Below are 57,671 nucleotides of genomic sequence, written 5' to 3'. Positions count from 1 at the left end.
TCTGTGGGCGGCTGGTGCAGTATTCCAGCTCGAAATCCAGCGGTTCATTGCCGCCGTTGGCCGGCCCCAGCATGTAGACCTGACGCTGGCCGCAGCCTTCCAGCGCGATTGAATACAGCTCGCCGTGGGCGGTGGTTTCAATGTCCAGCGAGACTATTTTCAGCGTCGGGCGGTAGTCCGGCGCAGGTTTCATCTGGCCGTCGAGCAGCGGACCGCTGCCATTGGGCCGGCCGCTGAACCACACCGGCGCGGTGATAAAACGCTCCATCAGGTAGCGTTCCGGCGGGCGAATATCGGCTTCGTAGACATTGACGCCGCCGTCTTTCAGCAGCTTTTCCAGTTTGATCAATTGACGATGCTGGCGGCAATACAGCCCCAGAACCGGGCGATGATGGAAATCGGTCAACGGCAGGGTTTTCAGCTCCAGTTGCCGCTCTTCACGCAGCAACAGCTCAGCGCGCTGGCGTTGTTCGGCTGGGATAAAGGCTATGGAGGTCTGCGGTGGCAGGCGAAGTTGCTGCGGCCCGCGGTCGGTCGCCAGCCAGAACTCCACCTCGGTACCTGCGGGCGTATCGCGCCAGTGGCGGGTGAGCAGAAAACCCTGTTGGAGTGACATCACGCGGTTCCTGAGAGGCTAAACTGAAAGGCTATAGGCATAAGTTACAGTATGGGTTTTTATACAGTGATTGTCCATTGTCGGGCGGTTTTGCCAAAAACGCATACAATTCATCGGTTGACTCACCCCCGGCCGCACCGGACAATCCCACGCCCACGCGCTTTTGATTACGAGTAGAGGTATATGGAAGCCTATCTGCAGCATTTGATCACCCAGTCATTGGCTTTCACTCTGATGGTCGTCATGTTTGTCGCGTTTCTGGAATCTCTGGCTCTGGTTGGGTTGCTGTTGCCCGGCACGGTAATGATGGCCAGCATTGGTGCGCTGATCGGCAGCGGCCAGGTGGATTTCTATTACGCCTGGGGGGCGGGGATCCTCGGTTGCCTGCTGGGGGATTGGATCTCGTACTTTATCGGCCGCGCCTTCAAGGGGCCGCTGCATCGTTGGTCATTTCTGAAAAAGAACAAGGCGATGCTGGACAAGACCGAGCATGCGCTGCATCAACACAGTATGGCGACCATTCTGATTGGCCGTTTTGTCGGCCCGACGCGCCCGCTGGTGCCGATGGTCGCCGGGATGCTCGACCTGCCGCCATACAAATTCGCCCTGCCTAACATTATCGGCTGCATCACCTGGCCGCCGGTTTATTTCTTCCCCGGTATTCTGGCCGGCGTGGCGATAGACATTCCCGCCAGCGCCAGCAGCGCGTTATTCAAATGGCTGCTGTTTGCGGTGGTGGTGCTGATTTGGCTGGCCGCCTGGTTGAGCTGGCGTTGGTGGCGTGAAGGCAAGCGCAGCGCCGATCGGCTGAGCAACTGGCTGTCGCCGGTGCGGTTGCGGATGGCCTGCGTGCTGAGTTGGATACTGGCGCTCGGGACCTTTTACTATTTATCCCAACAACCGTTGATGCCGGTGTATCGGCATCTGCTGTGGAAGGTGTTGGCCGGCTGATATCCCCGTTGTCTTTCAAGTGGCAGCGTTGTTGGCTGCGTCCCTAAACCCCAGTTACTTACCTAAGTAAGCGCTTGGGGATTCAGGCTCTTGCCGCCTGGCTGTCACGTGAAATCCATAGGGGATAGGGTTTGGTGCTCTGCCACCTTACTGGAAGAAGGCTTCCAGCTGTTCAAACACCCGCATGTCTTCGTTGTGGCGTTTCACCTGCAGCACATCCTCAAGTTTTTCTACCTGGCTGATCATTTGCACCAGCCGTTGATCGTCCGCCACCAATAGCCAGATGCGGCTCTGTTTGCCGTCTTTCAACGGCATGCACAGGATGCCCTCCACGTTGAAGGCGCGGCGGGCAAACAGGCCGCACACGTGCGACATCACGCCGGGATGGTTGCGGACCGCCAGCTCAAGGATCACCTGTGGATTATTGTGTTGTTCTGACATGGCTTATTCTCCAATCATGTCGATGTTGGCGGCACCCGGCGGTACCATCGGGAAGACTTTTTCATTGATATCGATCAGCGCGTGGATCAGGCACGGGCCAGGGCGTTGGATCGCCTCGGCCAGCGCGGCCTGCGGATCTTCTGCGGCGTTCAGATCGCAGGTATCCAGCCCGAAACCGGCGGCAATCTTGATAAAATCGGTGCGTTTCGGGTAGGCGGCGGCAAAGATGCGTTGCTGATAGAACAGGGTTTGCTGCTGATGCACCAGCCCCAGCGCCTGATTGTTCATCAGGATAATTTTCACGTCCAAATCGTGCTCGACGGCGGTGGCCATTTCCTGAATGTTCATCATCAGGCTGCCGTCACCGGAGAAGCACAGCACCTTGCGCTGCGGTTCAGCCAGCGCCGCGCCGATAGCCGCCGGCAGGCCAAAGCCCATGGTGCCCAGGCCGCCGGAGGTCAGCCACTGGCGTGGCCGACTGAGCGGATAGGCTTGCGCCACCCACATCTGATGCTGGCCCACGTCGGTGGTGATGATGGCGCTTTCATCCACGCAGCGCGCGGCGGCCAGCACCAGCCCGTAGTGGCTCAGCGGATCTTCGGCGTTCGGCATGCTGAACGGGAACTCGCGTTTCAGGCCGTCGACGGTGTCCAGCCACTCGCTGCGCGGTTGCGCTTCAATTTGCGGCAACAATTGTTGCAGCACCTGGCCTACGTCGGCATGAATGGCAATATTCGCCTGCTTCACCTTGCCCAGTTCGGCGCGGTCGATATCCACGTGAATGATGCTGGCGTTGGGGCAGAACTGTTCGGTTTTGCCAATCGCCCGATCGTCAAAGCGTGCGCCCAATACGATCAGCAGATCGGCTTCCTGCAGAATAAAGTTGGTGCTGCGGGCCGCATGCATTCCCAGCATGCCCAGTGACAGCGGGTGCTGCACCGGCATGGCGCCCAGCGCCATCAGCGTCATGGTGGTCGGCAGGTTGGCGCGTTCGGCCAGCTCAATTGCCTGTTGGTAGGCGTTGGCGCAGATAATGCCGCCCCCCAGATACAACACCGGGCGCTTGGCCTGGTTGATCATCGCGGCGGCTTGCGCCACTGCGGCGGCTTCGAAGACCGGCGCAGCGTCTGGCACTGCGACGGGCGGCAGTTCATCCAGGCTGATAACCGCAGTTTGTACGTCTTTCGGCACGTCGATCCATACCGGGCCGGGGCGGCCGGATTCGGCAATGCGGAACGCGTCGCAGATCACCTGCGGCAGTTCGCGGATATCGCGTACCAGATGGTTGTGTTTGGTAATGGGAATCGAGATGCCGTAGGTATCCACTTCCTGGAAGGCATCGGTACCAATCATTGAGGAAGGCACCTGGCCGGTGATGCACACCAGCGGGATGGAATCGAGTTTGGCGTCGGCGATGGCGGTGACCAGGTTGGTCGCCCCCGGCCCGCTGGAAGCGATGCAAACTGCCGCCTTGCCGTTGGCGCGCGCCATGCCCTGCGCCATAAAGCCCGCGCCCTGTTCGTGGCGCGCCAGCACGTGGTGAATGCGGGTGCTTTGGCTCAGCGCGTCATACAACGGCAGTGCCGCGCCGCCGGGAATGCCGGCTACGGTGGTGATGCCCTGGCGCTCCAGCAAATGAACGATCAGTTCTGCGCCGGTGAAGCGCTGGCCTTGATGTGACGTGCCCGAAATTGCCATGTTCCTATCCTTTCTCAGGGCCGGTTCGCTTTTCTGGGCAGGGGGCTAAAACAAGAAACCCCGCCCGGTTTGCGCCGGCGGGGTTTGGGAATCGATGCGTTGATTCGGACCCTACGGCGCATTGCCGACGACCACTACCACACGCACGACGACCATCACCGCGGCTGGTAGCGCGGTAACTAGTAGGGTCGAAGTCAGCGAGGATGCGATCACAGGGAACCTTATCATCAGTAATAAAAGTCAGGTTTTTATAAAACCACAGGCGAAAAATTCGCACAACAGGTTTATTCACCCAGCATAAAAAACGCGCTGCGGATCACGGTTTGTGCGAAATGCCCAGCACCCGAGCTTCCGGTGCGCTGCCGTCCAACAGCGCCTGCGTGGGGCCGTCGTAATAAATCCGCCCGTCGACCACCAACAGGGTGCGCGGCGCGATGCGTGCGGCGTCATCCAGGTTGTGCGACACCATCAGCAGCGTCAGGTTGCGTTGGTCGCAAACCTCTTGCAACAGTTGCAGCATCTCGTTGCGCAGAGCGGGGTCGAGCGCCGAGAAAGGCTCGTCGAGCAGCAGGATGGGCCGCTGGCGGATCAGGCAGCGGGCCAGGGCCGCACGCTGGCGCTGGCCGCCGGAAAGCTGTGACGGCAGGCGCTGAAGATGTTCTTCCAACCCCACCTGGCGGGCGATCTGCGCCAACTGTTGTTTTTGGTCCGCGTTCAGCCGCAGCCCGGGGTCGAGGCCCAAGCCGATATTCTGCGCTACCCTCAGGTGGGCGAACAGGTTGTTTTCCTGAAACAGCATCGAGACCGGCCTTTTGGCCGGCGGCGTGCCGGTGTGGTCGCAGCCGTTCAGCAGCAGCCTGCCGCTGGCGGCCGGCAGGAAACCGGCGATCAGGCTGAGCAGGGTGCTTTTACCCGCGCCACTGGGGCCGAGCACCGCGACACGTTCGCCCGGCCGGATACGCAGGTCAAAGCGCATCGGCAGGTGTTCATACAGATAGGTCAGTTTTTCAAGCGTCAGCATGGCGGCCCGGTAAGCGTTCGATCAGGGTAAACAGCAGGAAGCACAGCAGCAGCAGCAACAGTGCGGTGACCGCGCCGTCATTGCTGCGATAGGCGCCGATCTGCTGGTACAGGTAAAAAGGCAGGGTGCGGAACTGCTCGTTGCCAAACAGGGCCACCACGCCGAAATCGCCGATCGACAGTACGCAGGCGAAAGCCAGCGCCTGCGCCAGCGGGCGGCGCAGCGCTTTCAGCTCGATCCAGCGCAGCCGTTGCCAGCCGTGCATATCCAGCGACAGGCACAGCGGGTTGTAACGCTCGGCCAGGTCTCGCATCGGGTTTTCCAGCACCTTCAGGGCGTAGGGTACCGCCATCAGCGCATTGGTGAGGATCACCAAAGCATAGGGAGACTGCGGCAACCCGACAGTATCGCTCAACAACAGGAAGAAACCGGTGGCCAGCACGATCCCCGGCATCGCCAGAATCACCATGCCGCTCAGTTCAAGCGTTTGGCCCCAGCGTAGCCGCTGTTGCAGCTTCAGTTCACGGCTGCTCCACAGCAACATCATGGTCAACACCACGCACAACGCGCCGGCACCGAGCGCGATACGCAGTGACGTGAACAGCGCTTGCCACAGCACCTGCTGTTGCAGGACGCTGATCATCGTCTGATTGGCGCCATCGGCAATCACCGCCAGCAGCGGGGGCAGCAACAGCAGCAGGGCGGCGGCGATCAGCAGAAAATCGCTGGCGCGACGCCACAGGCTGTCTTCGGGATTGCGCCAAATGTGGGCCTGGGTGCTGCCGACCGGCAGCGCCTGGCTCAGTCGCTGGCTGAGCACTACCAGCCCCAGACAGCACGCCAACTGGATCAGCGCCAGCAGGGCGGCGCGGCTGAGATCGTAGTCATAGCTGAGCGCCTGGTAGATCGCCAGTTCTATGGTGGTGGCCTGCGGCCCGCCGCCCAGTGACAACACGGTGGCGAAGCTGGCGAAACAGAGCATGAAGATCAGCGCGCCGCTCGGCAGGATCTGGCGGCGCAGCGCCGGCCACTCGACGAAGCGGAACTGTTGCCAGCCGTTCATGCCGAGTTGGGCCGCCAGTTGGCGCTGTTCGACCGGAATGTTTTCCAACGCCTGCAGCAGCAGGCGGGCGGCCAGCGGCAGATTGAAGAACATATGCGCCAGCAGGATGCCCTGCAGACCATAGGGGGAAAAACTGTAGTTGATGCCGAGCCAGCCGCACAGCAATGCCAGCCAGCCCTGTCGGCCATACACGCTGAGCAGGCCGAACACCGCCACCAATACCGGCAACACCAGCGTCATGGCGCACAGCCGCAGCAGCAACAGCCGGCCTGGAAAGCGGCGGCGATACAGCGCGCGGGCCAGCGCTATGGCGGGTAGCACCGAGATCAGTGCGGACAGCAACGCCTGCCAGAAGGTAAAGCGGACTACGTGCCACAGGTAGCTATCCTGCCACAGGCCACGCCAATCGCTTTCCGGTGCGTGCCGCCACAGCGAGCCCATCGCCAGCGCGGCGACGGCCAGGATCAGGCCGGCGGCCAGCAGCCCCGGCCAGAGCCAGTGCGGGATCAGCGGCTGACGGCGGTTTGCCATGCCCGGATCCAGTTACCGCGTTGTTTGGCGACCTCTTCGGCGCTGTATTGCAGCGCGGTCTGGGGGACGGTCATTTGATCAAAGCCTGCCGGCAGTTGAGTCTTGATCACCGGGTACATCCAGTTACCGGTTGGAATGGCGTTCTGGAACGCCGGGGTCACCATAAATTGCATGAAGCGTTCCGCCAGCTCAGGCTGCTTGCCGGCCTTGAGCTTGCCCGCCACTTCCACCTGCAAATAATGGCCTTCGCTGAAGTTGGCCGCGGCGTAGCTGTCTTTCTTCTCTTCGATCAGATGATAAGCCGGGGAGGTGGTGTAGCTGAGCACCAGATCGCCTTCGCCTTTCAGGAACAGGCCGTAGGCTTCACTCCAGCCTTTGGTGACGGTGACGGTTTTCTTCGCCAGTTTCTGCCAGGCTTCCGGCGCTTTATCGCCAAACACTTTCTGCATCCACAGCAGCAGACCCAGGCCTGGGGTGCTGGTGCGCGGATCTTCGTAGATCACCTTCCAGTTCTGATCGCCGTTGACCAGTTCTTGCAGGCTCTTTGGTGGGTTCTTCAGCTTTTCTTTGTTGTAAACGAAGGCAAAGTAGCCGTAGTCATAAGGCACGAAGGTTTTATCCTGCCAGCCGCCAGGCACGTTCAGTTTGGCGCCGTCAACGCGGCTAGGCGCGAATAAGCCGGTTTGTTGCGCGGCCTGCAGCAGGTTGTTGTCCAGCCCCAGCACCACGTCGGCGGCGCTGTTTTTCCCTTCCATGCGCAAGCGGTTAAGCAGCGAAACGCCATCTTCCAGCGCGACGAATTTCAGCTCGCAGTTGCAGTCTGCTTCGAACGCTTTTTTTACCGCCGGGCCGGGGCCCCAGTCGGCAGCGAAGGAATCATAGGTGTAGACCGTCAACGTGGGCTTGGCAAACACCGGTAAGGTGCACAACAACAGTAATAAGGGCAGGCTTTTTTTGACCACTTTGCACTCCTGAAAGATAAGGGGGCAAAGGTATCTGAGGGCGAGGTGATTAAACCGGGTCGCTATGCTCAAATCCCTCCGCCGGTATTGACCGGATCAGGTTCGACGGGTTTGTTCTCAGCAAAACCTGCACGCCGCGTTTTCATCGCACCGCCGTTTCGCACCCCGTTGAGACGGCGCTATTGTAGAGACTAACGGGCGTCGGCGAAAGGCGCTTATGCTTCCGGCGGCGCAAACCAGGCGGATTTAAAATCAAACCAGCCAAGGGTATTCATTCGTACGCCGCGCATGCTGCGTTGGCCATGCAGTTGCAGCCAGTGATGAAACAGCGGGTGTAACTGGTGACCCTTGACCAACCGTTGGCAAAAATCCGCCAGCGGCAAGGCATTGGCGCGCCACAGCGCGGCATCTGCGGCGAGATCTTCATTCATGCAGTGCTGCATCAGCGGCAGTTCATACAGGGTGGCGAACAGCGAAAACTCCAGCGGCAGGTAGAAGTTGGCGCTGCCCAGCCACAGATCGCTGGTCGCTTCCCCTTGATGCCAGGCGTCGTAGCTCACCACCTGCACGTTAAGCCGCACCCCGTGCAGTGCCAGCAGTGGTTCAATTGCCTGCTGAATGGCGTGGAACTCCGAGTGTTCACTGTAGTAGGTCAGCGTCAACTCGGTCAGCCCGGCCGGCTTGGGTTGTTGCGCCAGCGCACGATTGTGATGCCAGCGCGGCAGGATGCCATAGGCCGGTGACCAATAGCGTTGATAAACCGGCCCGGCGTTGCTCAGCAGCGAGATGGGATTAATCAGCTCGCACAGCCAACTGCGAATGGCCGGATCGGCCGCCAAAGGAGAGCGTTGATCGAACAGCAGGAAATAGCAGCCTTCCTCCAGCCGGCTTTCCAGTTCGTTGTTGCCGGTGTCATCCGCCTGCAGTTGCACGCCGGAATGCACCAGCTCTTCGGTAAGCTCCGGCAACACCCAGATATTCACCTCATCAATCAGTGCCCGGTAGCCGAAGTAGTCATCGAAGGCGTGGATTTTCATCTGGCTGCGGTGGTTGCGCACCACGCTGTACGGCCCGGTGCCCACAGGATGGCGCGAGAATTCCGGCATACTTTGCCACTCGCGCGGCAGGATCATGGCAGGCACGCTGCCCAGCAGCCAGGGCAACCAGTAATCGGGGCTGTGCAGGCGCACGTCAATCACGAAAGGCGTCGGTGAGGTCACGCTCTCGATATGCGAAAACAGCGGCTGAGGGATCAGACGAGTGAGGGAGCTAATCACATCGTCCATTTCCAGCTCGCGTCCGTGATGAAAATGTATCGCCGGGCGCAGATAAAAACGCCAGTGCAAGGGCGTCAGCGGCTGCCAGTGATGAGACAGGTCCGACTCCAGTTCCCCGTTTTCCTCGTTTATCCGCGTCAGGCCGCTGAAAATCTGTCGGGCCAGGTGAATTTCCGAACGGCGCAGCGCCGAGCCGGGCAGCAGGTTATACAACTGGCGATAGTAGAGTACGCGCAGGATGTGTTTACCTTGCCGAAAGCTGCGCCCAAGCTGGGACAGCAGCATTTGCCGCACCACGTTTTTATCGCCGACCAGTTGCACCAGTTGATCGATGCGATCCTGCTCCAGCAGCTCTTCTGCTCGCTGCTGCTGCAGCGCCAGGCCGGTGTAGTGGAAGGTGAGGCGCGAACGCTTGCCGCGCCCCGATTCCGCTTGCCAGGTCAGCCACCCTTGTTGTTGCATGGCGCCGAGCAATGAACGCACGTGACGGCGCGAGCAAGTGAGCACTTCGGCCAACTCTTGCAGCGTGGTGTCGGTGGTCTCGCCGTGGCAGCGCTGCCACAGGCGAATGAACTGCTGTTGCAAACGTGAGGTAGACATAAAAGAGGAACGCTCCGGCATCAACTCATCAATTTATCTTTCCCCATATTACGCCGATAATTTTCCTCAATGAAAGGGGGAGGGCGAATGATGAAAGCTTTCTTGTCAAAACAGTTCTATCAGCGCTACTTCAGCGCGGTGTGCCGCCAGCACGCCGACTGGCTGGGCCTGGTGCCGGAACAGGCCCGGCTGGAGATGTTGGCCCACCTGACACAGTGGGATATCAAGGATATGACGGACAAGCAATATCGCGAGCATCTCTGAGTTTGCGGCGGCAAAAAAGTTTCTGAGTAATGGTGTTGTTCACCAGCCAGTGGGGTCATACCCACTGGTTTTTTTATCGTCGGCAACGGCATTATCCTTGCAATTTCCCCACCTTAACCTAAGGTTTGCTCTTCTGCTTTAGGGCCAGGGACGAAGATATGAAACGACTGTACTGGTTGCCGCGCCGCTTTAATCCCATCTTTGCCGCATTCCTGCTGATTGCTTTTCTTTCCGGGATCGCCGGGGCGCTGTTGGCGCCGACGCTGAGCCTGTTCCTCACCACCGAAGTCAAGGTACGGCCGCTGTGGGTGGGGTTGTTCTACACCGTCAACGCCATTGCCGGCATCGCCGTCAGTTTTCTGCTGGCCAAGCGTTCGGATACGCGCGGTGACCGGCGCACGCTGATCCTGGTGTGTTGCCTGATGGCGGTCGGCAACTGCCTGTTGTTTGCCTTCAACCGCGACTACCTGACGCTGATCACCGCCGGGGTGCTGATGTCGGCGATTGCCAATACCGCCATGCCGCAGATTTTCGCGCTGGCGCGGGAATATGCCGACAGCTCGGCGCGTGAAGTGGTGATGTTCAGTTCGGTCATGCGTGCGCAACTGTCGCTGGCGTGGGTGATTGGCCCACCTCTGGCGTTCACGTTGGCGTTGAACTACGGCTTTACCTGGATGTTTATCATCGCCGCCGCCACCTTCGCGATCTGCGCCTTGCTGGTGTGGTTTACCTTGCCTTCAGTGCCGCGCACCCAGTCGGCGCAACAGGGCGATGAGCCGGACGGCGCGTCTTCGGCCCCGATAGCGCCCGCTGGCGACTGGCGAAACCCCGATGTGCGGCGGCTGTTTATCGCCTCTATGTTGATGTGGACTTGCAATACCCTGTACATCATCGATATGCCGCTGTATATCACCGCCGATCTGGGCCTGCCGGAGAGTCTTGCGGGGTTGTTGATGGGCACGGCTGCCGGGCTTGAGATCCCGGCGATGCTGCTGGCCGGTTATTACGTCAAACGTTTCGGCAAGCGCAATATGATGCTGTTTGCCGTGGCGGCCGGCATCCTGTTTTATGCCGGGTTGGTGGTATTTAAATTCAAGCTGGCGCTGATGGTGTTGCAACTGTTCAACGCCATATTTATCGGCATCATCGCCGGTATCGGCATGCTCTATTTCCAGGATCTGATGCCCGGGCGGCCCGGTGCGGCGACTACCTTGTTTACCAACAGCATTTCTACCGGGGTGATCCTGGCCGGCGTATTGCAAGGCGTGCTGGTGGAAAACCTGGGGCACTATGCGGTTTATTGGCTGGCGACAGCCCTGGCGGTGATGGCGCTGTGGATCAGCGCCCGCGTGCGAGAAGTGTAAACACTAACGTCATTAACATTGATGCATGTCATTGAGAACATTACGCCAGAACCCCAAGCTAAACGGACCCGGAGCGCGATTGCGGCGCTCTTGCCCATCTTGCTGCTGAGATGCCGATCCGTTTAGACCATTTGGGTATGCCATGGACAAACTAACACCGCTCAAACCCGTCCCCTCTCTGTGTGCCGTTGCCGCCGCTTCGCTTATTTGGTTTGTCATCCCGGTTCCAGCAGGGGTTGCGCCCAATGCCTGGCACCTGCTGGCGCTGTTTATCGGCACTATCATCGCCATCATCGGCAAGGCGATGCCGATTGGCGCCGTTTCTGTGGTGGCCATCGCGCTGGTGGCGATCACCGGCGTGACTAATCCCGGCAAGCCGGGGGCGGCGCTGGAGGATGCGCTCAGCGGTTTTTCCAATCAGTTGATTTGGCTGATTGGCTTCTCGATCATGATCTCCTTTAGCCTCAACAAAACCGGGTTGGGCTCGCGGATCGGTTACTATTTTATCTCCCTGTTCGGCAAAAAGACGCTGGGTATCGCCTACGCGCTGACGCTGGCGGAACTCACTTTGGCGCCGGTTACCCCGAGCAATACCGCCCGTGGCGGCGGGATTATTCATCCGATAATGAAGTCGATCGCCGATAGCTTCGGATCCCGGCCGGAGTTGAACAGTTCCGGCAAGATTGGCCGTTATCTGGCACTGGTGAATTACAATATCAACCCGGTGAGCTCGGCGATGTTTATTACCGCCACCGCGTCTAACCCTCTGATCGTCAGCCTGATCGCCAAAGGCACCGGCGGCAGCCTGGAACTGTCATGGTCGATGTGGGCGCTCGCCGCATTGGTGCCGGGGCTCTGTTCGTTGGTGGCGATACCGCTGGTGCTTTATCTGTTGTACCCACCGGAAATCAAAAGCACGCCGGACGCACCGCGTTTTGCGCGGGAAAAACTCACTGCGTTGGGGCCGGTGACGCTGCCGGAGAAAATCACTTTAGGGGTGTTTGCCCTGTTGTTGGTGCTGTGGGCCGGCATTCCGGCGATGATCTTTGGCCCGGCGTTGTTGGTAAATCCGACCACGGCGGCGTTGATCGGCCTGGCAGTGCTGCTGGCGACCGGCGTGCTGAGCTGGGAGGACGTGCTCAAGCACAAAGGAGCCTGGGATACGGTGGTGTGGTTTTCCGCGCTGGTGATGATGGCCAGCTTCCTCGGCAAGCTAGGGCTGATTGACTGGCTGTCGCACTCTGTCGGCAGTGGCATCGACCATATGGGCATGAGCTGGGTGGGCGGCGCCATCTTGCTGACCGCCATCTACCTCTATTCGCATTATTTTTTCGCCAGCGCTACTGCCCACGTTACCGCGATGTTTGCCGCCTTCCTGGCTGCAGGAATGACATTGGGCGCACCGCCGGCGCTGCTGGGGTTGATTCTGGCGTTCGCCTCTTCACTGATGATGTCGCTGACCCATTACGGCACCGGCACCGCACCTATAGTTTTCGGTTCCGGTTATGTGACGCTGGGGGAATGGTGGAAAACCGGCTTTGTGGTGAGCGTGATTAACCTGCTGATCTGGATCCTGATCGGTGGGGCGTGGTGGAAGTGGCTGGGTTACTGGTGAGGAAAAAACTCACCCGCCGGATGGCGGGTGAAAGCGTTAATTCAGAAACGCCGGCTGTTGCGCCTCGTAGCAGGAGATGTCCGCTTCGTGTTGCAGCGTGAGGCCGATACTGTCCAACCCGTGGATCATGCAGTGGCGGCGGAAGCCGTCGATCTCGAACGGATAGCTTTTGCCACCGGCATTCACCGTCTGATTTTCCAGATCCACCACAAACTCGGTACCTTCGTTTTCGGCCACCAGCTTGAACAGCGTATCCACGTCCTGTTCGCTCAGCGTTACCGGCAGCAGCTGGTTGTTGAACGAGTTACCGTAAAAAATATCGGCGAAGCTTGGCGCTATCACCACTTTGAAGCCGTAGTCGGTCAGCGCCCAGGGCGCATGCTCGCGTGAGGATCCGCAGCCGAAGTTCTCACGCGCCAACAGAATGCTGGCTCCTTTGTAGCGCGGCTTGTTCAGCACGAACTCCGGGTTCGGTTGCTGGCCGGCATCGTCCAAAAAGCGCCAGTCGTTGAACAGGTGCTGGCCGAAACCCGTGCGGGTAACTTTCTGCAAAAACTGTTTTGGAATAATGGCGTCGGTGTCGACGTTGGCCGCATCCAAAGGCACCACTAAACCGGTATGTTGAGTAAATTTAGCCACGGTAGTGCCCCTTAGTGAATATCACGGATATCGGCGAAATGGCCGGCAACGGCGGCGGCGGCGGCCATCGCCGGGCTGACCAGGTGGGTGCGCCCACCGCGGCCCTGACGCCCTTCGAAGTTACGGTTGCTGGTGGATGCGCAGCGTTCGCCCGGGTTCAGGCGATCGTTGTTCATCGCCAGGCACATGGAACAGCCCGGCAAACGCCATTCAAAACCGGCTTCAATAAAAATCTTGTCCAGGCCTTCGGCTTCCGCCTGCGCTTTTACCGGGCCGGAACCCGGCACCACGATGGCCTGAACGCCGCTGGCGACTTTGCGCCCTTTGGCAATTGCCGCCGCCGCACGCAGATCTTCAATGCGCGAGTTGGTACAGGAACCGATAAACACTTTGTCGATCGGCACTTCCGTCAGCTTGATGCCCGGCTTCAGATCCATATAGGCCAACGCCTTTTCGGCCGAGGCGCGTTCGACCGGATCGCTAAAGGACTCCGGCGCCGGGATCGCCTGGTTGACGGCGATCACCTGTCCTGGGTTGGTGCCCCAGGTCACCTGCGGCGCGATGTCTTCGGCGCGCAGGGTTACCACGGCGTCGAATTTGGCATCGTCGTCGGATTTCAGCGTGCGCCAATAAGCGACACCTTGTTCCCAGTTTTCGCCGGTAGGGGCAAATTGGCGGCCTTTCAGATAGTCAAAGGTGGTGTCGTCCGGTGCGACCAGGCCCGCTTTGGCGCCCATTTCGATCGCCATGTTGCACAGCGTCATGCGGCCTTCCATGCTCAGCGCTTCAATCGCCTTGCCACAGAATTCCACCACGTGGCCGGTACCGCCGGCACTGCCGGTTTTACCGATCACCGCCAACACGATGTCCTTGGCGGTGATGCCTTCCGCGGCGACGCCGGTCACTTCAATTTTCATGGTCTTGGCGCGGCCCTGTTTCAGGGTCTGGGTCGCCAGCACGTGCTCCACTTCCGAGGTACCGATACCAAACGCCAACGAACCGAAGGCGCCATGGGTGGCGGTGTGGGAGTCGCCACAGACGATGGTCATCCCCGGCAGCGTCATGCCCTGCTCTGGGCCGATAACGTGCACGATGCCCTGGAACGGGTGGTTCAGGTCGTACAGCGAAACGCCGAACTCAGCGCAGTTCTTGATCAGTTCCTGCATCTGAATGCGGGCCATCTCGCCGCTGGCGTTAATGTCTTTGGTCTGGGTGGACACGTTGTGGTCCATGGTGGCAAAGGTCTTGCCCGGCTGGCGCACTTTGCGGCCCATGGCGCGCAGGCCGTCGAACGCCTGCGGAGACGTGACTTCGTGCACCAGGTGGCGATCGATATACAACAGCGGCGTTTCGTTCGGCGCTTCGTACACCACGTGGGCATCATATAATTTCTGATATAAGGTTTTCGACATGTTATGCCCCCTGAGCTATAAAGCGGGCGATAACGTCACCCATTTCATCGGTGCTGATGGCCTTGCCCTCACCGGCCAGGTCGGCGGTGCGGTAACCTTGTTCCAGCGCCTGGTTGATGGCGCGTTCAATGGCGTCGGCCGCCTCGGAGGCGCCCAGGCTGTAACGCAGCAACAGGGTCGCGGACAGGATCTGGGCGATCGGGTTGGCGATGCCTTTACCCGCGATATCCGGCGCAGAACCGCCCGCAGGCTCATACAGGCCAAAGCCCTGTTCGTTCAGGCTGGCGGAAGGCAGCATGCCCATGGAACCGGTGATCATCGCGCATTCGTCGGACAAGATATCGCCGAACAGGTTGGAGCACAGCAACACGTCGAACTGCGACGGATCTTTAATCAGCTGCATGGTGGCGTTGTCGATGTACATGTGCGACAGCGACACGTCCGGATAGTCTTTGGCAACCTGGCTCACCACTTCGCGCCACAGAATGGAGCTTTGCAGTACGTTGGCCTTATCGATAGAGGTAACCTTGTTACGGCGCTTGCGGGCGGACTCAAAGGCGATGCGCGCGATGCGTTCGATCTCGAAGCGGTGATACACCTCGGTATCAAAGGCGCGTTCCTGCATGCCCTGGCCTTCACGGCCTTTCGGTTGACCGAAGTAGATACCGCCGGTCAGCTCACGCACGCACAAGATGTCAAAACCACGGGCGGCGATGTCGGCACGCAGCGGGCAGAATTCTTCCAACCCTTGGTACAGGCGGGCCGGTCGCAGGTTGCTGAACAGTTTGAAGTGCTTGCGTAACGGCAGCAATGCACCGCGCTCAGGCTGTTCTGCCGGTGGCAGGTGTTCCCATTTCGGACCACCCACCGAGCCGAACAGGATCGCATCGGCTTGCTCGCACCCACTGAGGGTGGCCTGCGGCAGCGGGCTGCCGTGGCGATCGATGGCAATGCCACCGACGTCGTATTCGCTGGTGGTGATGCGGATATCAAAGCGTTGACGCACTGCGTCCAGCACCTTGTGCGCCTGAGCCATTACTTCCGGGCCGATTCCGTCTCCGGGCAAGACGGCAATATGGTAAGTCTTCGTCATGTTCACACCGTTTCCTGATTATTTTGATGTTTGCTTTGCTGCAGACGCTGTTTTTCTTTTTCTACCTGCTGGGAGCGCCAAATATTGTTCAATACGTGAACCATCGCCTTGGCGGAGGATTCCACGATGTCGGTCGCCAGACCCACGCCATGGAAGCGGCGGCCGTTGTAGGACACCACGATATCAACCTGGCCCAGTGCGTCGCGGCCCTGGCCTTTGGCGGTCAACTGATACTTCACTAATTCGATCGGGTAATCGGTAATGCGATTGATGGCCTGATAAACCGCGTCGACCGGGCCGTTGCCGGTTGCCGCTTCGGCTTTTTCTTCATCGCCGCAGATCAGTTTCACCGAGGCGGTGGCCATAATGTTGGTGCCGGACTGCACGCTGAAATAGCCCAGGCTGAAATGCTCCGGCTCTTCCTGCTGCTTATTAATGAAGGCTAAAGCCTCCAGATCGTAATCGAACACCTGGCCTTTCTTGTCGGCCAGCTTCAGGAAAGCGGTGTACAGAGTGTCCAGGTTGTAGTCCTGTTCCTTATAGCCCATCTCTTCCATGCGGTGTTTTACCGCAGCGCGGCCGGAACGGGAGGTCAGGTTCAACTGCACGTCTTTCAGACCTATGGTCTGCGGGGACATGATTTCGTAATTTTCGCGGTTCTTCAGCACACCGTCCTGATGAATGCCGGAGGAGTGGGCGAAGGCGTTGGAACCCACGATAGCTTTGTTGGCCGGAATTGGCATGTTGCACAGCTGGCTGACCAATTGGCTGGTGCGGAAGATTTCCTGATGATTAATGTTGGTGTGCACGTTCATGATGTCCTGGCGCACTTTGATCGCCATGATCACTTCTTCCAGCGAGGTGTTGCCGGCGCGTTCGCCGATACCGTTCAACGTACCTTCTACCTGGCGCGCACCTGCCTGTACGGCGGCGATGGAGTTACCTACCGCCATGCCCAGATCGTCGTGACAGTGGACCGAAATAATGGCTTTATCAATGTTCGGGACGCGGTCATACAGCGTGGTGATGATGCCGCCGAACTGGTTCGGCGTGGTATAGCCGACGGTGTCCGGGATATTGATGGTGGTGGCACCGGCGTTGATGGCGGCTTCCACGACACGGCACAGATTATCGATCGGCGTCCGGCCGGCGTCTTCGCAAGAGAACTCCACATCGTCAGTGTAGTTGCGGGCGCGTTTCACCGAGCGTACCGCCATCTCCAGCACTTCATCGAACGAGCGCTTCAATTTGGATTCGATGTGCAGGGTCGATGTGGCCAGGAAGACGTGAATGCGGAAGGCCTCGGCGACGCGCAGCGCTTCTGCGGCGACGTCGATATCGTTATCTACGCAGCGGGCCAGGCCACAGACGCGGCTGTTTTTGATCTGACGGGCGATGGTCTGCACCGATTCAAAATCACCCGGAGAGGATACCGGGAAACCGACTTCCATTACGTCGACGCCCATTCTCTCCAGTGCCATGGCTATCTGAATCTTCTCTTTTACGCTCAGACTGGCTTGCAGCGCTTGTTCACCATCACGCAGCGTGGTATCGAAAATAATGACTTGTTGGCTCATCAGGGCGTTCCTTATCGTGTTTATTTCACGCTAAGCGGGTAAAAAAAAACCCGCGCAGTAGCGCGGGTTTGTTATGAGTGAGGGACTGAATCAGCTCTGAACTCTGTCCACCAGCATACCGCGCAAAGAAGATGCGTTAAGTAGTAGGCTTAGTAGACGGTGAGTACGGATCATGAGGGTTCAGCTTCTCTTAAATTGTGTCGTTCCTAATTTGATACGTTATTGGCCTGGCGATGTCAACACCTGATTGAATAAAGGGGCAATCAGGTGTCAGTGAATTGGACAAAGATGCCAGTAGAGGATAATCCGGTGAAAACGTATTTGGTTAGCGTAAAAAAAGGTAGGGTTTTGCGCGCTGCTTAGCATAAATTAATCGAACATAGGCTGCAGCAATTGCTTCTGTATCTTATTGCGTTAAAATTTATCGTGAAACGGTAAAGATATCTGACCGTCGGAGGAAGAAGGAGGGGTATCTTCCTGGTAAATGATTCCATTCTAAAATATATGATTTATTTATCAGTTGAAAGAAAGATAATAAATTAATCCATTTTACATAAGCAAATATCTGTTTTAGACGGTTAGTGATATGTTTTTATAGTATGGCTTAAAGTTGAAACTTCGTTGCTTAATAGTATTGAGTATTTTGATACCTATTTAGTAGTAGTGTCTTGGTGCCCTTTTCCCCGTTGCGGCGAAATTCTCTGATATGCACCCCATATGCGGCTTGCGCCACGGCAGTATAACGATGGTTTCTATCGGTCGATTGAAGGAATAACTGATTTTATCTTGTGGGAATAACACAGTGTGGTTTCACATTGTTTGTCCTGCACAGGGATAGGATTATCTACACAGGATTTAGTGGAGTGATATATGGCTGAATATGATTCAGAAGTTGCCATGGTAAAAGAGCCTGCGGACATTCATTTACGCAGTGTCGATCTTAATTTACTGACTGTTTTTGACGCGGTGATGCAAATGCAGAATATTACGCGGGCTGCTACTTCTTTGGGGATGTCGCAACCGGCGGTGAGCAATGCCGTTGCCCGCCTGAAGATGATGTTCAATGATGAGCTGTTTGTACGCAGCGGGCGGGGGATACAGCCCACCCTGCGGGCCCGGCAGTTGTTTGGGCCGGTGCGTCAGGCACTGCAATTGGTGCAAAATGAGCTGCCTGGTTCGGAGTTTGAACCGCTTACCAGCTCGCGGGTTTTCTCGCTGTCTCTCTGCAGCCCGCTTGATTTGCGATTGGGAGCCAAGATAATCAACCATGTCAAACTGATTGCCCCCCAGCTTAATTTGCAAATAAAGTCATACATTAACAATAATATTGAGCATCAGCTACGCTATCAGGACGTTGAGTTTGTTATTGGCTACAGCCGGTTTGAATCGACGGAGTTTCGCAGTGTGGCGTTGTTCGACGATGAACTGGTGCTGGCAGTGGCGCAGGCGCACCCGAGAATGACTGCCAGTCTTACGCCCGAGCAAGTTTTATCTGAGCAACATGCTGTGGTCTCTCTGGAAAGTTATGGGGCTTTCAGCAAGCCTTATTATATAGACGAGGCCATGCAGCGTGCCGTTACTCAGCAGTGTACCGATTTATATAGTGTATTAAACCTGGTTTCCCAGACGGAAATGGTGGCCATCGCTCCTGCATGGTTGGTGCAGCAACAAGCTGCATCACTGAAAATAAAAGCGGTTCCTTTATGCACGGCAAGCAACAAAGCGACCTGCTATCTTTCCTGGCATGAGTCTTCCGAGCGCGATAAAGGGCATCAATGGATGAAATCCGTTCTGACTGAGGCCGGCAATCCAGGGTAAATTCAGGCTGTGCTTTTCCTAAAGAAAGACAACATTTCCGTGAGAGTGTTATTCTCATGTTTAAAAGCTAGGAACTATCTTGCTTTTTATTAAGATGTTTCTTGGTTTTAGACGAGGAAATAACTTTTTTATAGCTGGCGTGTCTATTTATGAAAAATAAATAACATGAATTTATATTCTGTATTTATTATTTTTGTTGGTGTTTTAAACTGATTTGAAGCGACGGCCCGCAGGGGCCGCGTTTTGTTGCCGGTATAGAATCTTTTCACTGCCGCTTTGTCCAATCTGAAGGATGACGAAGTTAAGCTGAGTTTTAGCTCACACTTCTACGCTGAAATCTCTTTTCCCACTGACTGAGAGTAGGTAGACTGCGCGAAAAAAAGTAAACACGTGTAAGCTGAGACGCAGGGTGAAATGTTCTGCTCAAGGTTAACTGTTTGATTCATTTCAGGCTTAGAGCGCTATGATCAATAATTTGCTGCAATACCATCTGACTCATCGTATACAGCACCAGGTTTCCCACCGTGCCGATCGCACAGCTTTTCGCCAATGGTCTCCTGATGGCGAGACACAACTAACCTGGGGGCAGGCCGATACCCAAATTAACCGCATCGCCAGCGCATTGCTGGCGCTGGGGGCGGAAGTGCAAGAACGCATCGCGATTTTTGCCAATAATTGCATGGCGTGGTCGCTGGCGGATTTGGCTATTCTGCAATTGCGGGCGGTGAGCGTACCGCTTTACGCCACCAATACGCCGGCTCAGGCAGCATTTATCATTAATGATGCGGATATCCGCATTCTCTTCGTCGGCGAGCAGGCGCAGTTGGATGCGGCCATTGCGCTGCGTGGCGTATGCCCGCAGTTGAGACATATCATCGTGTTTGACGACGCTACCGATCTGCGCGGGTGCGATATTGCTCAACGCCTGAGCGCCTTTGAGCGCGGGGCTGATGTTGAGGCCTTCAAGCCTCAACATCTGCAGCGCATTGCGGAATGCGATTTGCGGGATCTGTTCACCCTGATCTATACCTCCGGCACCACCGGCGAGCCAAAGGGAGTTATGCTGGATTACCGTAATTTGGCCGCGCAACTTTATCTGCATGATGAACGGCTAACGGTGAACGAAGAGGATGTCTCCCTCAGCTTCCTGCCGATATCACACGTATTTGAGCGCATCTGGAGCTTCTTCATCATGCACAGCGGCGCACAGAACGTGTATCTGCCGAATACTGACTGGGTGCGTGAAGCCATGACGGCGGTACGCCCGACGTTGATGTGCGCGGTACCCCGTTTCTACGAAAAAATCTTTAGCGCGGTGCATGAAAAGGTAGCGCGTGCGCCCTGGTTGCGTCGTGCGCTGTTCCATTGGGCAATCGTCTGTGGCGAACGCAAGTTCCTGCAGGAGCGCGCCGGTAAGCCATTGGGCAAGTTGTTCAGCCTTTCTCACCGTTGGGCCGACAAGCTGGTCTTGAGCAAGCTGCGCGGCATCCTCGGCGGAAGGGTGCGTTTCTTGCCGGCGGCAGGTGCCAAACTTGACGACAATGTCATTCTGTTTTTCCAGGCGATGGGCGTCAACATCAAATATGGTTACGGCATGACCGAGACTTGCGCTACCGTTTCCTGCTGGGAAGAGGGCAATTTCCGCTTTGGATCCATCGGCAAACCCTTGCCGGGGGTTGAAGTACGTATTGCCGAGGAGAATGAGATTCAGGTTCGCGGCCCCATTGTGATGCGTGGCTATTTCAATAAGCCGCTGGAAACCGCCGCTTCTTTTACCGGGGACGGTTGGCTGAAAACCGGTGACGCCGGTGCGATTGACGAGGCCGGTAACCTGTTTATTACCGAACGCCTGAAGGATTTGATGAAAACCTCCGGCGGCAAATACATTGCCCCTCAGATGCTCGAAGGCACGCTGGCTCAGGATCGCTTTATCGAGCAGGTGGCGATCATCGCCGATGCGCGTAAATTCGTTTCGGCCTTGATAGTCCCCAGCTTTGAGTCGCTGGAAGAGTATGCGAAATCCATCAATCTGAAATATCAGGATCGGCTGGAGCTGCTGCGCAATAGCCACATTATAGAGATGTTCGAGAACCGTCTGCGCGACATGCAAAAAGAGCTGGCGCGCTTTGAGCAGGTGAAGAGGTTTACCCTGTTGCCGGCGGCCTTTTCGATGGAGTTGGGTGAACTTACCCCAACGCTGAAGCTGCGCCGGAAGGTGATTCTACAGCGCTACCAGCATGAAATTGACTCGATGTACCAGGATCAGGCTTAAAGATGCCGCCGGGCAGTGTGACCAGCTAAAAAAACAGCATAATTCTTGCCTGATATAGTTCTGTAATTCCCTACCTGCTCGAAACAATGCCTAGCCTGATCCGCCAGCGGCTAGTGCATTGTTTTTGTAAACCCCCGATCCCCAGCTGCATGGCAATAACCATTCTATTGTTAAGCCCTTTTGCCGTTTGCCTGCCCAATATTCTGACGTTATGTTAATCAGTTAGAATCAATCCACAAAAATTTTGGGGCATTACCCCACAACAGGCGCTACGTTCCGGCGCCAGACAAGAATAAGTAAGCCTGGAGGCAAACCCATGGAGATGTTGTCAGGAGCCGAGATGGTCGTCCGATCGTTGATCGATCAGGGCGTTAAGCATGTATTCGGATATCCGGGCGGGGCGGTACTTGATATTTACGACGCCCTGCATACGGTCGGAGGAATCGATCACATATTGGTGCGTCATGAGCAGGGCGCAGTGCATATGGCCGATGGCTATGCGCGCGCAACCGGTGAGGTAGGTGTGGTGCTGGTGACTTCCGGCCCTGGCGCGACCAATGCGATTACCGGCATTGCGACCGCCTATATGGACTCCATCCCGATGGTGGTGCTCTCCGGCCAGGTTCCAAGCTCGCTGATTGGCTACGACGCTTTCCAGGAGTGCGACATGGTCGGGATTTCGCGTCCGGTGGTGAAGCACAGTTTCCTGGTGAAGCGTACCGAAGATATTCCCGGCATCCTGAAAAAAGCCTTTTACCTGGCTTCAACCGGCCGCCCGGGCCCGGTCGTGATCGACCTGCCGAAAGATATCGTCGGCCCGGCGGTCAGAATGCCTTACGCCTACCCGCAGGAAGTGAGCATGCGCTCATACAACCCAACGGTGCAGGGCCACCGCGGGCAGATAAAGCGCGCGCTGCAAACCATTTTGTCGGCCAAAAAGCCGGTCATGTACGTTGGCGGCGGGGCGATTAACTCGGCCTGCGACGCAGAACTGCTGGAACTGGCCGAGAAGTTGAATCTGCCGGTGACCTGCACCCTGATGGGGCTGGGCGCGTTCCCCGGTACGCACCGCCAGAGCGTTGGCATGCTCGGTATGCACGGCACTTACGAAGCCAACAAAACCATGCACCATTCCGATGTGATCTTTGCCGTCGGCGTGCGTTTTGACGATCGCACTACCAACAACCTGGCAAAATACTGCCCGGACGCCACCGTACTGCATATCGATATTGATCCCACCTCAATCTCCAAGACGGTCGACGCCGATATTCCGATCGTGGGCGACGCCAAACAGGTGCTGACCCAGATGCTGGAACTGTTGGCGCAGGACGACAAGGCGCAGGACTTCGATGCGCTGCGCGACTGGTGGCAGTCCATTGAGCAATGGCGCGCGCGCGATTGCCTGAGCTATGACAAAAACAGCGGTACCATCAAGCCGCAGGCAGTGATCGAAACCCTGCATCGTTTGACCAAAGGCGACGCTTACGTCACCTCCGATGTGGGTCAGCACCAGATGTTCGCTGCGCTCTACTACCCGTTCGACAAACCGCGTCGCTGGATCAACTCCGGCGGCTTGGGCACCATGGGCTTCGGCCTGCCGGCTGCGTTGGGCGTGAAGCTGGCGTTGCCTGATGAGACCGTCGTATGTGTGACCGGCGACGGCAGTATCCAGATGAACATTCAGGAACTTTCTACCGCGTTGCAGTACAACCTGCCGGTGATCGTGGTGAACCTCAACAACCGCTATCTGGGCATGGTGAAGCAGTGGCAGGACATGATCTACTCCGGCCGGCATTCGCAGTCTTATATGGATTCCCTGCCTGATTTCGTCAAACTGGCGGAGGCTTACGGTCACGTTGGCATCGCCATTCGCACGCCGGATGAGCTGGAAAGCAAACTGGCTCAGGCATTGGCCGAGAAAGAACGACTGGTGTTTGTCGATGTCACCGTCGATGAGACCGAACATGTTTACCCAATGCAGATCCGCGGCGGAAGCATGGACGAAATGTGGTTAAGCAAAACGGAGAGGACCTGATCATGCGGCGTATTTTATCTGTATTGCTGGAAAACGAATCCGGTGCGTTGTCGCGTGTGGTGGGGCTGTTCTCCCAGCGTGGTTACAACATTGAAAGCCTGACGGTGGCGCCGACCGACGATCCCACGCTGTCACGTATGACCATCCAAACCGTCGGCGATGAGAAAGTGCTGGAGCAGATCGAAAAGCAACTGCATAAGCTGGTGGACGTGCTGCGCGTCAGTGAACTGGTGCAGGGGGCGCATGTTGAACGCGAAATCATGCTGGTGAAGCTGCAGGCCAGCGGTTATGGTCGTGAAGAGGTAAAACGCTGCGCCGATATTTTCCGTGGGCAGATTGTTGATGTCACGGCGACGCTTTACACCGTTCAACTGGCCGGCACCAGCGACAAGCTGGATGCTTTCCTCAATGCGGTACGTGAAGTGGCTGAAATTGTCGAAGTGGCACGTTCCGGCGTCGTCGGCGTGTCGCGCGGCGATAAAATCATGCGCTGAGGCGTGATATTGGCATAATCTGAGGGCGCGGCATGGCTGCGCCTTTTGTTTTTCGGTGTTTTTTTGTCTGTTTGCTGGCACCTTTCGGCAAAAGCGGTTGCTAGGCAGTGTTTTCTGCTGTTAGATCGCAGAGGCTGGATTGAATAACCGCACGGGATGCGATGGTTAATCCGAGCATAGCTTTCACTTCTATTTTCAGCGTCATTAAGGGGTTAACGTGAAACTGGATGAAATCGCGCGTCTCGCGGGCGTTTCGCGCACTACGGCCAGTTATGTCATCAACGGCAAAGCGAAGCAGTATCGTGTCAGCGATAAAACCGTCGAAAAAGTGATGGCCGTGGTCAGGGAGCATAACTATCACCCGAATGCCGTCGCGGCAGGGTTACGCGCCGGACGTACGCGTTCTATCGGCCTGGTGATACCGGATCTGGAAAACACCAGCTACACCCGTATCGCCAACTACCTGGAGCGTCAGGCACGTCAGCGCGGTTACCAGCTATTGATTGCCTGTTCGGAAGATCAGCCGGATAACGAAATGCGCTGTATTGAACACCTGCTGCAACGCCAGGTCGACGCCATTATCGTCTCCACTGCCTTACCGCCGGAACATCCGTTCTATCAGCGCTGGGCCAAGGATCCTTTGCCGATTATCGCTCTGGACCGGGCACTGGATCGCGAGCATTTCATCAGCGTAGTGGGGGCCGACCAAGAGGATTCCTTCGCGCTGGCGCAGGAACTTCGCACTTTTCCGGCGGAGTCAGTGCTGTATCTGGGCGCGTTGCCGGAGCTTTCCGTCAGTTTCCTGCGTGAGCAGGGATTTCGCCAGGCGTGGGAAGGCGATGAACGGCCTGTCGATTACCTGTACGCCAACAGTTATGAACGCGAGGCTGCCGGCGTACTCTTTGCTGAATGGTTGAAAACTCATCCGATGCCGCAGGCGCTTTTCACCACCTCGTTCTCTCTGTTGCAGGGGGTCATGGATGTGACGTTGAAACAGCGCGGCCGCTTGCCGACCGATCTGGCGATCGCCACCTTCGGCGATCACGAACTGCTGGATTTTCTTGAGTGCCCGGTACTGGCGGTAGCGCAGCGCCACCGTGATGTAGCTGAACGGGTGCTGGAACTGGTGCTGGCCAGCCTGGATGAGCCGCGCAAGCCTAAACCGGGTCTGACGCGCATTCGTCGCAATCTGTTCCGCCGCGGTAGTCTGAGCCGCAAATAAATACTGCAGGCAGGATGGCTACGTTGCTTCCTGCCTCTACGCTTTACACATAACCGGTTACCCGAAACAGCTTTCTGCAGTATTCAAGAAAGTAGCCATAGGCTACGCCCATCGCCATCGATACCACTGCATTCCCGGCCACCGCAGTCATGATTTGCTGCCCGTCTGCACCTACGCTCCACAATATGGCAGCATACACTGGCGATTGAAAACTGACATAGGCCAGCAAATCGGCGAGGTTGCGCAGTAGCCATTGCCTGTGCTGAAAGCGTTTCGCGAGACGAATAAACAGGTCGCGATAGCATCCATAGGGCCAGGCGATCAGGATATTTACCGGGATCGACACCAGGCGGGAGGAAAGTGATTGGTGAAAACTCATGCCCGAAACCAGGATTTCTATCGCCATACCGGCGATGAAACAGTACACCACCAGCGCAAAAGTATCGGCGGCGGCGCTGCGCCAATAAGAGACAGGCGAAAGCATGGTGTAATCTCCGTAACTGCTGGTTGATACTCTGTTAATTTTAATGATGGCAGTTGTTAATTCTTGGTTTTGCTATTTTTTATAGTTTACTCCTCTATGTTTATTTCCTTGGATAGCTGAATATTTTTATTTATAGCTGTTGGCTGATTTTTATCCTGAGAGAGGGCGGTAGAATCTGGCGCGAAAGGATTAAAACGGGGTGTTTTTGGTTTTTTTTATTTAAAACATATGGTTACGATTATTTCCATTATAAGAGGCATTTTCACAGCAAAAATTGTGGGAATAAATGATGTAAGGAAATGAAACCATAATTGTAAACAGGTATTTTGAGAATAATCTTACCAAACTGATTTAAATCGAAAATAGCTAGCCTCGTAATATCCGAGTGATTTATTTTTTCATCGGGCTTATCACTGGCGCTTTAATTGAAGTAAAATAGCGCCGGCCTGAAGTGCAATAACCGTTGAGCGTTATTAACTCAATGGCTTATGACGTATTTCGTCAACGGCGGGAGTTAACGCCGGGCCTTGGCCGGTGCGGGTCGCGGCGGGTTACAGGATTGTGATTGCCGAGCTAAAAAATGAGACATCGATTGCAGAAGGAAGTAATGAGTTAATTAATCGCCAATTTGTCAGGTTTTTAATCACCCTCTTTCCGCTCAGAAAATTATCCCCGTTTATCATGATGTTAATTTTAAGTCATCGAATAAATAGCGTTCCTTTCGCGAGTCAGCTCCCAAAATGACGGGAGAAATATTGCCAAAGCGCCGGTGCTCTGGCTTGACAAGGTTTTCATACCCTCCGTAAACTCCCTTATGTGGGAATTTGTGGTGTAAAGTGGTGAAAACGGTCATGAAGGGGTAGCTCAGGAATGTTCCGTGGGGCAACGATGGTTAATCTCGACAGCAAAGGGCGGCTTGCCGTACCCACCCGTTATCGGGATTTGCTGAACGAGCAATCGCAAGGCCAAATGGTCTGTACCATTGACCTCCATCAGTCCTGCCTGCTGCTTTACCCTTTGCCCGAATGGGAAATTATTGAACAAAAATTATCCCGTCTGTCGAGTATGAATCCCGCAGAGCGCCGCGTTCAGCGCTTATTGTTGGGGCATGCCAGTGAGTGTCAGATGGATAGCGCCGGTCGGTTGTTGCTAGCTACTACGCTACGTCAACACGCCGGGCTTACAAAAGAAGTGATGCTGGTCGGGCAGTTCAACAAGTTTGAACTGTGGGATGAACAGACCTGGTATCAACAAGTCAAGGATGATATTGACGCAGAACAGTCGACTCAGGAACCGTTGTCTGAGCGGCTACAGGACTTGTCGCTATAAGCATGTTGGAAAACTATAAACACACCACCGTACTGTTGGATGAGGCGGTTAATGGCCTCAATATTCGCAGTAACGGCATATATATCGACGGTACTTTTGGTCGCGGTGGCCATTCTCGTCTGATTCTGTCCCAACTGGGGCCGGAAGGACGTTTGTTGGCAATTGACCGCGATCCACAGGCGATTGCAGCCGCCAAGTCTATTGAAGATCCTCGTTTTACCATCGTACACGGCCCATTTTCAGATTTGTCACACTATGTGCGGGAACGCGAATTGGTGGGGCAGATTGATGGCGTCTTACTCGATCTGGGCGTTTCTTCGCCGCAGTTGGATGACGCAGAACGCGGTTTCTCCTTCATGCGTGACGGCCCACTGGATATGCGCATGGACCCATCAAGCGGCCAGTCAGCCTCTGAATGGCTGCTGAAAGCGGAAGCGGAAGATATTGCCTGGGTGCTGAAAACCTTCGGCGAGGAGCGTTTCGCCAAGCGCATTGCCCGCGCGATCGTGGAAAGAAACCGTGTCGAGCCGATGACGCGGACCAAAGAGCTGGCCGATCTGATCGCCAATGCCAGTCCGTTCCGGGAAAAACACAAGCACCCGGCAACGCGCAGTTTCCAGGCGATTCGCATCTACATCAACAGTGAGCTGGAAGAGATTGAGCGTGCGCTGGACGGCGCGCTGGAAGTGCTGGCCCCGCAGGGCCGCCTGTCGATCATCAGCTTCCACTCGTTGGAAGATCGCATCGTTAAACGCTTTATGCGTCACCACAGTCGTGGCGCCCAGGTGCCGGCAGGTTTGCCGCTGACGGAAGAGCAACTGCGCAGTATGGGCGGGCGCACGCTGAAAGCGCTGGGCAAGATGATGCCTTCGCAAGATGAAGTGGCGGAAAACCCACGTGCGCGCAGTTCAGTACTGCGCATTGCCGAGAGGATGCCTGCGTGATTGGCAATGAACGCCACGGTTTGGTTGGGGTGATTGGCGGCGATCTGCTGCGTAACGCCAAGATCCCATTGATTTTACTGGTCGCTTCACTGATTTCTGCGATTTTTGTGGTGACTACCGCACACCGTACCCGCCTGCTGACCGCTGAACGCGAGCAGTTGGTGCTTGAGCGGGATGCTCTGGATATTGAATGGCGCAACCTGATTTTGGAGGAGAACGCCCTCGGCGACCATAGCCGGGTCGAGCGTATCGCCACCGAGAAACTGCAGATGCAACATGTTGATCCATCGCAGGAAAATATCATCGTTAAACAATGAATAGTTTAACTGAAACCATGACACGGAGAAGAAAGGGAACGCATGAAAGCAGCACGCCCCGGTAAGTTGAAACGCCCGGAAAATCAGGCCAGCTTTGTAAGCTGGCGTTTTGCGTTGCTGTGCGGCTGTATTTTGCTGGCGCTGGTGGGATTGATGCTGCGCGTGGCCTATCTGCAGGTCATCAATCCGGACCGCCTGGTGAAAGAAGGTGACATGCGTTCGTTGCGTGTTCAAGAGGTGCCCACCTCACGCGGCATGATCAGCGACCGCGCCGGCAGACCCTTGGCGGTGAGCGTACCGGTCAACGCCATTTGGGCGGACCCTAAAGAGCTTAACGAGCGTGGTGGCATTACGCTGGACAGCCGTTGGAAGGCGTTGTCCGACGCATTGAATATCCCTCTGGATCAGCTTTCTACCCGTGTTAACGCCAACCCGAAAGGGCGCTTTGTTTACCTGGCACGTCAGGTGAACCCGGCGGTAGGCGATTACATTCGCAAGCTCAAGCTACCGGGGATTTACCTGCGTCAGGAGTCGCGTCGTTACTATCCGGCCGGCCAGGTCACCTCGCACATTATCGGCGTGACCAACATTGACGGCCAGGGCATCGAAGGCGTCGAGAAGAGCTTCGACCGCTGGCTGACCGGGCAACCGGGTGAACGAACCGTGCGTAAAGACCGCTATGGCCGGGTGATCGAGGATATCTCCTCGGTCGACAGCCAGGCGGCGCATAACCTGGTGTTGAGCGTCGATGAGCGCCTGCAGGCGCTGGTGTATCGCGAACTGAACAACGCAGTGGCGTTCAACAAGGCTGAATCCGGCACGGCGGTGTTGATCGACGTGAACACCGGCGAAGTGCTGGCGATGGCCAACAGCCCGTCCTACAACCCGAATAATATGGCCGGTACGCCGAAAGACACCATGCGTAACCGCGCCATTACCGATATTTTTGAGCCCGGCTCCACCGTGAAACCAATGGTGGTGATGACAGCGCTACATAACGGTGTGGTAAAAGAAAACAGCGTGCTGAACACCGTTCCTTTCCGCATTCAGGGCCACGAAATTAAAGACGTGGCGCGCTATGCGGAGCTGTCGGTTACCGGGATCTTGCAGAAGTCGAGTAACGTTGGCGTTACCAAGCTGGCGTTAGCGATGCCGTCCTCGGCGTTAGTAGATACTTACTCTCGTTTTGGACTGGGAAAAGCGACCAATTTGGGGCTGGTCGGAGAAAGCAGTGGCATATACCCAAAAAAACAACGGTGGTCTGACATAGAGAGGGCCACCTTCTCTTTCGGCTACGGGCTAATGGTAACTCCGTTACAGTTGGCGCGAGTCTACGCAACGATCGGCAGCCTGGGCGTGTATCGCCCATTGTCGATCACCAAGGTTGACCCTCCGGTTGCCGGCGAACGCATCTTCCCTGAGCCTTTGGTGCGCACCGTGGTGCACATGATGGAAAGCGTGGCCCTGCCGGGCGGCGGCGGCGTGAAAGCCGCCATCAAGGGTTACCGCATCGCTATTAAAACCGGTACCGCCAAAAAGGTCGGCCCGGATGGCAAATACGTCAACCGATATCTCGCTTATACCGCCGGCGTCGCGCCGGCCAGTAACCCCCGTTTCGCTCTGGTGGTGGTGATTAACGATCCACAGGGTGGGAAGTACTATGGCGGTGCAATTTCCGCACCGGTGTTCGGCGCCATCATGGGCGGCGTATTGCGCACCATGAACGTCGAACCGGACGCGTTGCCCACCGCTGATAAAAGCGAATTAGTGATTAATAAAAAAGAGGGTTCAGGTGGCAGATCGTAATTTGCGCGATTTACTCGCTCCATGGGTGCCGACGGCGCCCGGGCGCGCGCTGCGGGAAATGACATTAGACAGCCGTATTGCGGCTGCCGGGGATCTGTTTGTCGCCGTTGTTGGCCATCAGACGGATGGACGCCGCTATATTCCGCAGGCTATCGCGCAGGGTGTCGCCGCAGTGATTGCCGAAGCTGAAGGCCAGGCCGAAGACGGCACCATCACGGAAATGCACGGTGTGCCGGTGATTTATCTAAGCCAGCTTAACCAGCGCCTGTCCGCCCTGGCCGGGCGTTTTTACCACCAACCGGCAGAGCGTCTGCGTCTGGTGGGTGTGACCGGCACCAACGGCAAAACCACCACCACGCAACTGCTGGCGCAATGGAGCCAACTGTTGGGTGAAACCAGCGCAGTGATGGGCACCGTCGGTAACGGTTTGCTGGGCCAGGTGTGCCCGACTGAGAATACCACCGGTTCTGCGGTGGATGTTCAACACATATTAAACGAGCTGGTCGATCGGGGCGCAACCTTCGCCGCGATGGAAGTCTCTTCCCACGGGCTGGTGCAAAACCGCGTGGCGGCGCTGCCGTTTGCCGCTGCGGTGTTCACCAACCTGAGCCGTGATCACCTGGATTACCACGGTGATATGGCCAATTACGAGGCGGCCAAGTGGTCGCTGTTTGCCGGCCACGAAGTGGGGCAGGCGATCATCAACGCCGATGACGAAGTGGGGCAGCGCTGGCTGAGCAAATTGCCGGATGCGGTGGCGGTCACCATGCAGGATAACCTGCAACCGGGTTGCCATGGCCGCTGGTTGAAAACCACCGCGGTCAGCTATCACGATAATGGCGCCACCGTCCGCTTCAGCTCAAGCTGGGGCGACGGCGAAATTGAAAGCCGCCTGATGGGCGCCTTCAACGTCAGCAACCTGTTGCTGGCGCTGGCTACATTGCTGTCACTGGGCTATCCGCTGGACAAACTGGTAGAAACCGGCAATCGGCTGCAACCTGTGTGTGGCCGTATGGAAGTGTTCAACGCGCCAGGCAAACCGACGGTAGTGGTGGATTACGCCCACACCCCGGACGCGCTGGAAAAAGCGTTGGAAGCGGCGCGACTGCACTGCCTGGGGCAGTTGTGGTGCGTGTTTGGTTGCGGCGGCGATCGTGACAAAGGCAAGCGCCCGTTGATGGGCGGTATCGCCGAACAGTTCGCCGATCGTGTAGTGGTCACCGACGATAACCCGCGCACCGAAGAGCCGCAGGCGATCATCGCCGATATCCTGGCCGGGCTGCTGGATGCCGGGCGTGCACTGGTGATCCACGGCCGTGCCGAAGCGGTAACCAGCGCGATTATGCAGGCTAAAGAACAAGATGTGGTGCTGGTGGCGGGTAAAGGTCACGAGGACTACCAAGTGGTGGGCAACCGACGCCTGGATTACTCCGATCGCACCACCGTCGCACGTCTGCTGGGGGTAATAGCATGATTCCTGTCTCCCTTCAGGCACTGGCCGATGTATTGAGCGCTGAGTTGATCGGCGCCGATTGCCAAATTATTGAGGTGACGACAGATACCCGTCAGGTAACCGCAGGTTGCCTGTTTGTGGCGCTGAAGGGCGAGCGTTTTGATGCTCACTCCTTCGCTGCCGATGCTGTAGCCGCAGGTGCCGGGGCGTTGCTGGTAAGTAAGCGCTTATTGGTGGATGTTCCGCAACTGGTGGTGAAAGACACGCGTCTGGCGCTGGGGCAACTGGCTGCCTGGGTGCGCCAGCAAGTGCCGGCCCGCGTCGTGGCCTTAACCGGTTCATCGGGCAAGACCTCGGTAAAAGAAATGGCCGCTGCTATTTTGCGCGAATGCGGTGAAGTGCTGTATACCGCAGGTAACTTCAATAACGACATCGGCGTGCCGCTGACGCTGCTGCGTTTGCAGCCGCAGCATGATTTTGCCGTGATTGAGCTGGGCGCCAACCATATTGGCGAGATTGCCTATACCACGGCATTGACGCGGCCACAGACTGCTTTGGTGAATAACCTGGCGGCAGCCCACCTGGAAGGCTTTGGCTCTTTGGCCGGCGTCGCCCAGGCGAAAGGTGAAATTTTTGCCGGCTTGCCGGCTGACGGCGTGGCAATCATCAACGCCGACAATAATGACTGGCCACACTGGCAGAGCATGCTGAACGATAAAACCGTTTGGCGCTTCTCGCCGCAGGCGGCGGAAGGTGTGGATTTCTTCGCCAGCGACGTGCTGGTGAACGCCAGGGGCACGCAATTTACGCTGCACAGTCCGTTCGGCACTACGGCGGTAGCGCTACCGCTGCCGGGCCGTCATAACGTGGCCAATGCGCTGGCCGCTGCGGCGCTCGCTATGTCGGTTGGCGCATCGCTCGAAGCCGTGCGTCAGGGGCTGAAACAGTTGCAAGGGGTGCCGGGGCGTTTGTTCCCGATTGCGCTTGCCGAAGACAAACTGCTGCTCGATGACAGCTATAACGCCAACGTCGGATCGATGACCGCTGCGGCGCAGGTGCTGGCGGACATGCCGGGCTACCGCGTAATGGTGGTTGGCGATATGGCCGAGTTGGGGGTGGATGCCGAAGAATGCCACCGTCAGGTGGGCGAAGCTGCCCGGTTGGCCGGCGTCGATAAAGTGATAGGCATCGGTCCGTTAAGCCAGGCGCTGTGTGTAGCCTCCGGTAACGGCGAACATTTTCAGGACAAGGCAGCAGTGATCGCGCGCGTGGCGGAATTACTGTCGGAACATGCGGTAATTACCGTGTTAATCAAGGGTTCACGTAGTGCCGCAATGGAGCAGGTAGTACGCGCGTTACAGGAGAAAGCACCATGTTAGTTTGGCTGGCCGAGCATTTGGTCAAATATTATTCCGGCTTCAACGTCTTCTCCTATCTGACGTTCAGGGCCATTGTCAGCCTGCTGACCGCGCTGTTTCTCTCCTTATGGATGGGCCCGCGGGTGATTAAACGCCTGCAGGAGATGTCCTTCGGCCAGGTCGTGCGCAACGATGGCCCGGAGTCGCATTTCAGCAAACGCGGTACGCCGACCATGGGCGGCATCATGATCCTGACCTCCATCACCATTTCGGTGCTGATGTGGGCTTATCCGTCCAACCCTTACGTGTGGGGCGTGCTGTTCGTGCTGGTGGGCTACGGCATCGTCGGCTTTGTCGATGACTACCGCAAAGTGGTGCGTAAAGACACCAAGGGGCTGATTGCCCGCTGGAAATACTTCTGGCAGTCGGTGATTGCGCTGATTTTCGCCTTCGCCATGTATGCCGTAGGAAAAGACACGCCAGCCACCGAGCTGGTTGTGCCGTTCTTTAAGGACATCATGCCGCAGCTCGGCCTGCTGTATGTGCTGTTGGCGTACTTTGTGGTTGTCGGCACCAGCAATGCGGTCAACCTGACCGACGGGCTGGATGGCCTGGCGATCATGCCAACGGTGTTCGTGGCGGCGGGCTTTGCGCTGGTGGCATGGGCGACCGGTAACATGAATTTCGCCAACTACCTGCACATTCCTTATCTGCGTCATGCGGGTGAGCTGGTGATCGTCTGTACCGCCATCGTCGGCGCCGGTCTGGGCTTTTTGTGGTTCAACACCTACCCGGCACAGGTTTTTATGGGCGATGTTGGCTCACTGGCGTTGGGCGGCGCGCTGGGCACTATCGCGGTGCTGCTGCGTCAAGAGTTCCTGTTATTGATTATGGGTGGCGTGTTTGTGGTTGAGACGCTGTCGGTGATCTTGCAGGTGGGATCGTTCAAGCTGCGCGGGCAACGTATTTTCCGCATGGCGCCGATTCACCACCATTATGAATTGAAGGGCTGGCCGGAACCGCGCGTGATCGTGCGCTTCTGGATTATTTCGCTGATGCTGGTGCTGATTGGCCTGGCGACGCTGAAGGTACGGTAATTATGGCGGATTATCAGGGTAAAAAAGTGGTCATCATCGGGTTAGGTCTCACCGGCCTGTCCTGTGTTGATTTCTTTATGGCGCGTGGCGTAACGCCGCGCGTTATGGATACCCGCATTTCGCCGCCGGGGCTGGACAAGCTGCCTGAAAGCGTTGAACGGCATTTGGGCGATTTGAATCTGGACTGGTTGCTGGCGGCGGATTTGATCGTTGCCAGCCCGGGCATGGCGCTGGCTCACCCGGCGTTGAGCGCTGCGGCGGATGCGGGGGTGGAGATCGTCGGCGACGTCGAGCTGTTCTGCCGCGAAGCCCAGGCCCCGATCGTAGCGATCACCGGCTCTAACGGTAAAAGTACCGTCACCACTTTGATGGGCGAGATGGCGAAAGCGGCCGGTTGGGCGGTGGGCGTGGGCGGTAACATTGGCCTGCCTGCGCTGAGCCTGCTGCGCCAGGAATGCCAGCTGTACGTGCTGGAACTGTCAAGCTTCCAACTGGAAACCACTTTTAGCCTGAAAGCGGCGGCGGCGACCATCCTGAACGTGACGGAAGATCATATGGACCGCTATCCGTTTGGCCTGCAGCAGTATCGCGCCGCCAAACTGCGCGTCTATGAAAATGCCGCCCTGTGCGTGGTTAACGCGGATGACGCGCTGACCATGCCGGTACGCGGCGCAGACCAGCGCTGTATCAGCTTCGGTGCCGACGTGGGCGACTACCACCTCAACCGCCAGCAGGGCGAAACCTGGCTGCGCGTGCGCGGTGAGAAAATCCTGAATACCCGCGAGATGAAGCTGACTGGCCGTCACAACTACACCAATGCGCTGGCGGCGTTGGCGCTGGCCGATGCGGTGAATATCCCGCGCGCCTCCAGCCTGAAAGCGCTCACCACTTTTACCGGCTTGGCGCACCGTTTCCAACTGGCCTGGGAACATAACGGCGTACGTTGGATTAACGATTCGAAAGCCACCAATGTCGGCAGCACCGAAGCGGCGTTGAATGGCCTGCAGGTGGACGGCACCTTGCACCTGCTGTTGGGCGGCGACGGCAAGTCTGCCGATTTCTCTCCGTTGGGGCGCTATCTGCAGGGCGATAACGTCCGCCTGTATTGCTTCGGCCGCGATGGCGAACAACTGGCAGAGCTGCGGCCGGAGGTCGCCACGCTGACCGACACGATGGAACAGGCGATGCAAAAGATCGCCGGCCGGGTACAGCCTGGCGATATGGTGCTGCTGTCACCGGCATGCGCCAGCCTGGATCAGTTCCGTAACTTTGAAGTGCGTGGCGACGAGTTTGCCCGCCTGGCACAGGAGCTTGGCGGATGAAACTACGGGTGCCGACGTTCGGGTTGACCGAAAGACTGAAAGACTGGGTGATGGGATCGCGTGAGAACGATTCCGTGAATATGGTGCTGTACGACCGTACCCTGCTGTGGCTGACCTTCGGGTTGGCCATTATCGGTTTTGTCATGGTGACCTCGGCGTCAATGCCGATTGGTCAGCGTCTGGCGGACGATCCTTTCCTGTTTGCCAAGCGTGACGCGCTGTATCTCGGGCTGGCCTTTGGTCTGTCGATGGTGACGCTGCGCATTCCGATGGAAGTCTGGCAGCGCTACAGCAATGTGATGCTGCTGTTGTCGATTGTGATGCTGTTGATCGTACTGGTGGTCGGCAGCTCGGTAAACGGCGCATCGCGCTGGATCGCGCTGGGGCCGTTGCGTATTCAGCCGGCGGAGCTGTCCAAACTGTCGCTGTTCTGCTATCTGGCGAGTTATCTGGTGCGCAAGGTAGAAGAAGTGCGTACCAACTTTTGGGGCTTCTGCAAGCCGATGGGCGTAATGGTCGTGCTGGCGGTACTGCTGCTGGCGCAACCGGACCTCGGTACCGTGGTGGTGTTGTTTATCACTACTCTGGCAATGCTGTTCCTGGCCGGTGCCAAAATGTGGCAGTTCCTGGCGATTATCGGCTCCGGCGCATTCGCGGTGGTGCTGTTGATCATTGCCGAACCTTACCGTATGCGCCGCGTGACGTCGTTCTGGAACCCCTGGGCCGATCCGTTCGGCAGCGGCTACCAGTTGACCCAGTCGCTGATGGCGTTTGGCCGCGGTGAATTCTGGGGGCAGGGGCTGGGGAACTCGGTACAGAAACTCGAGTATTTACCTGAAGCTCATACCGACTTTATCTTCTCGATTTTAGGCGAAGAACTCGGCTATATCGGTGTGGTTTTCGCATTGTTAATGGTATTCTTCGTCGCTTTTCGCGCTATGTCGATTGGCCGCCGCGCGCTGGAGATCGATCAGCGCTTTTCCGGCTTTCTGGCCTGCTCGATCGGCGTCTGGTTCAGCTTCCAGGCACTGGTCAATGTCGGTGCCGCAGCCGGCATGCTGCCGACCAAAGGGCTGACGCTGCCGCTGATAAGTTACGGCGGTTCAAGCTTGCTGATTATGTCGACGGCGATCGTGCTGTTACTGCGTATTGATTATGAAACGCGTCTGGCGAAAGCCCAGGCGTTTGTGAAGAGGTAAGGGATGAGCGGGAAACCTAAGCGTTTAATGGTGATGGCAGGCGGTACCGGCGGACACGTGTTCCCGGGGCTGGCGGTCGCGCATCATCTGATGGCGCAGGGCTGGCAGGTGCGCTGGCTCGGAACCGCAGACCGAATGGAAGCCGATCTGGTGCCAAAGCACGGGATCGAGATTGATTTCATCCGTATTTCCGGCCTGCGCGGCAAAGGGCTGAAGGCACAGCTGAGCGCGCCGTTGCGTATCTGGCATGCGGTACGCCAGGCGAAGGCGATTATGCGCAGCTACCAACCGGACGTGGTACTCGGCATGGGCGGTTACGTTTCCGGTCCCGGCGGTTTGGCGGCGTGGTTGTGCGGCATCCCGGTGGTGCTGCACGAACAAAACGGCATTGCCGGGCTGACCAACCGCTGGTTGGCGCGCATCGCCAAAAAAGTATTGCAGGCGTTCCCAGGCGCGTTCCCGAACGCGGATGTCGTGGGCAACCCGGTACGCACCGACGTACTGGCGCTGCCGCTGCCGGCGGAACGACTGACCGGGCGTGAAGGGCCTATCCGCGTGCTGGTGATTGGCGGAAGTCAGGGGGCCCGGGTGCTGAATCAGACAGTTCCTGAAGTCGCGGCGAGATTGGGCGATAGAATTACGCTCTGGCATCAGGTAGGCAAAGGTGCACTGGAAAACGTGCTGCGCGACTACGAGAGGGTAGGGCAGACGCAACATAAGGTGACCGAGTTTATCGATGACATGGCTGCGGCTTACGCCTGGGCTGACGTAGTGGTTTGCCGTTCCGGCGCGCTGACCGTCAGCGAGATCGCCGCCGCGGGCCTGCCGGCGATATTTGTGCCGTTCCAGCATAAAGACCGGCAGCAGTACTGGAATGCCCGTCCGCTGGAAGAAGCCGGCGCGGCGAAGATCATCGAACAACCGCAGTTCAATGCCGATGCGGTGGCTGAGTTACTGGCTGGTTGGGATCGCCCGCAGTTGCTGGCGATGGCAGAAAAAGCGCGTGCAGTGGCTATTCCGGACGCCACCGAGCGCGTGGCGGCTGAGCTGGTGCGGGTTGCCAAATAAATAATGCAGGGGTTCGGTACGCCGGGCCTGAATCAAAGAAATGTCATGTAGTGGCCCGGCATGCCGGGCCCGGATTAGAGAGAGTGATGAATACACAACAACTGGCGAAACTACGTACTATCGTGCCCGAGATGCGACGCGTCCGGCACATTCACTTTGTCGGCATCGGTGGTGCCGGCATGGGTGGTATCGCCGAAGTGTTGGCTAACGAAGGTTATCAGATCAGCGGCTCCGACCTGGCGCCTAACCCGGTAACCCAACAGTTGAGCGCGCTCGGGGCGACGATTTATTTCCATCACCGCCCGGAAAACGTACAGGATGCGAGCGTAGTGGTGGTCTCCACCGCGATTTCCGCCGACAACCCGGAGATTGTCGCTGCCCGTGAAGCGCGTATCCCGGTTATCCGCCGCGCGGAGATGCTGGCCGAACTGATGCGTTTCCGTCACGGCATTGCCGTCGCCGGTACGCACGGCAAGACCACGACCACGGCGATGGTATCGAGCATTTACGCCGAAGCCGGCCTGGACCCGACCTTTGTCAATGGCGGGCTGGTGAAAGCGGCCGGAACTCATGCGCGTCTGGGGTCCAGCCGTTACCTGATCGCGGAAGCGGATGAGAGCGACGCGTCGTTCCTGCACTTGCAACCGATGGTGGCGATTGTCACCAATATCGAACCCGACCACATGGATACCTACCAGGGCGATTTCGAGAACCTGAAGCAGACGTTTATCAACTTTTTGCACAACCTGCCGTTCTACGGCCGTGCGGTGATGTGTGTTGATGACCCGGTGGTGCGCGAACTGCTGCCACGCGTGGGCCGCCATATCACTACCTACGGCTTCAACGAAGATGCCGATGTGCGCATTGAGAGTTATCGCCAGGTTGGGCCGCAGGGCCACTTTACGCTGAGCCGCCAGGATAAGCCCTTGATGACGGTGACCCTGAATGCCCCGGGCCGCCACAACGCGTTGAATGCGGCGGCGGCAGTGGCGGTGGCGACAGAAGAAGGCATTGACGACGAATACATCTTGCGTGCACTGGCGGGCTTCCAGGGCACAGGTCGCCGCTTTGATTTCCTGGGCGAGTTCCCGCTGGAGCCGGTGAACGGCAAAAGCGGCAGCGCGATGCTGGTCGACGACTATGGCCACCATCCGACCGAAGTCGACGTGACGCTGAAAGCTGCACGCGCCGGCTGGCCGGAGAAACGTCTGGTGATGATTTTCCAGCCGCACCGTTACACACGTACCCGCGATCTCTACGACGACTTCGCCAACGTGTTGTCACAGGTCGATGTGCTACTGATGCTCGATGTGTACTCCGCGGGTGAAGCGGTAATCCCGGGGGCGGACAGCCGCTCGCTGTGCCGTACCATTCGCAGCCGCGGCAAGCTGGATCCGATCCTGGTTTCCGATGCGGACATCGTACCGGAAACGCTGGCGCAACTGCTGCAGGCCGACGATCTGGTGTTGGTGCAAGGCGCCGGTAACGTGGGCAAAATCGCCCGCAAACTGGCTGAGCTGAAGCTGCAGCCACAGAAAAAAGAGGAGGAACATCATGGCTGATAAAGTTGCCGTACTGCTGGGTGGCACCTCCGCTGAACGTGAAGTGTCATTGCAATCGGGCGCTGCCGTGCTGGCAGGGCTGCGGGAAGCCGGTATCGACGCCCATGGCATCGATATCCGCGATTTCCCGGTAACCCAGCTTAAAGAACATGGGTTTACCAAAGTGTTTATCGCGCTGCACGGGCGTGGTGGCGAGGATGGCACCCTGCAGGGGATGCTGGAATTCCTTGAGCTGCCTTATACCGGCAGTGGCGTGATGGCGTCGGCGCTGACCATGGACAAGTGGCGCACCAAGATGGTGTGGCAGTCGATGGGGCTGCCGGTCGCACCTTATGTGGCGCTGAACCGCCGGCAATATGCCGGCGCAGAGAAACAGAGCCTGATTGCTCGCGTGGAGGCTCTGGGCCTGCCGCTGATCGTCAAGCCGAGCCGCGAAGGCTCCAGCGTTGGCATGAGCAAGGTGACCGAGCGCACTGCCCTTGAGGCCGCGCTGGAAGAAGGTTTCCGCCATGACGACGACGTGCTGGTGGAGAAGTGGCTGAGCGGCCCTGAATACACCGTAGCCATGCTGGGTGACCAGGTTCTGCCTTCGATCCGTATTCAGCCGGCAGGCGTATTTTACGACTACCAAGCCAAGTACATTTCGGACGATACCCAGTATTTCTGTCCAAGTGGCCTGGGCGCTGAACAAGAGGCCGAAATGGCCGCGCTGGCGTTACGCGCCTACCGTGGACTGGACTGCAGCGGCTGGGGCCGCGTGGATGTGATGCAGGATAGCGATGGCAGCTTCTATCTGCTTGAGGTGAACACCTCGCCGGGCATGACCAGTCATAGCCTGGTGCCGATGGCAGCGCGCCAGTCTGGTTTAAGCTTCTCGCAGCTGGTAGCGAGAATTTTGGAGTTGGCCGACTGATATGTCGCAAGCTGCCCTGAATGCGCGTGAACGCGAGGTGGATAACAACCCGCGCCGCAGCAATGGAACCCAATTGGCGGGAATGGTTTTCCTGCTGATGGTGCTGGGAACGGTCCTGTGGAGTGGCTGGATGGTCATTGGCTGGATGAAGGACGCCAGCCGACTGCCGCTCTCACGGTTGGTGGTTACCGGCGAGCGCCACTACACCACTAACGATGATATTCGCCAGGCGATTCTGGCGCTGGGAGCACCGGGCACCTTCATGACGCAGGATGTCGATGTCATCCAGCAACAGATTGAACGCCTGCCGTGGATCAAGCAGGCCAGCGTGCGCAAGCAGTGGCCGGACGAGCTGAAGATCCACCTGGTCGAGTATGTCCCGGTGGCGCGCTGGAATGATTTACATATGGTGGACGCCGAAGGCAAATCCTTCAGCGTGCCGGCAGAACGAATCGGCAAACAGAAATTGCCGTTGCTCTATGGCCCGGAAGGGAGCGAACAGGATGTTCTGGAAGGCTATCAGGCCATGAGCAACATGTTAGCGGCCAGCAAGTTTACGCTGAAAATGGCGGCCATGAGCGCCCGCCATTCCTGGCAGCTGGCTTTGGATAATGATGTTCGGCTGGAGCTGGGACGCGACGATCGTACCGGACGCCTGCAGCGGTTTATCGAGCTCTATCCGGTATTGCTGCAGCAGGGGCAGGCGGAAAGCAAGCGCGTCAACTATGTCGACTTGCGCTACGAGTCCGGTGCCTCGGTAGGTTGGACACCGGTATTGATCGACCCGCAGGCGGTAGACGGTCAGCAGAACAGTAATCAGCAACAGAATCAGGCACAGGCAAAACAACAATGATCAAGTCGACGGACAGAAAACTGGTAGTTGGACTGGAGATCGGTACTGCAAAAGTCTCCGCATTGGTAGGGGAAGTTCTGCCCGATGGCATGGTCAACATTATCGGGGTGGGCAGCTGCCCGTCTCGCGGTATGGATAAGGGTGGCGTTAACGACCTGGAATCGGTAGTCAAATGCGTACAGCGTGCTATCGATCAGGCCGAGCTGATGGCGGATTGCCAGATTTCTTCGGTTTACCTGGCATTATCGGGCAAACACATCAGCTGTCAGAACGAGATAGGGATGGTTCCTATTTCCGAAGAGGAAGTGACGCAGGAAGATGTGGAGAACGTGGTGCATACCGCTAAATCGGTACGCGTACGTGACGAACACCGCATCCTGCACGTTATCCCTCAGGAATACGCCATCGACTATCAGGAAGGCATCAAGAACCCGGTTGGGTTGTCCGGCGTGCGCATGCAGGCCAAGGTGCACCTGATTACCTGCCATAACGATATGGCAAAGAACATTGTCAAAGCGGTAGAACGCTGTGGTCTGAAAGTTGACCAACTTATTTTCGCCGGTCTGGCCGCCAGCTATGCGGTACTGACCGAGGATGAGCGCGAACTTGGCGTTTGTGTGGTGGATATCGGCGGCGGCACCATGGATATGGCGGTGTACACCGGCGGTGCGCTGCGCCACACCAAAGTGATCCCTTACGCCGGGAACGTGGTCACCAGCGATATCGCCTACGCCTTCGGCACGCCGCCGACAGACGCGGAAGCGATCAAAGTTCGACACGGCTGTGCGCTTGGGTCGATTGTTAGCAAGGATGAAAGTGTAGAGGTGCCAAGCGTTGGAGGACGTCCTCCTCGTAGTCTGCAAAGACAGACACTGGCTGAAGTGATTGAGCCACGCTACACCGAACTGTTGAATCTGGTTAACGATGAAATTTTGCAATTGCAGGAGCAACTGCGTCAGCAAGGGGTGAAGCATCATCTGGCAGCGGGTATTGTGCTGACCGGTGGCGCCGCCCAGATTGATGGCCTGGCAGCTTGTGCGCAACGGGTGTTCCACACCCAGGTACGCATCGGCCAACCCTTGAACATCACGGGTCTGACGGATTATGCGCAGGAGCCTTACTACTCTACGGCGGTAGGTCTGCTGCACTATGGAAAAGAGTCTCACCTGAGCGGTGAGGCAGAAGTAGAAAAACGCGCCTCGGTGGGCAATTGGTTTAAACGTATCAATAGCTGGCTGAGAAAAGAGTTTTAATGTTTCAACAAAGAGATCATGCTGAGTAATCTTTTTATGATCTCGCAGCGACAGGCACAAAACGGAGAGAAACTATGTTTGAACCAATGGAACTAACCAATGACGCGGTGATTAAAGTCATCGGCGTCGGCGGTGGCGGTGGCAACGCCGTTGAACACATGGTGCGCGAGCGCATCGAAGGTGTTGAATTCTTCGCCGTTAATACAGACGCTCAGGCGCTTCGTAAAACGGCAGTTGGCCAAACCATCCAGATCGGTAGTGGTATTACCAAAGGTCTGGGTGCTGGCGCGAACCCTGAAGTGGGTCGCAATTCAGCGGAAGAAGATCGTGAAGCTCTGCGTGCCGCGCTCGATGGCGCAGACATGGTCTTCATTGCAGCCGGCATGGGCGGCGGTACCGGTACCGGTGCAGCACCTGTTGTGGCTGAAGTTGCTAAAGATCTGGGTATTTTGACAGTGGCCGTGGTTACCAAGCCTTTCAATTTTGAAGGCAAGAAACGCATGGCGTTCGCTGAGCAGGGTATTGCAGAGCTGTCCAAACATGTGGACTCACTGATCACTATCCCGAACGACAAGCTGTTGAAAGTTCTGGGTCGTGGCATTTCTCTGCTGGACGCGTTCGGCGCGGCCAACGACGTGCTGAAAGGTGCGGTGCAGGGGATCGCCGAGCTGATCACCCGTCCGGGCCTGATGAACGTCGACTTCGCCGACGTGCGCACCGTGATGTCCGAAATGGGCTACGCGATGATGGGTTCCGGCGTTGCCTGTGGTGAAGACCGCGCTGAAGAAGCGGCGGAAATGGCGATCTCCAGCCCACTGCTGGAAGACATCGACCTGTCCGGCGCTCGCGGCGTTCTGGTCAACATCACCGCCGGTTTCGACCTGCGTCTGGATGAGTTCGAAACTGTGGGTAACACCATTCGTGCTTTCGCTTCCGACAACGCTACCGTGGTTATCGGTACTTCGCTGGATCCGGAAATGAACGACGAACTGCGCGTGACCGTGGTTGCGACCGGTATCGGCATGGACAAACGTCCTGAAATCACTCTGGTGACCAATAAGCAGGTTAGCCAGCCAGTGATGGATCATCGCTACCAGCAGCACGGCATGTCGCCGCTGCCGCAGGAAGTGAAACCAGCCGCCAAGGTGGTCAACGATCCGACTGCGCAGCCTAATAAAGAGCCCGACTATCTTGATATTCCTGCCTTCCTGCGCAAGCAGGCAGACTAAGAATATCCTGAGAATTTGGAATCTCCGCTCTTTGTGCTAAACTGTCCCGCCGGCCATGCTGTATGCTTGGTCGGTAGGATGGATAACATTGCGAGATAAAACGATGATCAAACAAAGGACATTAAAACGTATTGTTCAGGCGACTGGTGTCGGTTTGCATACCGGCAAGAAGGTCACGCTGACAATGCGCCCAGCGTCGGCTAATACCGGGGTCATCTATCGTCGCACTGACTTGAATCCACCGGTTGATTTTCCGGCTGATGCAAAATCCGTGCGTGATACCATGCTCTGTACTTGCCTGGTCAATGAGCATGACGTGCGTATTTCTACCGTTGAGCATCTGAATGCTGCGCTGGCTGGGCTGGGTATCGACAACATCATTATTGAAGTTGACGCCGCCGAAATCCCAATCATGGACGGTAGCGCCAGTCCGTTCGTCTATCTGTTGCTGGACGCCGGCATCGAAGAACTGAACTCAGCGAAGAAATTCCTGCGTCTGAAAGACACCGTGCGTGTTGAAGATGGCGACAAATGGGCAGAGCTGTCCCCGCATAACGGGTTCCGTCTGGACTTTACCATCGACTTCAACCACCCGGCGATCGACGCCAGCACGCAACGCTACCGCCTGGATTTTTCCGCCGACTCGTTCGTGCGTCAAATCAGCCGTGCGCGTACCTTCGGTTTTATGCGTGACATCGAGTATTTGCAGTCTCGTGGTTTGGCTCTGGGCGGCAGCTTTGACTGCGCCATCGTGGTAGATGACTACCGCGTTCTGAACGAAGACGGCCTGCGCTTTGAAGACGAATTCGTACGCCACAAAATGCTGGACGCCATCGGCGACCTGTTCATGTGCGGCCATAACATCATTGGCGCGTTTACCGCGTACAAGTCAGGCCATGCGCTGAACAACAAACTGCTGCAAGCCGTTCTGGCGAAACAGGAAGCGTGGGAATACGTCACCTTCCAGGACGAAGCCGAAATGCCGTTGGCATTCAAAGCCCCGTCCACCGTATTGGCATAAGCCGATACTGCTGATTACTTCTTACGACTGGTAGCGTTGGCACTCTCTCCGGCCAGCGACGCCAGTCGTTCCAATACCTTGCGCAGTTTTTCCGGGCTCCGGCTCGCCAATCCCCTTAATTCCTCAGCACTTTCCTGACTCAGATGCCGCATGGGCACTTTTGTCTGCGTATTTCCCAAGGTTTTTGCGGCATCCTGCACAAGGTTGCTCCCTTTTGCCATCAAGGCCGGATTAATCCTGATGTCGATCGACGACAATGATGGTAGAATTTGCGCTCGTAGTGCAGATAATAGAGCCGGTTGTTCGTAGCGCAGGCGCATCAGCCAGCTGGCATTGGCCGTTTCTAGCACTAAAATACCCTGTCGGAAATTCGCGACGCGGCACCAGGGATGCAGTTGAACGGGCAATACGCCTTTCACTGCACGGTTAAGCTTAAGCAGCGCCACAGCGCGTTGCTGGACGTTATGCAGCGGCCCTTTGTCTTCTGCAGACGCGTCGTCGAACAGGACATCTAATAATTGTGGACGGCTATCGCGCATAATGGGCTCCGGCGGATTATAAACTCGTGATCGGTATTCTAAATCGTTGGCGACAATTTGGCAGACGTTATTTCTGGCCCCATCTCCTGTTAGGGATGGTCGCGGCCACGCTTGGCGTACCTTCAAATCTGTCAGGCAGCTCCGATCAAACCGCTCTGCCGAGCACCTCGTCCAGCCTGAACCGGCAAAATTCCGCCAGCGGCGCCTTTAATAGCCTGGCGTTGCTGCAAGAAGCGCACCGCCGCCCGACCTTCAGCGTCGACTACTGGCACCAGCATGCGCTTCGTACCGTCATTCGTCACCTCTCTTTTGCACTTGCGCCGCAGGCAGTCTACGCACGGGTGCAGGAAAGCGAGGCGGAAGTCGCTGAACCTCCGTTGCAGGTGGCGCAACTTGCGCTGCTTTCTACACTTAACGCGCTGCTGACGCATGAGCCGAAGCCGCCGACCATCATTCGTAATACCCATCATGCCGTGCTGCCCGCTTTCGCGCAGCACCAGACCGGGTTGTGGCTCGCGCAGGTGCGGGGCATCCGCGCCGGGCCAATGGCGTAAGCTGATTCTTTGCCCTTTGGGCGACAAAACCTAAAAATAACAGCAAGTTGACTGCCTGTGCTGGCCGTCATGACAGAGATATTAAACATCATGTTAGTGAAATTATTGACCAAAGTTTTTGGTAGCCGTAACGATCGTACACTGCGTCGCATGCGTAAGTCGGTTGAACTGATCAACCGCATGGAACCGGACATGGAAAAGCTGTCCGACGACGAGCTGAAAGCCAAGACCAACGAGTTCCGTGCGCGCCTGGAAAAGGGTGAAGTGCTGGAAAATCTGCTCCCGGAAGCTTTCGCCGTGGTACGTGAGGCGAGCAAGCGCGTATTCGGGATGCGCCATTTCGACGTGCAGTTGCTGGGCGGTATGGTACTGAACGATCGCTGCATCGCGGAAATGCGTACCGGTGAAGGTAAAACGCTGACCGCAACCCTGCCCGCCTACCTGAACGCCCTGAGCGGCCGCGGTGTGCACGTAGTGACCGTCAATGACTATTTGGCACAGCGTGACGCCGAAAACAACCGTCCGCTGTTCGAGTTCCTTGGTCTGAGCATCGGTATCAACCTGCCGGGCATGCCTGCGCCGGCCAAGCGTGAAGCCTATGCCGCCGATATTACCTACGGTACCAACAACGAATACGGTTTCGACTATCTGCGCGACAACATGGCGTTCAGCCCGGAAGAGCGCGTTCAGCGCAAGCTGCACTATGCGCTGGTGGATGAGGTTGACTCCATCCTGATCGATGAAGCCCGTACTCCGCTGATCATCTCCGGCCCGGCCGAAGACAGCTCAGAAATGTACATCAAGGTTAACAAGCTGATTCCAAAGCTTATCCGTCAGGAAAAAGAGGATTCAGACTCCTTCCAGGGCGAAGGTCACTTCTCGGTAGACGAGAAAGCGCGCCAGGTGCACCTGACCGAACGCGGCCTGATCCTGATCGAAGAAATGCTGGTGGAAGCCGGCATTATGGAAGAAGGGGAGTCGCTGTACTCACCGACCAACATCATGTTGATGCACCATGTGACCGCCGCTTTGCGCGCGCACGTGCTGTTCACCCGCGACGTTGACTACATCGTGAAAGACGGTGAAGTGATCATCGTCGACGAACATACCGGCCGTACCATGCAGGGCCGTCGTTGGTCCGATGGTCTGCATCAGGCGGTGGAAGCCAAAGAAGGCGTGGAAATCCAGAACGAGAACCAGACGCTGGCATCCATCACCTTCCAGAACTACTTCCGCTTGTACGAGAAGCTGGCCGGCATGACAGGTACTGCCGACACCGAAGCGTTCGAATTCAGCTCCATCTACAAGCTGGATACCATCGTGGTGCCGACCAACCGCCCGATGCTGCGTAAAGACATGCCGGATCTGGTCTATATGACCGAGCTGGAGAAGATTGGCGCCATCATTGAAGATATCCGCGAGCGTACCGCCAACGGCCAGCCGGTGTTGGTGGGGACTATCTCGATCGAAAAATCCGAAGTCGTTTCCCGCGAACTGGCTAAAGCCGGCATCGACCACAAGGTGCTGAACGCCAAATTCCACGCCATGGAAGCGGACATCGTGGCGCAGGCTGGCCAGACAGGTGCGGTGACTATCGCCACCAACATGGCGGGCCGTGGTACCGATATCGTGTTGGGCGGCAGCTGGCAGGCAGAGATTGCCCAGTTGGAAGAGCCAACCGAAGAGCAAATTGCGGCAATTAAAGAGGCCTGGAAAATCCGCCATGAAGCGGTATTGAAGGCGGGTGGTTTGCACATCATTGGTACCGAGCGCCATGAATCGCGCCGTATCGATAACCAGCTGCGCGGCCGTTCCGGTCGTCAGGGTGACGCCGGTTCATCTCGCTTCTACCTGTCGATGGAAGATGCTCTGATGCGTATTTTCGCCTCGGATCGCGTTTCCGGCATGATGCGTAAACTGGGTATGAAAGAGGGTGAGGCCATTGAGCACCCATGGGTCACCAAGGCGATTGCCAACGCGCAGCGTAAAGTGGAAAGCCGTAACTTCGATATTCGTAAGCAACTGCTGGAATACGATGATGTGGCCAGCGATCAGCGTCGCGCTATCTACAGCCAGCGTAATGAGCTGCTGGACGTGTCCGACGTGAGCGAAACCATTGCCAGCATCCGCGAAGACGTCTTCAAGACCACCATCGACAGCTACATTACGCCGCAGTCGCTGGAAGAAGAGTGGGATATTCAGGGTCTGGAAGAGCGCCTGAAGACCGACTTCGATCTGGATATGCCTATCGCCGAGTGGCTGGATAAAGAGCCGGATCTGCACGAAGAAACGCTGCGTGAGCGTATTCTGGAAAAGGCCAAGGAAGACTATCTGCGCAAAGAAGAAGTGGTTGGCACGGATATGATGCGCAACTTCGAGAAGGGCGTGATGCTGCAAACGTTGGATTCCCTGTGGAAGGAGCATCTGGCGGCAATGGACTATCTGCGTCAGGGTATCCACCTGCGTGGTTACGCGCAGAAAGATCCTAAGCAAGAGTACAAGCGTGAATCCTTCAACATGTTTGCGACTATGCTGGAATCGCTGAAATACGAAGTGATCAGCGTACTGAGCAAAGTGCAGGTGCGGATGCCGGAAGAGGTTGAAGCGATGGAGTTGCAACGTCGTGAAGAAGCGGAGCGCCTGGCGGCACAACAACAGTTGAGCCACTACGAAGAAAATTCGTTGGTCACCGAGGATCCTAATGCGCCTGCAAGCGCGGAGCGCAAGGTAGGCCGCAACGATCTTTGCCCGTGCGGTTCGGGTAAAAAATACAAACAGTGCCACGGCCGCCTGCAGAAGTAAGCCCGGCAGCGTTTAACGAGTCAAACCCTGGGGTTCAGCATGCTGAACCCCAGTTTTTTAGGGCCAAAGTCCGCGCCCTTATGAATCAATCAGGAGGATGTGATGAAGCATCTGAACATCGCCGTCGGTATCATTCGCAATGCCCAGCAGGAAATTTTTATCACCCGTCGGGCCGCCGATTCGCATATGGCCGGTTTCTGGGAGTTTCCCGGCGGCAAAATTGAGCAAGGGGAAACCCCGGAGCAGGCGCTGAGCCGCGAATTACGCGAAGAAACCGGTATTGAAACCGAATGCGCAACGCTGCTGGAGGTGCTGGAGCACCGCTTTAGCGATCGCATCGTCACGCTGAACTTCTATCTGGTGGAAGGTTGGCAGGGCGAGCCGTTTGGCCGCGAAGGCCAGCCAATGCGCTGGGTGAAGCAGGCGGATTTGCGTGAGGAAGAGTTCCCCGAAGCCAATATCAGTATTATCAAACTGCTGGTGCAGCAGGCCAACGCTGCGCAATAAGGCGGACGGCCTGGCTGGCGCCAGGCCGGAAGGGGCGATCAGCGATCGTCCTTTTCACTCCATTCTTCGCTTTCCGACAGATCGCTGTTGCTGGGAATGCGCTTCTCTTCATCGGCCCATTCGCCGAGATCGATTAACTGGCAACGTTTGCTGCAAAATGGGCGGAACGGGCTTACTTCACCCCATACCACACCTTTGCCACAGGTTGGGCATTTCACTACGGTAGTCATCTTCTGTTCCTTACTCCCTTCCACACGTGAAAGGTTTTTATATCATTGGGTTAGCAACAGGCCAACTCAAAGGTTAACCGTTCCGGTACCACGCCAAGCTCGCTGTCCAAAGGCAGGAAGCGGATCGCATAACGTGTTTTATGGCCGGAAATCTGCGGATAAAGCTGGTGTGCCAGGTTAATGCGCAAACGCAACAGATCGGCGCCTTCCGCGTTATCCTGGAAGAAGCCGTTCAAGCTGATTTGGTTGCGGAATGGCCCGGCCTGACGGATCAGATCCAGCACCATCGTCAGCGCCAGATTCAACGGCTCCAGGGTCAGCAGCCAATCAGTGACGTCGGTATCTCGCTCTTGCTGCGGCGCATGCATCCACATGTGCAACGTGGGCAAGTCAAAGCTGCAGCAACCGCCGGGGATGCTCAGACGTTGGCGCACCAGGCTAATCAGCCGATCTTCACGCAGTGCCTGCCCGAGACGCGGTGCGGACATCAGCGCCGCAGCGCGTTCCTTCAGTTGGCCGCGCAGCTGATCCATCACAGACATATCGACGCCCGGCACATCGGCCCATGCCAACAGCTTCTGCTGCTGACGCTCCAGCTCTTTCAACAGCTCGGTGCGCACTTCGCCGCGTTCCAATACGTCCAGCAGGTCCGAAACGGTGCGGAAGAAGGTCAACGCAATGGCGGTTTCGCTCAATGCCCGCTGACCATGCAATTGTTGCAGTAAAAACTCGATACGCAGCCAGGTGCGCATTTTTTCATTCAACGGATGTTCAAAAAGAACGCTTGGGGAAACATCATTCATTCGGTTTAATCCTGTCGGGTCGCTGATACCGCCAGTTCAAGGTAGCGGCGATGCAGTGCGGCAACAAATGGCTCTATCCCCTGAGCGGTACCGCTATTATCGATTATGTCGTCTGCAACGGCCAGGCGCTGCTCACGCGTGGCCTGTGCAGACATGATGTTTTGCGCCTGTTGACGGTTGATTCCGTCGCGGTTGACGGTTCTTGCCAATTGCGTTTCGCTGTCGACATCGACCACCAGCACGCGATCTGCGCGCGCTTGCAGGTTATTTTCTACCAGCAGCGGCACTACCCACAGTGCATAGGGGCTGGCGACCTGCGCCAACCGGCGTTGTGTTTCCTGATGAATCAGCGGGTGCAGCAATTGATTCAGCCAGCGTTTTTCATCCGGGTTGCTGAATATACGTTGACGCAGTGCGGAACGGTTAAGCGTGCCGTCAGCCAGCAACATTTCATTACCAAAACGTTCGGCGATAGCGTCTAAAGCCGGAGCGCCGGGTTCGACAACCTGCCGTGCAATGACGTCAGCGTCGACAATCTCCACGCCGTGGCGGGCAAAGGCGTCTGCTACGGTGGACTTGCCGCTGCCGATACCCCCTGTCAACGCTACAATGTAGGCCATGGTATAAATGCATCCGATATTCATAAAAAAATAATAGACGAATCATAAAGCGATCGTGCAGAAGTGCAAGCCGGTAGGGTGCGCTAGCCTGGCAGGTTGCGTTGTACGGTGATAAAAAACGCGACAGGGACAGGAAAATGAGCGATGAATCACGCCGCAGGTTCGTAGGTAAATTTGTCGGATTGTAACGCAAATAAAGGTGAATTCGCAGTCTTGTCCGGTGATTTTTCCCGCGTATGATAGCGTCACTGGAACTGGCATTAATCTATACCCGTCATTCTTCAAGCTGCAGGTGTGTTGACTGCGAGTGTTCACCCGAATCACTTACGTGAGTAAGCTCATCGGGACTCTCACTCTTGTCGCCTTCCTGCAACTCGAATTATTTAGGGTATACCCCGTCGCTTTTCAAGCCATTGCGTTCTTGCGATCCGTCGCCAAAAACCAGGAAATCATAAGTCATGCGTATTGAAGAAGATTTGAAGTTAGGCTTTAAAGATGTGCTGATTCGCCCAAAGCGTTCCACGTTGAAAAGCCGTTCTGAGGTTGAACTGGAGCGTCAGTTTACCTTCAAACATTCTGGCTGGAACTGGTCCGGTGTGCCGATTATTGCCGCCAACATGGACACGGTCGGCACCTTCAGCATGGCAGAGGCCCTGGCTTCCTTCGATGTTCTCACCGCCGTACACAAACACTACACCGTTGAACAATGGGCCGCATTCGTGCAGCGCGTACCGGCATCGTTGCTGCGACACGTTATGGTTTCAACCGGCACCTCAGAGGCCGACTTTGTGAAGATGAAGCAGATTCTGGCATTGTCGCCGGGTCTGAAGTTTATCTGCATCGACGTGGCCAACGGTTACTCGGAGCATTTTGTCGCCTTCTTGCAGAAAGCGCGCGAAGCGTGCCCTAACCATGTGATCTGCGCCGGTAACGTAGTCACTGGCGAAATGGTGGAAGAACTGATCCTGTCCGGCGCCGATATCGTAAAAGTTGGCATTGGACCGGGGTCGGTTTGCACCACTCGGGTAAAAACCGGTGTAGGTTATCCGCAGCTGTCTGCTGTGATTGAGTGCGCCGATGCGGCACACGGTCTCGGTGGCCAAATCGTCAGCGATGGCGGCTGTTCAGTGCCGGGCGACGTGGCCAAAGCCTTTGGCGGCGGCGCTGATTTTGTCATGCTGGGCGGTATGTTGGCCGGACATGACGAGTGTGAAGGCACCGTAGTGGAAGAGAACGGCGAAAAATTCATGCTGTTCTACGGCATGAGCTCCGAGTCGGCGATGAAGCGCCACGTGGGCGGCGTTGCCGAATACCGAGCCGCTGAGGGGAAAACCGTCAAGCTGCCCCTGCGCGGTGAGGTTGAGTTTACCGTGCGTGATATCCTCGGTGGCTTGCGCTCCGCCTGCACCTATGTCGGAGCAGAGCGCCTGAAAGAGCTGACCAAGCGCACCACCTTCATCCGCGTAGCGGAACAGGAAAACCGCGTATTTGGCGCTAAGTAACCTGTAGGGTAGTTCCTCCCCGGGGGCACAGTTCATATCTTGCTGTGCTCCAGATCGCTCTGCTTAGCCCAAAACATTCCCCAACTGAAATATCGGCAGATACATGGCGATCACCAGCGTCCCGACTATTGCGCCCACCACCAGCATCAGTATCGGCTCCAGCGTTTGCGCCAGCGTATCGGCCAGTTCAAAGGTTTGCTGCTCATGCCACAGCGCCAGCTTGCCCAGCAAGGTGTCAAGCGAGCCGGACTCTTCGCCCACTCGTACCAACTGTTGGCATAATGGGGGAAAGAGCACTTGTTGGCCCAGGGCGCTGTAGAAAGTATGCCCCTGTGCAATCTGTTGCCGAACTGTCTCAATCGCCTGGCGGTAAAACAGGCTGTCCACCGACAGCGCTGCGGCGTTCAGCCCCTCAACCAGCGTCAGTCCCGCCTGCTGCGTCATGGCCAGAATACGGAATGTTTGGCTCAGGCAGCCGCCTTTGATCAGCTGCGCGATCAGCGGCAAGCGCAACAGCGTCGCCTGTTCGCGCCTGCGCCACTGTGGCTGTGGATGCAGCCAGCGAAAATAAGAAAACACCGCGCCGGCCACTATCAACACCAACCATGGCCCGCTGCGGATCAATATCGCGGACAGGTTCAATAGCCCCTGGGTAAACCAGGGCAATGGCGCATCGAACGACTGGTAAACGCCGGCAAACTCCGGGAGCACCATCACCAGCATCAGAATGCTCACCAACAGCGCTACTGCGCAGATAAACAGCGGGTAACGCAGCGCCTTAATCACCTTTTTTTGCAGTTTTTGTTGCGCTTCCTGCTGTTGGGCCAGTTGCAGGCAACAAGCGTCAAGATTGCCGGTCAGTTCCCCGATGGCGATCAACTGGCGGTAGATGAGCGGAAATATAGCCTGTTGCCCGGCGATAACCTCGGAGAAGGGCTGTCCCTGCCGCACCTGTTCGGTTATCTCGCGCAGCAGGCAGCGCCAGGCGGCAGACGGATGTTCCTCCGCCAGCAGCTGTAATCCGTTGACCAGCGGTAACCCGGCTTGCAGCAGGGTGGCGAGCTGGCGGGTGAATTGGATCATGGGTTCGCCGCGCCACTGGGCGGGGGTAATGCGTTTCCCGCTATTGATATGGCAGGGTTGCAACCCCTGCTCAATAAGCCACTGGCTGACCCGCCGTTTTTCGTCGCTCATCCGCTCACCCAGGCGCAACTGGCCGTGAGGATCGACGGCTTGCCACAGGAAAAGGCGTTGTGCTTTCACGGCGCAGCTCCGCTTTCGGCGGTGAGGCCGACAATGCGATATACCTCTTCCAGCGAAGTGAGGCCTTGAGAAACCAGCGTTAATCCAGCTTGCAGTAGCGTTATTTGCCCTTGTTGTCGGGCGATATCGGCCAGTTGACCGGGAGCTGCGCCCTGCAGCAGACCGGCTTGCACTTCCGGCGTGATCGTCAGCAGTTCATAAACCCCTGTGCGGCCATAGTAACCGCTAAAGCAGTGCTCGCATCCGTCAGCCTGCCAGGGTAGCAGGGGCTTGGCCCAAATAGCGGCGGGAAAGTGCACGGGCAGGTTCTGTTGATAGCGGCAGTGGCTGCACAGTTTGCGCACCAGCCGCTGGGCGATAACCAGCTTCAGACAGGCGGCGATCAGATAACCCGGAATGCCCATATGGGTCAGGCGCGTCAGAGTCTCGCTGGTGGAGTTGGTATGCAGCGTCGAGAGGACCAGATGGCCGGTTTGAGCGGCTTTCACTGCGATTTCCGCCGTTTCCCGGTCGCGGATCTCACCGATCATGATGACGTCCGGATCCTGGCGCAGCAAGGCGCGCAATACGCGAGAAAAATCCAACTCGGTTTTGGGGTTTATCTGGGTCTGGTTAATACCGAACAGCGGGATTTCAATCGGGTCCTCGACGCTGCATAAATTGCTTTGCGCGTCATTCAATTGCCGCAGGCCGCTGTACAGCGTGACGGTTTTACCGCTGCCGGTCGGGCCAGTGACCAGGATCATGCCCTGCGGGCAAGACAGAGCATCAGCATACTGCGCCAGCGCCGTTTGGCTCATACCCAATTGTTCCAACGGCAGCTCCTGGCGTTCGGTTTGCAGGATCCTCAACACCACTTTCTCACCGTGCAGTGTCGGCAGGGTGGCGATGCGCATCGAGTAACTGGCGTTATCCAGTTGTACGCTGAGCTGCCCATCCTGCGGCAGGCGGCGCTCGGCGATATCCAACTGCCCCATGATCTTCAGCCGGGCGACAAGGGGAGCGGCAAGCGGGAAAGGCGGTGAAGCTACGGCTTGCAACACGCCGTCGATACGTAGCCGGATACGCAGTGTCTGCTGATAAGGTTCGAAATGAATGTCCGAGGCGCGTCGTTGCAGGGCGATGCGCAGTGTCTGGTTGATAAACTGCACCACGGGTGTGTCGCTGTCGTCATTCAACGAGGGCGCGTCCGGCTCGACCTCCTGCGTGTTTTGCCCAAGCCGGTCGCCTTGCATCTGCCGGCGGTTCAGTTCCAGCTCCAGCCGGGCCGCAGGCCACTGCTCCAGATGAATGCGTTTGCCGGTGGCGAAACGCAGGGCTGGCAGCAGCCCCTGCGGTACGTCAGCGTTCAGGGCCACGGTCAGGCTGTCGTCGTCTTCGCTGAGTGCCAGCGCTTGGTAGCGTTGGCACAGGGCGTGAATTTCATCGCCGATCGCGATACTCATTGCGAGCCCCCCTTCGCCGTATCGTCAAAGCGGAAAACTTCCTGGCAGGTCTCCTGCAGATTGGCGTTGTCGCTGGTGCACTGGCGTGTCCAGCGTGTCATGCCGCTGGCGTTTTGGGTGGGTGTCAGTGCGACTGTCAGCCCTTGCAGCGTTTGCGTGCCGGTCAGTGTGATCATGCCCTGGCTGACCTTAACGTCGCTGACGTAACGTGAAGTGCCGCCGGCAGGAATGCCTTTACTGCCGGCATTACAACCCGCAGGTGCGCCGCCATCAAGCACGCACAGCTCCACGGCCAGTTTGTAAGGCGTCATGACTTGCAGCATGTCAGTCATTGCCGCTTTCTGGATATAGCGTTGGTAGGCGGGTATGCCTATGGCGCTCAATATCGCGATAATGGCGATCACCACCATCAGTTCGATCAGAGTAAAACCGCGCTGTGTTTCCATTTGTTAGTGCCTCCCTGTGAATGTGGAGGTAACGGTAACGGCTCAGACAGCGGGTTTCTAGCGGGGAGTCAGCGTTCTGCGGCATGCTTCCATGGCAAGTTGTTCAGTTTGCAGTGGAAGGAAAATAGTTGCGGCGGGATTCGCAATGTTGACGCAAAAGCACCGCCCCAGTTTGCCAGGGCGGTGTGAATGGCAGAGATTATTTGAAGCGCATTGACAGATCGAGTGCGGTGACATGTTTGGTCAGCGCGCCAACGGAGATGTAGTCCACGCCGGTTTCGGCGAAGGTGCGCAGGGTTTCGCTGGTCACGTTGCCGGAGACTTCCAGCTGTGCGCGGCCTTGGGTTTGCGCCACGGCGGTACGCATCATCTCGACGCTGAAGTTATCCAGCATGACGATATCGGCGCCGGCGTCCAGCGCCTGCTGCAACTCGTCGAGGGATTCAACTTCCACTTCGACCGGCACCTCGGCATGCAGCCAAAAAGCTTTTTCGACCGCATTTTTGATCGAACCGGAGGCGATGATGTGGTTTTCCTTGATCAGGAAGGCATCGGATAACCCCAACCGGTGGTTGCTGCCGCCGCCGCACAACACCGCATATTTCAGCGCGGTGCGCAGCCCTGGCAGCGTCTTGCGAGTATCCAGCAAGCGGGTTTGCGTCCCCTGCAGCAGCGCCACATAACGGCTGACTTCGGTCGCTACGCCGGAAAGCGTCTGCACAAAGTTCAGCGCGGTGCGCTCGCCGGTCAGCAGCACCCGCGCCGGACCGCTCAGCTTGCACAGCGGCTGGTCAGGCACCAGGCTATCGCCATCCGCCACCAGCCATTCCACCTTCACCTGGTTGCCCAGCTGGATGAAGACCTCGCTCAACCAGCGTCGGCCGCAAAATACGCCGGGTTCACGGGTGATAATGGTGGCTTCTGCCTGCTTGTCGGCCGGTAACAATTGCGCAGTAATATCGCGGTCGGCATCGACTTCGCCTCCCAGGTCTTCGCGCAGCGCCTGGGCAACGGCATTGGGGATATCGCTTTCAATTCGTTCAAGAAGCTCGGTGCGGCGACTGTCGGCATCGTAGCGGCGTGTCGGCATGGAAAACTCCGAAATGGACGGTAAGATCGTAGGGGGAACATGCTACTCTGTTGCCGTGATAAGTACCACCGCAGAGAGGTGTCCGATGCAGTTAGAATATGGCTGGATTGTGGGGGTGAAACGGGTTGTTTCGCCGCATTGCGATCTTCGCCCGAATGATGAAGCCCCTTCGCTGTTGGTGATCCACAATATCAGCCTGCCGCCCGGCGAGTTTGGCGGCCCCTATATCGATCGGTTGTTTACCGGCACGCTCGATCCCGCAGAACACCCTTATTTTTCCGGTATCCATCAGCTTCGGGTTTCGGCGCATTGTCTGATCCGCCGCGAGGGGGAAATCATTCAGTATGTGCCGTTCGACAAGCGCGCCTGGCACGCCGGCGTTTCCGAGTATCAGGGGCGCGAACGCTGCAACGATTTTTCGATTGGCATTGAACTGGAAGGTACCGACCAACTGCCGTTCACGCCACAGCAATATCAGAGCCTGAAAGCGGTGACCGCGCTGCTAATCAGGTATTATCCGATGTCGGCGGCGAGCATTACCGGGCACAGTGACATTGCCCCTGGCCGCAAAACCGATCCAGGCCCGGCGTTTGACTGGGGCTTTTATCTGGCATCTCTGGAACAACCCGACGAGCCCGATGGCGCTATGCTTGGGAAAATGGAAAGGGAGAGGAGTCGCTAATGACGCTGTTTACGCTGTTACTGGTTCTGGCGTGGGAACGTTTATTCAAGCTGGGGGAGCACTGGCAACTGGATCATCGCCTGGAAGTGGTCTTCCACCGGTTGCATCGAGTTTCGCTGGCGCAGACGCTGCTGCTGACCGTTGCCTGGATGGTGGTGGTGTGGGGCATTTTGTGGTTGGCTCACGGGCTGTTTTTTGGCGTGGTGACGCTGCTGCTGTGGATTATTATTGATCTGCTGTGTGTGGGCGCCGGTATCAAGCGCAAACACTATCGTGCCTATCTTAAGGCGGCGCGGCAGGGAGATGCCCATGCCAGCGAGCAGATGGCGGAGGAGCTGGCGCTGATCCACGGTTTGCCGGTGGATTGCAGCGAAGAGGTGCGCCTGCGCGAACTGCAAAATGCGCTGCTGTGGATTAACTTCCGCTATTATCTGGCGCCGCTGTTTTGGTTTGTGGTCTGTGGGCCATACGGGCCAATCGCGCTGGCGGGTTATGCTTTCCTGCGTGCTTATCAAACCTGGCTGGCGCGCCACAATACCCCGCTGGAGCGTTCGCAGTCCGGCATCGATCATCTGTTGCACTGGCTGGATTGGATCCCGGTGCGTCTGGCTGGCGTGGCCTACGCGCTGCTGGGGCACGGTGAAAAAGCCTTGCCGGCATGGTTTGCGTCGTTGGGCGATCGCCATACCTCGCAATATCAGGTACTGACTCGCCTGGCGCAGTTTTCTCTGGCGCGTGAGCCGCATAGGGACCCGGTGCAAACTCCGCGTGCGGCGGTCACTCTGGCGCGTAAGGTGACGATGATTATCGTGGTGGTTGTGGCGCTGTTGACGATTTACGGCACCTTGCTCTAAGGATAAAAATAAAAACGGGCGCTCGGTTCACACTGGCGCCCGTTTTTGTTTGGCTGCGAACTATTACAGTTTGGCGAAGCAGCGGCGTGCGGCATCGATGGTGCGTTGAATGTCTTCCTTGCTGTGCGCAACGGACATAAAGCCGGCTTCAAAGGCGGAAG

53 protein-coding genes and 1 riboswitch (2 of these 54 cut by a window edge) are annotated in these 57,671 nt (G+C 57.1%); of the genes, 31 read left to right on the top strand and 22 right to left on the bottom strand.

Translation table 11 applies throughout. The annotated features are described in order from the left end of the window. A protein-coding gene (locus D4100_RS23795; RefSeq protein WP_199685736.1) for a DNA polymerase II crosses the window boundary here: on the bottom strand, nt 1–616 show its beginning. 1,748 nt of this gene lie to the left of the window's left edge; 616 of the gene's 2,364 nt are visible here — the first part of the coding sequence; it begins with the start codon at nt 614–616; the stop codon falls past the left edge of the window. Between the two features lie 183 nt (nt 617–799). Between D4100_RS23795 and D4100_RS23790 the strand changes: the two genes are divergently transcribed. After that, nucleotides 800–1,567: a DedA family protein gene (locus D4100_RS23790; RefSeq protein ID WP_006317570.1), complete on the top strand. Its 768-nt coding sequence runs from the start codon at nt 800–802 to the stop codon at nt 1,565–1,567. A gap of 147 nt (nt 1,568–1,714) precedes the next feature. On the opposite strand, the gene ilvN (D4100_RS23785) is transcribed toward D4100_RS23790, so the two are convergent. The 7 genes from ilvN (D4100_RS23785) to sgrR all read right to left on the bottom strand — a co-directional run bounded on the left by ilvN (D4100_RS23785) (nt 1,715) and on the right by sgrR (nt 9,160). Then, complete coding sequence (ilvN, locus tag D4100_RS23785; RefSeq protein WP_006317571.1) at nt 1,715–2,008, bottom strand: acetolactate synthase small subunit; 294 nt, start codon at nt 2,006–2,008, stop codon at nt 1,715–1,717. 3 nt (nt 2,009–2,011) lie between these two features. Continuing rightward, complete coding sequence (ilvB, locus tag D4100_RS23780; protein WP_119805386.1) at nt 2,012–3,706, bottom strand: acetolactate synthase large subunit; 1,695 nt, start codon at nt 3,704–3,706, stop codon at nt 2,012–2,014. A gap of 111 nt (nt 3,707–3,817) precedes the next feature. Continuing rightward, nucleotides 3,818–3,934: an ilvB operon leader peptide IvbL gene (gene ivbL / locus D4100_RS23775; protein ID WP_208295193.1), complete on the bottom strand. Its 117-nt coding sequence runs from the start codon at nt 3,932–3,934 to the stop codon at nt 3,818–3,820. A gap of 88 nt (nt 3,935–4,022) precedes the next feature. Next, nucleotides 4,023–4,727 (bottom strand): thiamine ABC transporter ATP-binding protein ThiQ, encoded by a 705-nt coding sequence (gene thiQ, locus D4100_RS23770; protein WP_006317573.1) that lies wholly within the window; start codon nt 4,725–4,727, stop codon nt 4,023–4,025. Beyond that, on the bottom strand, nt 4,714–6,321 hold the full coding sequence (gene thiP / locus D4100_RS23765; protein ID WP_119805385.1) for a thiamine/thiamine pyrophosphate ABC transporter permease ThiP: 1,608 nt from the start codon (nt 6,319–6,321) through the stop codon (nt 4,714–4,716). Before thiP ends, thiQ begins: the two co-directional genes overlap by 14 nt. Further along, a complete protein-coding gene (thiB, locus tag D4100_RS23760) occupies nt 6,297–7,283 on the bottom strand; it encodes a thiamine ABC transporter substrate binding subunit (protein WP_119805384.1) in 987 nt (328 codons plus the stop codon). The genes thiP and thiB overlap by 25 nt, the downstream gene beginning before the upstream one ends. A gap of 55 nt (nt 7,284–7,338) precedes the next feature. Then, nucleotides 7,339–7,461, bottom strand: a riboswitch (TPP riboswitch). A gap of 37 nt (nt 7,462–7,498) precedes the next feature. Beyond that, nucleotides 7,499–9,160 carry an HTH-type transcriptional regulator SgrR gene (gene sgrR, locus D4100_RS23755; protein ID WP_119805393.1) on the bottom strand — a complete coding sequence of 554 codons (1,662 nt, stop codon included), beginning with the start codon at nt 9,158–9,160 and terminating at the stop codon, nt 7,499–7,501. A gap of 87 nt (nt 9,161–9,247) precedes the next feature. Here sgrR and sgrT point away from each other — a divergent pair, with 87 nt between their 5' ends. The 3 genes from sgrT to D4100_RS23740 all read left to right on the top strand — a co-directional run bounded on the left by sgrT (nt 9,248) and on the right by D4100_RS23740 (nt 12,403). Then, nucleotides 9,248–9,424 (top strand): glucose uptake inhibitor SgrT, encoded by a 177-nt coding sequence (gene sgrT / locus D4100_RS23750; RefSeq protein ID WP_119805383.1) that lies wholly within the window; start codon nt 9,248–9,250, stop codon nt 9,422–9,424. 158 nt (nt 9,425–9,582) lie between these two features. Then, a complete protein-coding gene (locus D4100_RS23745; RefSeq protein WP_119805382.1) occupies nt 9,583–10,788 on the top strand; it encodes a sugar efflux transporter in 1,206 nt (401 codons plus the stop codon). 142 nt (nt 10,789–10,930) lie between these two features. Further along, complete coding sequence (locus D4100_RS23740) at nt 10,931–12,403, top strand: DASS family sodium-coupled anion symporter (RefSeq protein WP_006317579.1); 1,473 nt, start codon at nt 10,931–10,933, stop codon at nt 12,401–12,403. Between the two features lie 36 nt (nt 12,404–12,439). On the opposite strand, the gene leuD is transcribed toward D4100_RS23740, so the two are convergent. From leuD to leuA, 4 genes are read right to left on the bottom strand one after another with little or no spacing between them, the layout of a single operon-like run. Continuing rightward, nucleotides 12,440–13,042: a 3-isopropylmalate dehydratase small subunit gene (gene leuD, locus D4100_RS23735; protein ID WP_119805381.1), complete on the bottom strand. Its 603-nt coding sequence runs from the start codon at nt 13,040–13,042 to the stop codon at nt 12,440–12,442. Between the two features lie 11 nt (nt 13,043–13,053). Then, nucleotides 13,054–14,454: a 3-isopropylmalate dehydratase large subunit gene (gene leuC / locus D4100_RS23730; RefSeq protein WP_006317581.1), complete on the bottom strand. Its 1,401-nt coding sequence runs from the start codon at nt 14,452–14,454 to the stop codon at nt 13,054–13,056. Between the two features lies 1 nt (nt 14,455). Beyond that, complete coding sequence (leuB, locus tag D4100_RS23725) at nt 14,456–15,547, bottom strand: 3-isopropylmalate dehydrogenase (RefSeq protein WP_006317582.1); 1,092 nt, start codon at nt 15,545–15,547, stop codon at nt 14,456–14,458. A gap of 2 nt (nt 15,548–15,549) precedes the next feature. Continuing rightward, nucleotides 15,550–17,124, bottom strand: coding sequence for a 2-isopropylmalate synthase (gene leuA / locus D4100_RS23720; RefSeq protein ID WP_006317591.1), 1,575 nt, complete (start codon nt 17,122–17,124; stop codon nt 15,550–15,552). A gap of 870 nt (nt 17,125–17,994) precedes the next feature. Here leuA and leuO point away from each other — a divergent pair. From leuO to cra, 5 genes are all read left to right on the top strand, one after another. Next, nucleotides 17,995–18,942, top strand: a complete 948-nt coding sequence (gene leuO, locus D4100_RS23710) for a transcriptional regulator LeuO (RefSeq protein WP_006317592.1) — start codon at nt 17,995–17,997, stop codon at nt 18,940–18,942. 463 nt (nt 18,943–19,405) lie between these two features. Continuing rightward, nucleotides 19,406–21,214: an AMP-dependent synthetase/ligase gene (locus D4100_RS23705; RefSeq protein WP_119805379.1), complete on the top strand. Its 1,809-nt coding sequence runs from the start codon at nt 19,406–19,408 to the stop codon at nt 21,212–21,214. A 316-nt stretch (nt 21,215–21,530) separates the two neighbouring features. After that, nucleotides 21,531–23,249: an acetolactate synthase 3 large subunit gene (gene ilvI, locus D4100_RS23700; RefSeq protein WP_006317594.1), complete on the top strand. Its 1,719-nt coding sequence runs from the start codon at nt 21,531–21,533 to the stop codon at nt 23,247–23,249. A gap of 2 nt (nt 23,250–23,251) precedes the next feature. Then, entirely contained in the window at nt 23,252–23,743 is a 492-nt protein-coding gene (gene ilvN, locus D4100_RS23695; RefSeq protein ID WP_004950121.1) for an acetolactate synthase small subunit, read from the top strand. Between the two features lie 217 nt (nt 23,744–23,960). Then, nucleotides 23,961–24,965, top strand: a complete 1,005-nt coding sequence (cra, locus tag D4100_RS23690; protein ID WP_004950124.1) for a catabolite repressor/activator — start codon at nt 23,961–23,963, stop codon at nt 24,963–24,965. Nucleotides 24,966–25,008: 43 nt separating this feature from the next. On the opposite strand, the gene D4100_RS23685 is transcribed toward cra, so the two are convergent. Beyond that, nucleotides 25,009–25,449 carry an L-alanine exporter AlaE gene (locus D4100_RS23685; protein ID WP_119805378.1) on the bottom strand — a complete coding sequence of 147 codons (441 nt, stop codon included), beginning with the start codon at nt 25,447–25,449 and terminating at the stop codon, nt 25,009–25,011. An 870-nt stretch (nt 25,450–26,319) separates the two neighbouring features. Here D4100_RS23685 and mraZ point away from each other — a divergent pair. From mraZ to lpxC, 16 genes are all read left to right on the top strand, one after another. Then, on the top strand, nt 26,320–26,778 hold the full coding sequence (gene mraZ, locus D4100_RS23680) for a division/cell wall cluster transcriptional repressor MraZ (protein WP_004950128.1): 459 nt from the start codon (nt 26,320–26,322) through the stop codon (nt 26,776–26,778). Nucleotides 26,779–26,780: 2 nt separating this feature from the next. Beyond that, nucleotides 26,781–27,722, top strand: a complete 942-nt coding sequence (rsmH, locus tag D4100_RS23675) for a 16S rRNA (cytosine(1402)-N(4))-methyltransferase RsmH (protein ID WP_006317602.1) — start codon at nt 26,781–26,783, stop codon at nt 27,720–27,722. Continuing rightward, entirely contained in the window at nt 27,719–28,039 is a 321-nt protein-coding gene (ftsL, locus tag D4100_RS23670; protein WP_004950132.1) for a cell division protein FtsL, read from the top strand. The genes rsmH and ftsL overlap by 4 nt, the downstream gene beginning before the upstream one ends. Nucleotides 28,040–28,081: 42 nt before the next feature. After that, nucleotides 28,082–29,845, top strand: a complete 1,764-nt coding sequence (locus D4100_RS23665; protein ID WP_006317603.1) for a peptidoglycan glycosyltransferase FtsI — start codon at nt 28,082–28,084, stop codon at nt 29,843–29,845. Continuing rightward, on the top strand, nt 29,832–31,319 hold the full coding sequence (gene murE, locus D4100_RS23660) for a UDP-N-acetylmuramoyl-L-alanyl-D-glutamate--2,6-diaminopimelate ligase (protein WP_006317604.1): 1,488 nt from the start codon (nt 29,832–29,834) through the stop codon (nt 31,317–31,319). Before D4100_RS23665 ends, murE begins: the two co-directional genes overlap by 14 nt. Next, complete coding sequence (murF, locus tag D4100_RS23655) at nt 31,316–32,677, top strand: UDP-N-acetylmuramoyl-tripeptide--D-alanyl-D-alanine ligase (RefSeq protein ID WP_119805377.1); 1,362 nt, start codon at nt 31,316–31,318, stop codon at nt 32,675–32,677. Before murE ends, murF begins: the two co-directional genes overlap by 4 nt. Next, nucleotides 32,671–33,753, top strand: a complete 1,083-nt coding sequence (gene mraY / locus D4100_RS23650) for a phospho-N-acetylmuramoyl-pentapeptide-transferase (RefSeq protein ID WP_004950137.1) — start codon at nt 32,671–32,673, stop codon at nt 33,751–33,753. Before murF ends, mraY begins: the two co-directional genes overlap by 7 nt. A gap of 2 nt (nt 33,754–33,755) precedes the next feature. Beyond that, a complete protein-coding gene (gene murD / locus D4100_RS23645) occupies nt 33,756–35,075 on the top strand; it encodes a UDP-N-acetylmuramoyl-L-alanine--D-glutamate ligase (RefSeq protein WP_119805376.1) in 1,320 nt (439 codons plus the stop codon). Next, nucleotides 35,072–36,274, top strand: coding sequence for a cell division protein FtsW (ftsW, locus tag D4100_RS23640; RefSeq protein WP_006317607.1), 1,203 nt, complete (start codon nt 35,072–35,074; stop codon nt 36,272–36,274). The genes murD and ftsW overlap by 4 nt, the downstream gene beginning before the upstream one ends. A 3-nt stretch (nt 36,275–36,277) precedes the next feature. Beyond that, nucleotides 36,278–37,342: an undecaprenyldiphospho-muramoylpentapeptide beta-N-acetylglucosaminyltransferase gene (gene murG, locus D4100_RS23635; protein WP_119805375.1), complete on the top strand. Its 1,065-nt coding sequence runs from the start codon at nt 36,278–36,280 to the stop codon at nt 37,340–37,342. A gap of 86 nt (nt 37,343–37,428) precedes the next feature. Then, nucleotides 37,429–38,904, top strand: a complete 1,476-nt coding sequence (gene murC / locus D4100_RS23630; RefSeq protein ID WP_119805374.1) for a UDP-N-acetylmuramate--L-alanine ligase — start codon at nt 37,429–37,431, stop codon at nt 38,902–38,904. Further along, entirely contained in the window at nt 38,897–39,817 is a 921-nt protein-coding gene (locus D4100_RS23625) for a D-alanine--D-alanine ligase (protein WP_006317615.1), read from the top strand. Before murC ends, D4100_RS23625 begins: the two co-directional genes overlap by 8 nt. A 1-nt stretch (nt 39,818) precedes the next feature. Next, nucleotides 39,819–40,670 (top strand): cell division protein FtsQ, encoded by an 852-nt coding sequence (gene ftsQ / locus D4100_RS23620; RefSeq protein ID WP_006317616.1) that lies wholly within the window; start codon nt 39,819–39,821, stop codon nt 40,668–40,670. Then, the gene (gene ftsA, locus D4100_RS23615) at nt 40,667–41,923 is read left to right on the top strand and encodes a cell division protein FtsA (RefSeq protein ID WP_004950148.1); all 1,257 of its coding nucleotides are present in this window, start codon (nt 40,667–40,669) and stop codon (nt 41,921–41,923) included. Before ftsQ ends, ftsA begins: the two co-directional genes overlap by 4 nt. Nucleotides 41,924–41,997: 74 nt before the next feature. Continuing rightward, nucleotides 41,998–43,152: a cell division protein FtsZ gene (gene ftsZ / locus D4100_RS23610; protein ID WP_006317617.1), complete on the top strand. Its 1,155-nt coding sequence runs from the start codon at nt 41,998–42,000 to the stop codon at nt 43,150–43,152. 103 nt (nt 43,153–43,255) lie between these two features. Then, nucleotides 43,256–44,173, top strand: a complete 918-nt coding sequence (gene lpxC / locus D4100_RS23605) for a UDP-3-O-acyl-N-acetylglucosamine deacetylase (protein ID WP_006317618.1) — start codon at nt 43,256–43,258, stop codon at nt 44,171–44,173. A gap of 14 nt (nt 44,174–44,187) precedes the next feature. Here the strand turns inward: lpxC and D4100_RS23600 are convergent, their stop codons facing one another. Further along, on the bottom strand, nt 44,188–44,712 hold the full coding sequence (locus tag D4100_RS23600) for a DUF721 domain-containing protein (protein WP_006317619.1): 525 nt from the start codon (nt 44,710–44,712) through the stop codon (nt 44,188–44,190). Nucleotides 44,713–44,738: 26 nt separating this feature from the next. On the opposite strand from D4100_RS23600, the gene secM reads away from it, so the two are divergent. From secM to mutT, 3 genes are all read left to right on the top strand, one after another. Next, the gene (gene secM / locus D4100_RS23595; RefSeq protein WP_006317620.1) at nt 44,739–45,266 is read left to right on the top strand and encodes a secA translation cis-regulator SecM; all 528 of its coding nucleotides are present in this window, start codon (nt 44,739–44,741) and stop codon (nt 45,264–45,266) included. 90 nt (nt 45,267–45,356) lie between these two features. Next, on the top strand, nt 45,357–48,068 hold the full coding sequence (gene secA / locus D4100_RS23590) for a preprotein translocase subunit SecA (RefSeq protein WP_006317621.1): 2,712 nt from the start codon (nt 45,357–45,359) through the stop codon (nt 48,066–48,068). A 102-nt stretch (nt 48,069–48,170) separates the two neighbouring features. Then, entirely contained in the window at nt 48,171–48,575 is a 405-nt protein-coding gene (gene mutT / locus D4100_RS23585; protein ID WP_006317622.1) for an 8-oxo-dGTP diphosphatase MutT, read from the top strand. Nucleotides 48,576–48,613: 38 nt separating this feature from the next. Here the strand turns inward: mutT and yacG are convergent, their stop codons facing one another. The 3 genes from yacG to coaE are packed head-to-tail and all read right to left on the bottom strand — an operon-like array spanning nt 48,614 to nt 50,228. Next, nucleotides 48,614–48,805 carry a DNA gyrase inhibitor YacG gene (gene yacG, locus D4100_RS23580; protein ID WP_006317623.1) on the bottom strand — a complete coding sequence of 64 codons (192 nt, stop codon included), beginning with the start codon at nt 48,803–48,805 and terminating at the stop codon, nt 48,614–48,616. A 50-nt stretch (nt 48,806–48,855) separates the two neighbouring features. After that, nucleotides 48,856–49,608 (bottom strand): cell division protein ZapD, encoded by a 753-nt coding sequence (zapD, locus tag D4100_RS23575; RefSeq protein WP_006317624.1) that lies wholly within the window; start codon nt 49,606–49,608, stop codon nt 48,856–48,858. Between the two features lie 5 nt (nt 49,609–49,613). Continuing rightward, complete coding sequence (gene coaE, locus D4100_RS23570; protein WP_119805392.1) at nt 49,614–50,228, bottom strand: dephospho-CoA kinase; 615 nt, start codon at nt 50,226–50,228, stop codon at nt 49,614–49,616. A gap of 458 nt (nt 50,229–50,686) precedes the next feature. Here coaE and D4100_RS23565 point away from each other — a divergent pair, with 458 nt between their 5' ends. Then, nucleotides 50,687–51,730, top strand: a complete 1,044-nt coding sequence (locus tag D4100_RS23565; protein WP_006317627.1) for a GMP reductase — start codon at nt 50,687–50,689, stop codon at nt 51,728–51,730. 63 nt (nt 51,731–51,793) lie between these two features. On the opposite strand, the gene hofC is transcribed toward D4100_RS23565, so the two are convergent. The 4 genes from hofC to nadC all read right to left on the bottom strand — a co-directional run bounded on the left by hofC (nt 51,794) and on the right by nadC (nt 55,974). Then, nucleotides 51,794–52,993 carry a protein transport protein HofC gene (hofC, locus tag D4100_RS23560; RefSeq protein ID WP_006317629.1) on the bottom strand — a complete coding sequence of 400 codons (1,200 nt, stop codon included), beginning with the start codon at nt 52,991–52,993 and terminating at the stop codon, nt 51,794–51,796. Next, nucleotides 52,990–54,438, bottom strand: coding sequence for a type II secretion system protein GspE (gspE, locus tag D4100_RS23555; protein WP_119805373.1), 1,449 nt, complete (start codon nt 54,436–54,438; stop codon nt 52,990–52,992). The genes hofC and gspE overlap by 4 nt, the downstream gene beginning before the upstream one ends. Beyond that, nucleotides 54,435–54,884: a prepilin peptidase-dependent pilin gene (gene ppdD, locus D4100_RS23550; RefSeq protein WP_119805372.1), complete on the bottom strand. Its 450-nt coding sequence runs from the start codon at nt 54,882–54,884 to the stop codon at nt 54,435–54,437. The genes gspE and ppdD overlap by 4 nt, the downstream gene beginning before the upstream one ends. Nucleotides 54,885–55,083: 199 nt before the next feature. Then, nucleotides 55,084–55,974, bottom strand: a complete 891-nt coding sequence (gene nadC, locus D4100_RS23545) for a carboxylating nicotinate-nucleotide diphosphorylase (RefSeq protein ID WP_119805371.1) — start codon at nt 55,972–55,974, stop codon at nt 55,084–55,086. Between the two features lie 85 nt (nt 55,975–56,059). On the opposite strand from nadC, the gene ampD reads away from it, so the two are divergent. Both ampD and ampE read left to right on the top strand, forming a co-directional pair. Then, nucleotides 56,060–56,656: a 1,6-anhydro-N-acetylmuramyl-L-alanine amidase AmpD gene (ampD, locus tag D4100_RS23540; RefSeq protein WP_006317633.1), complete on the top strand. Its 597-nt coding sequence runs from the start codon at nt 56,060–56,062 to the stop codon at nt 56,654–56,656. Further along, nucleotides 56,656–57,510, top strand: a complete 855-nt coding sequence (gene ampE / locus D4100_RS23535) for a beta-lactamase regulator AmpE (protein WP_119805370.1) — start codon at nt 56,656–56,658, stop codon at nt 57,508–57,510. Before ampD ends, ampE begins: the two co-directional genes overlap by 1 nt. 63 nt (nt 57,511–57,573) lie before the next feature. On the opposite strand, the gene hemL is transcribed toward ampE, so the two are convergent. After that, a protein-coding gene (gene hemL, locus D4100_RS23530; RefSeq protein ID WP_006317635.1) for a glutamate-1-semialdehyde 2,1-aminomutase crosses the window boundary here: on the bottom strand, nt 57,574–57,671 show its 3' end. Its footprint extends 1,192 nt past the window's final position; only the last 98 of its 1,290 coding nucleotides appear in the window; its start codon lies beyond the right edge, outside the window; its stop codon occupies nt 57,574–57,576.

This window comes from Serratia inhibens, assembly GCF_003591175.1.
Lineage (GTDB): Bacteria > Pseudomonadota > Gammaproteobacteria > Enterobacterales > Enterobacteriaceae > Serratia > Serratia inhibens.
Note: the sequence above shows the minus strand (reverse complement) of the source record. Positions and strands in the feature narration are given on the sequence as shown.

Bases quoted from the DNA above. Each gene is read 5' to 3' on its own strand.
- ftsQ (WP_006317616.1), top strand. From the start codon at position 39,819: ATGTCGCAAGCTGCCCTGAATGCGCGTGAACGCGAGGTGGATAACAAC.
- ftsZ (WP_006317617.1), top strand. From the start codon at position 41,998: ATGTTTGAACCAATGGAACTAACCAATGACGCGGTGATTAAAGTCATC.
- nadC (WP_119805371.1), bottom strand. From the start codon at position 55,974: ATGCCGACACGCCGCTACGATGCCGACAGTCGCCGCACCGAGCTTCTT.
- zapD (WP_006317624.1), bottom strand. From the start codon at position 49,608: ATGAATGATGTTTCCCCAAGCGTTCTTTTTGAACATCCGTTGAATGAA.
- ampE (WP_119805370.1), top strand. From the start codon at position 56,656: ATGACGCTGTTTACGCTGTTACTGGTTCTGGCGTGGGAACGTTTATTC.
- ftsW (WP_006317607.1), top strand. From the start codon at position 35,072: ATGAAACTACGGGTGCCGACGTTCGGGTTGACCGAAAGACTGAAAGAC.
- mraY (WP_004950137.1), top strand. From the start codon at position 32,671: ATGTTAGTTTGGCTGGCCGAGCATTTGGTCAAATATTATTCCGGCTTC.
- secA (WP_006317621.1), top strand. From the start codon at position 45,357: ATGTTAGTGAAATTATTGACCAAAGTTTTTGGTAGCCGTAACGATCGT.
- D4100_RS23565 (WP_006317627.1), top strand. From the start codon at position 50,687: ATGCGTATTGAAGAAGATTTGAAGTTAGGCTTTAAAGATGTGCTGATT.
- D4100_RS23600 (WP_006317619.1), bottom strand. From the start codon at position 44,712: ATGCGCGATAGCCGTCCACAATTATTAGATGTCCTGTTCGACGACGCG.
- murD (WP_119805376.1), top strand. From the start codon at position 33,756: ATGGCGGATTATCAGGGTAAAAAAGTGGTCATCATCGGGTTAGGTCTC.
- ftsA (WP_004950148.1), top strand. From the start codon at position 40,667: ATGATCAAGTCGACGGACAGAAAACTGGTAGTTGGACTGGAGATCGGT.
- murC (WP_119805374.1), top strand. From the start codon at position 37,429: ATGAATACACAACAACTGGCGAAACTACGTACTATCGTGCCCGAGATG.
- ilvB (WP_119805386.1), bottom strand. From the start codon at position 3,706: ATGGCAATTTCGGGCACGTCACATCAAGGCCAGCGCTTCACCGGCGCA.
- thiQ (WP_006317573.1), bottom strand. From the start codon at position 4,727: ATGCTGACGCTTGAAAAACTGACCTATCTGTATGAACACCTGCCGATG.
- leuO (WP_006317592.1), top strand. From the start codon at position 17,995: ATGGCTGAATATGATTCAGAAGTTGCCATGGTAAAAGAGCCTGCGGAC.
- D4100_RS23740 (WP_006317579.1), top strand. From the start codon at position 10,931: ATGGACAAACTAACACCGCTCAAACCCGTCCCCTCTCTGTGTGCCGTT.
- leuB (WP_006317582.1), bottom strand. From the start codon at position 15,547: ATGACGAAGACTTACCATATTGCCGTCTTGCCCGGAGACGGAATCGGC.
- ilvN (WP_006317571.1), bottom strand. From the start codon at position 2,008: ATGTCAGAACAACACAATAATCCACAGGTGATCCTTGAGCTGGCGGTC.
- sgrT (WP_119805383.1), top strand. From the start codon at position 9,248: ATGATGAAAGCTTTCTTGTCAAAACAGTTCTATCAGCGCTACTTCAGC.
- ampD (WP_006317633.1), top strand. From the start codon at position 56,060: ATGCAGTTAGAATATGGCTGGATTGTGGGGGTGAAACGGGTTGTTTCG.
- leuA (WP_006317591.1), bottom strand. From the start codon at position 17,124: ATGAGCCAACAAGTCATTATTTTCGATACCACGCTGCGTGATGGTGAA.
- lpxC (WP_006317618.1), top strand. From the start codon at position 43,256: ATGATCAAACAAAGGACATTAAAACGTATTGTTCAGGCGACTGGTGTC.
- ivbL (WP_208295193.1), bottom strand. From the start codon at position 3,934: ATGATAAGGTTCCCTGTGATCGCATCCTCGCTGACTTCGACCCTACTA.
- D4100_RS23705 (WP_119805379.1), top strand. From the start codon at position 19,406: ATGATCAATAATTTGCTGCAATACCATCTGACTCATCGTATACAGCAC.
- rsmH (WP_006317602.1), top strand. From the start codon at position 26,781: ATGTTGGAAAACTATAAACACACCACCGTACTGTTGGATGAGGCGGTT.
- thiP (WP_119805385.1), bottom strand. From the start codon at position 6,321: ATGGCAAACCGCCGTCAGCCGCTGATCCCGCACTGGCTCTGGCCGGGG.
- gspE (WP_119805373.1), bottom strand. From the start codon at position 54,438: ATGAGTATCGCGATCGGCGATGAAATTCACGCCCTGTGCCAACGCTAC.
- ppdD (WP_119805372.1), bottom strand. From the start codon at position 54,884: ATGGAAACACAGCGCGGTTTTACTCTGATCGAACTGATGGTGGTGATC.
- D4100_RS23790 (WP_006317570.1), top strand. From the start codon at position 800: ATGGAAGCCTATCTGCAGCATTTGATCACCCAGTCATTGGCTTTCACT.
- sgrR (WP_119805393.1), bottom strand. From the start codon at position 9,160: ATGTCTACCTCACGTTTGCAACAGCAGTTCATTCGCCTGTGGCAGCGC.
- yacG (WP_006317623.1), bottom strand. From the start codon at position 48,805: ATGACTACCGTAGTGAAATGCCCAACCTGTGGCAAAGGTGTGGTATGG.
- mraZ (WP_004950128.1), top strand. From the start codon at position 26,320: ATGTTCCGTGGGGCAACGATGGTTAATCTCGACAGCAAAGGGCGGCTT.
- D4100_RS23685 (WP_119805378.1), bottom strand. From the start codon at position 25,449: ATGCTTTCGCCTGTCTCTTATTGGCGCAGCGCCGCCGCCGATACTTTT.
- D4100_RS23745 (WP_119805382.1), top strand. From the start codon at position 9,583: ATGAAACGACTGTACTGGTTGCCGCGCCGCTTTAATCCCATCTTTGCC.
- leuC (WP_006317581.1), bottom strand. From the start codon at position 14,454: ATGTCGAAAACCTTATATCAGAAATTATATGATGCCCACGTGGTGTAC.
- ilvI (WP_006317594.1), top strand. From the start codon at position 21,531: ATGGAGATGTTGTCAGGAGCCGAGATGGTCGTCCGATCGTTGATCGAT.
- mutT (WP_006317622.1), top strand. From the start codon at position 48,171: ATGAAGCATCTGAACATCGCCGTCGGTATCATTCGCAATGCCCAGCAG.
- D4100_RS23665 (WP_006317603.1), top strand. From the start codon at position 28,082: ATGAAAGCAGCACGCCCCGGTAAGTTGAAACGCCCGGAAAATCAGGCC.
- D4100_RS23625 (WP_006317615.1), top strand. From the start codon at position 38,897: ATGGCTGATAAAGTTGCCGTACTGCTGGGTGGCACCTCCGCTGAACGT.
- coaE (WP_119805392.1), bottom strand. From the start codon at position 50,228: ATGGCCTACATTGTAGCGTTGACAGGGGGTATCGGCAGCGGCAAGTCC.
- murG (WP_119805375.1), top strand. From the start codon at position 36,278: ATGAGCGGGAAACCTAAGCGTTTAATGGTGATGGCAGGCGGTACCGGC.
- murF (WP_119805377.1), top strand. From the start codon at position 31,316: ATGATTCCTGTCTCCCTTCAGGCACTGGCCGATGTATTGAGCGCTGAG.
- ilvN (WP_004950121.1), top strand. From the start codon at position 23,252: ATGCGGCGTATTTTATCTGTATTGCTGGAAAACGAATCCGGTGCGTTG.